The organism is Flavobacterium rhizosphaerae, assembly GCF_046000445.1.
Classification (GTDB): Bacteria; Bacteroidota; Bacteroidia; order Flavobacteriales; family Flavobacteriaceae; genus Flavobacterium; species Flavobacterium rhizosphaerae.
This window is the reverse complement of record NZ_JBELPZ010000011.1, coordinates 1-57671: the sequence shown is the minus strand read 5'-3', so window position 1 is coordinate 57671 and position 57671 is coordinate 1. Positions and strand designations below refer to the sequence as shown.

At 40.2% G+C, this 57671-nt stretch carries 50 protein-coding genes; 23 read left to right on the top strand and 27 right to left on the bottom strand.

Annotation, left to right across the window (positions count from 1 at the left end; genetic code table 11):
• Positions 1-189 precede the first annotated feature (189 nt).
• The 3 genes from ABS766_RS11435 to ABS766_RS11425 are packed head-to-tail and all read left to right on the top strand — an operon-like array spanning position 190 to position 3881.
• Positions 190-1080, top strand: a complete 891-nt coding sequence (locus ABS766_RS11435; RefSeq protein ID WP_408085298.1) for a succinate dehydrogenase cytochrome b subunit — start codon at positions 190-192, stop codon at positions 1078-1080.
• Between the two features lie 15 nt (positions 1081-1095).
• Entirely contained in the window at positions 1096-3105 is a 2010-nt protein-coding gene (locus tag ABS766_RS11430; RefSeq protein ID WP_408085297.1) for a fumarate reductase/succinate dehydrogenase flavoprotein subunit, read from the top strand.
• A gap of 14 nt (positions 3106-3119) precedes the next feature.
• Positions 3120-3881, top strand: a complete 762-nt coding sequence (locus ABS766_RS11425; RefSeq protein ID WP_408085295.1) for a succinate dehydrogenase/fumarate reductase iron-sulfur subunit — start codon at positions 3120-3122, stop codon at positions 3879-3881.
• A gap of 61 nt (positions 3882-3942) precedes the next feature.
• Here the strand turns inward: ABS766_RS11425 and ABS766_RS11420 are convergent, their stop codons facing one another.
• Complete coding sequence (locus ABS766_RS11420; protein WP_408085294.1) at positions 3943-6834, bottom strand: helix-turn-helix and ligand-binding sensor domain-containing protein; 2892 nt, start codon at positions 6832-6834, stop codon at positions 3943-3945.
• Between the two features lie 270 nt (positions 6835-7104).
• Between ABS766_RS11420 and ABS766_RS11415 the strand changes: the two genes are divergently transcribed.
• Both ABS766_RS11415 and ABS766_RS11410 read left to right on the top strand, forming a co-directional pair.
• Entirely contained in the window at positions 7105-8514 is a 1410-nt protein-coding gene (locus ABS766_RS11415; RefSeq protein ID WP_408085293.1) for a glycoside hydrolase family 30 protein, read from the top strand.
• Between the two features lie 3 nt (positions 8515-8517).
• Positions 8518-10830, top strand: a complete 2313-nt coding sequence (locus tag ABS766_RS11410; RefSeq protein ID WP_408085292.1) for a glycoside hydrolase family 3 N-terminal domain-containing protein — start codon at positions 8518-8520, stop codon at positions 10828-10830.
• Between the two features lie 120 nt (positions 10831-10950).
• Here the strand turns inward: ABS766_RS11410 and ABS766_RS11405 are convergent, their stop codons facing one another.
• On the bottom strand, positions 10951-14370 hold the full coding sequence (locus ABS766_RS11405) for a hypothetical protein (RefSeq protein ID WP_408085291.1): 3420 nt from the start codon (positions 14368-14370) through the stop codon (positions 10951-10953).
• A gap of 134 nt (positions 14371-14504) precedes the next feature.
• Between ABS766_RS11405 and ABS766_RS11400 the strand changes: the two genes are divergently transcribed.
• Positions 14505-15071, top strand: coding sequence for a hypothetical protein (locus tag ABS766_RS11400; protein WP_408085290.1), 567 nt, complete (start codon positions 14505-14507; stop codon positions 15069-15071).
• Positions 15072-15154: 83 nt separating this feature from the next.
• Here the strand turns inward: ABS766_RS11400 and ABS766_RS11395 are convergent, their stop codons facing one another.
• From ABS766_RS11395 to ABS766_RS11360, 8 genes are all read right to left on the bottom strand, one after another.
• Positions 15155-16414, bottom strand: coding sequence for an aspartate kinase (locus ABS766_RS11395; RefSeq protein ID WP_408085289.1), 1260 nt, complete (start codon positions 16412-16414; stop codon positions 15155-15157).
• 17 nt (positions 16415-16431) lie between these two features.
• Positions 16432-16905 carry a GNAT family N-acetyltransferase gene (locus ABS766_RS11390; RefSeq protein WP_408085288.1) on the bottom strand — a complete coding sequence of 158 codons (474 nt, stop codon included), beginning with the start codon at positions 16903-16905 and terminating at the stop codon, positions 16432-16434.
• A gap of 207 nt (positions 16906-17112) precedes the next feature.
• The gene (locus tag ABS766_RS11385; RefSeq protein WP_408085286.1) at positions 17113-18801 is read right to left on the bottom strand and encodes an Ig-like domain-containing protein; all 1689 of its coding nucleotides are present in this window, start codon (positions 18799-18801) and stop codon (positions 17113-17115) included.
• A 2-nt stretch (positions 18802-18803) separates the two neighbouring features.
• Entirely contained in the window at positions 18804-19328 is a 525-nt protein-coding gene (locus tag ABS766_RS11380; RefSeq protein WP_408085285.1) for an ankyrin repeat domain-containing protein, read from the bottom strand.
• A 6-nt stretch (positions 19329-19334) separates the two neighbouring features.
• Positions 19335-19880, bottom strand: a complete 546-nt coding sequence (locus ABS766_RS11375; RefSeq protein WP_408085284.1) for a YceI family protein — start codon at positions 19878-19880, stop codon at positions 19335-19337.
• Between the two features lie 12 nt (positions 19881-19892).
• A complete protein-coding gene (locus ABS766_RS11370; protein WP_408085283.1) occupies positions 19893-20246 on the bottom strand; it encodes a cytochrome c in 354 nt (117 codons plus the stop codon).
• Positions 20247-20257: 11 nt separating this feature from the next.
• Positions 20258-21100, bottom strand: a complete 843-nt coding sequence (locus ABS766_RS11365) for a DUF5777 family beta-barrel protein (RefSeq protein WP_408085282.1) — start codon at positions 21098-21100, stop codon at positions 20258-20260.
• Positions 21101-21103: 3 nt separating this feature from the next.
• Positions 21104-21490: an OB-fold protein gene (locus ABS766_RS11360; protein ID WP_408085281.1), complete on the bottom strand. Its 387-nt coding sequence runs from the start codon at positions 21488-21490 to the stop codon at positions 21104-21106.
• A 926-nt stretch (positions 21491-22416) separates the two neighbouring features.
• On the opposite strand from ABS766_RS11360, the gene ABS766_RS11355 reads away from it, so the two are divergent.
• From ABS766_RS11355 to ABS766_RS11330, 6 genes are all read left to right on the top strand, one after another.
• Positions 22417-22830, top strand: a complete 414-nt coding sequence (locus ABS766_RS11355; RefSeq protein WP_408085280.1) for a response regulator — start codon at positions 22417-22419, stop codon at positions 22828-22830.
• A gap of 11 nt (positions 22831-22841) precedes the next feature.
• Positions 22842-23375 carry a heme NO-binding domain-containing protein gene (locus ABS766_RS11350; RefSeq protein WP_408085279.1) on the top strand — a complete coding sequence of 178 codons (534 nt, stop codon included), beginning with the start codon at positions 22842-22844 and terminating at the stop codon, positions 23373-23375.
• Positions 23376-23377: 2 nt separating this feature from the next.
• Positions 23378-25309 (top strand): PAS domain-containing protein, encoded by a 1932-nt coding sequence (locus ABS766_RS11345; RefSeq protein ID WP_408085278.1) that lies wholly within the window; start codon positions 23378-23380, stop codon positions 25307-25309.
• Between the two features lie 184 nt (positions 25310-25493).
• Positions 25494-26543 carry an ATP-binding protein gene (locus ABS766_RS11340; RefSeq protein WP_408085276.1) on the top strand — a complete coding sequence of 350 codons (1050 nt, stop codon included), beginning with the start codon at positions 25494-25496 and terminating at the stop codon, positions 26541-26543.
• Positions 26516-26833: an Hpt domain-containing protein gene (locus ABS766_RS11335; RefSeq protein ID WP_408085275.1), complete on the top strand. Its 318-nt coding sequence runs from the start codon at positions 26516-26518 to the stop codon at positions 26831-26833. The genes ABS766_RS11340 and ABS766_RS11335 overlap by 28 nt, the downstream gene beginning before the upstream one ends.
• A gap of 11 nt (positions 26834-26844) precedes the next feature.
• Positions 26845-27582, top strand: coding sequence for a LytR/AlgR family response regulator transcription factor (locus ABS766_RS11330; protein WP_408085274.1), 738 nt, complete (start codon positions 26845-26847; stop codon positions 27580-27582).
• Positions 27583-27637: 55 nt separating this feature from the next.
• Here ABS766_RS11330 and ABS766_RS11325 read toward each other — a convergent pair whose 3' ends face one another.
• A complete protein-coding gene (locus ABS766_RS11325) occupies positions 27638-28048 on the bottom strand; it encodes a hypothetical protein (RefSeq protein WP_408085273.1) in 411 nt (136 codons plus the stop codon).
• 126 nt (positions 28049-28174) lie between these two features.
• Between ABS766_RS11325 and ABS766_RS11320 the strand changes: the two genes are divergently transcribed.
• From ABS766_RS11320 to ABS766_RS11310, 3 genes are all read left to right on the top strand, one after another.
• Positions 28175-29233 carry a formylglycine-generating enzyme family protein gene (locus ABS766_RS11320; protein ID WP_408085272.1) on the top strand — a complete coding sequence of 353 codons (1059 nt, stop codon included), beginning with the start codon at positions 28175-28177 and terminating at the stop codon, positions 29231-29233.
• Positions 29234-29397: 164 nt separating this feature from the next.
• Entirely contained in the window at positions 29398-30909 is a 1512-nt protein-coding gene (gene atpD, locus ABS766_RS11315) for a F0F1 ATP synthase subunit beta (protein ID WP_408085271.1), read from the top strand.
• A gap of 80 nt (positions 30910-30989) precedes the next feature.
• Positions 30990-31274 (top strand): F0F1 ATP synthase subunit epsilon, encoded by a 285-nt coding sequence (locus ABS766_RS11310; protein WP_408085270.1) that lies wholly within the window; start codon positions 30990-30992, stop codon positions 31272-31274.
• 54 nt (positions 31275-31328) lie between these two features.
• Here ABS766_RS11310 and ABS766_RS11305 read toward each other — a convergent pair whose 3' ends face one another.
• Positions 31329-31739: a DUF3592 domain-containing protein gene (locus tag ABS766_RS11305; protein WP_408085269.1), complete on the bottom strand. Its 411-nt coding sequence runs from the start codon at positions 31737-31739 to the stop codon at positions 31329-31331.
• A 19-nt stretch (positions 31740-31758) separates the two neighbouring features.
• The gene (locus tag ABS766_RS11300) at positions 31759-32268 is read right to left on the bottom strand and encodes a TPM domain-containing protein (RefSeq protein ID WP_408085268.1); all 510 of its coding nucleotides are present in this window, start codon (positions 32266-32268) and stop codon (positions 31759-31761) included.
• Positions 32269-32477: 209 nt separating this feature from the next.
• Between ABS766_RS11300 and ABS766_RS11295 the strand changes: the two genes are divergently transcribed.
• A complete protein-coding gene (locus tag ABS766_RS11295) occupies positions 32478-33617 on the top strand; it encodes an acyltransferase family protein (protein ID WP_408085267.1) in 1140 nt (379 codons plus the stop codon).
• A 13-nt stretch (positions 33618-33630) separates the two neighbouring features.
• Here ABS766_RS11295 and ABS766_RS11290 read toward each other — a convergent pair whose 3' ends face one another.
• Positions 33631-34023 (bottom strand): hypothetical protein, encoded by a 393-nt coding sequence (locus ABS766_RS11290; RefSeq protein WP_408085266.1) that lies wholly within the window; start codon positions 34021-34023, stop codon positions 33631-33633.
• A gap of 164 nt (positions 34024-34187) precedes the next feature.
• Between ABS766_RS11290 and mtgA the strand changes: the two genes are divergently transcribed.
• Entirely contained in the window at positions 34188-34868 is a 681-nt protein-coding gene (gene mtgA / locus ABS766_RS11285; protein WP_408085265.1) for a monofunctional biosynthetic peptidoglycan transglycosylase, read from the top strand.
• A complete protein-coding gene (locus ABS766_RS11280) occupies positions 34868-35815 on the top strand; it encodes a lipid A deacylase LpxR family protein (protein ID WP_408085264.1) in 948 nt (315 codons plus the stop codon). The genes mtgA and ABS766_RS11280 overlap by 1 nt, the downstream gene beginning before the upstream one ends.
• Here the strand turns inward: ABS766_RS11280 and ABS766_RS11275 are convergent.
• From ABS766_RS11275 to ABS766_RS11230, 10 genes are all read right to left on the bottom strand, one after another.
• Positions 35812-36108 (bottom strand): hypothetical protein, encoded by a 297-nt coding sequence (locus ABS766_RS11275; protein ID WP_408085263.1) that lies wholly within the window; start codon positions 36106-36108, stop codon positions 35812-35814. The genes ABS766_RS11280 and ABS766_RS11275 overlap by 4 nt on opposite strands.
• A 73-nt stretch (positions 36109-36181) precedes the next feature.
• Positions 36182-36559 carry a DoxX family membrane protein gene (locus ABS766_RS11270; protein WP_408085262.1) on the bottom strand — a complete coding sequence of 126 codons (378 nt, stop codon included), beginning with the start codon at positions 36557-36559 and terminating at the stop codon, positions 36182-36184.
• 150 nt (positions 36560-36709) lie between these two features.
• On the bottom strand, positions 36710-37273 hold the full coding sequence (locus tag ABS766_RS11265; RefSeq protein ID WP_408085261.1) for a type 1 periplasmic-binding domain-containing protein: 564 nt from the start codon (positions 37271-37273) through the stop codon (positions 36710-36712).
• Between the two features lie 18 nt (positions 37274-37291).
• Positions 37292-39670 carry a TonB-dependent receptor gene (locus ABS766_RS11260; RefSeq protein ID WP_408085260.1) on the bottom strand — a complete coding sequence of 793 codons (2379 nt, stop codon included), beginning with the start codon at positions 39668-39670 and terminating at the stop codon, positions 37292-37294.
• Positions 39671-39827: 157 nt separating this feature from the next.
• Positions 39828-40163, bottom strand: a complete 336-nt coding sequence (locus ABS766_RS11255) for a hypothetical protein (protein WP_408085259.1) — start codon at positions 40161-40163, stop codon at positions 39828-39830.
• A 25-nt stretch (positions 40164-40188) separates the two neighbouring features.
• Positions 40189-40722 carry an STM3941 family protein gene (locus ABS766_RS11250; protein WP_408085258.1) on the bottom strand — a complete coding sequence of 178 codons (534 nt, stop codon included), beginning with the start codon at positions 40720-40722 and terminating at the stop codon, positions 40189-40191.
• A 77-nt stretch (positions 40723-40799) separates the two neighbouring features.
• The gene (locus ABS766_RS11245; protein WP_408085257.1) at positions 40800-41789 is read right to left on the bottom strand and encodes an aspartate-semialdehyde dehydrogenase; all 990 of its coding nucleotides are present in this window, start codon (positions 41787-41789) and stop codon (positions 40800-40802) included.
• A 178-nt stretch (positions 41790-41967) separates the two neighbouring features.
• Positions 41968-42411: a large-conductance mechanosensitive channel protein MscL gene (mscL, locus tag ABS766_RS11240; RefSeq protein WP_408085256.1), complete on the bottom strand. Its 444-nt coding sequence runs from the start codon at positions 42409-42411 to the stop codon at positions 41968-41970.
• A 60-nt stretch (positions 42412-42471) separates the two neighbouring features.
• On the bottom strand, positions 42472-44910 hold the full coding sequence (locus ABS766_RS11235) for a bifunctional UDP-N-acetylmuramoyl-tripeptide:D-alanyl-D-alanine ligase/alanine racemase (RefSeq protein ID WP_408085255.1): 2439 nt from the start codon (positions 44908-44910) through the stop codon (positions 42472-42474).
• Between the two features lie 38 nt (positions 44911-44948).
• The gene (locus tag ABS766_RS11230; RefSeq protein ID WP_408085254.1) at positions 44949-45566 is read right to left on the bottom strand and encodes a thymidine kinase; all 618 of its coding nucleotides are present in this window, start codon (positions 45564-45566) and stop codon (positions 44949-44951) included.
• A 102-nt stretch (positions 45567-45668) separates the two neighbouring features.
• On the opposite strand from ABS766_RS11230, the gene ABS766_RS11225 reads away from it, so the two are divergent.
• From ABS766_RS11225 to ABS766_RS11215, 3 genes are read left to right on the top strand one after another with little or no spacing between them, the layout of a single operon-like run.
• A complete protein-coding gene (locus ABS766_RS11225; RefSeq protein ID WP_408085253.1) occupies positions 45669-46853 on the top strand; it encodes a hypothetical protein in 1185 nt (394 codons plus the stop codon).
• On the top strand, positions 46853-47530 hold the full coding sequence (rsmI, locus tag ABS766_RS11220; protein ID WP_408085252.1) for a 16S rRNA (cytidine(1402)-2'-O)-methyltransferase: 678 nt from the start codon (positions 46853-46855) through the stop codon (positions 47528-47530). Before ABS766_RS11225 ends, rsmI begins: the two co-directional genes overlap by 1 nt.
• 21 nt (positions 47531-47551) lie before the next feature.
• The gene (locus ABS766_RS11215; protein WP_408085251.1) at positions 47552-48208 is read left to right on the top strand and encodes a hypothetical protein; all 657 of its coding nucleotides are present in this window, start codon (positions 47552-47554) and stop codon (positions 48206-48208) included.
• Positions 48209-48466: 258 nt separating this feature from the next.
• Here the strand turns inward: ABS766_RS11215 and ABS766_RS11210 are convergent, their stop codons facing one another.
• Positions 48467-49147, bottom strand: a complete 681-nt coding sequence (locus ABS766_RS11210; protein ID WP_408085250.1) for an OmpW/AlkL family protein — start codon at positions 49145-49147, stop codon at positions 48467-48469.
• A gap of 109 nt (positions 49148-49256) precedes the next feature.
• On the bottom strand, positions 49257-50231 hold the full coding sequence (locus ABS766_RS11205) for a bile acid:sodium symporter family protein (protein ID WP_408085249.1): 975 nt from the start codon (positions 50229-50231) through the stop codon (positions 49257-49259).
• A gap of 119 nt (positions 50232-50350) precedes the next feature.
• Between ABS766_RS11205 and recJ the strand changes: the two genes are divergently transcribed.
• Positions 50351-52054 (top strand): single-stranded-DNA-specific exonuclease RecJ, encoded by a 1704-nt coding sequence (gene recJ, locus ABS766_RS11200; protein WP_408085248.1) that lies wholly within the window; start codon positions 50351-50353, stop codon positions 52052-52054.
• 68 nt (positions 52055-52122) lie between these two features.
• Here the strand turns inward: recJ and ABS766_RS11195 are convergent, their stop codons facing one another.
• Entirely contained in the window at positions 52123-52872 is a 750-nt protein-coding gene (locus ABS766_RS11195) for a UDP-2,3-diacylglucosamine diphosphatase (RefSeq protein WP_408085247.1), read from the bottom strand.
• Between the two features lie 225 nt (positions 52873-53097).
• Between ABS766_RS11195 and ABS766_RS11190 the strand changes: the two genes are divergently transcribed.
• Positions 53098-57671: choice-of-anchor L domain-containing protein (locus ABS766_RS11190; protein WP_408085246.1), on the top strand; the 4574-nt coding region annotated here is incomplete at its 3' end.

Sequence of the window (57671 nt, the reverse complement as noted above, 5' to 3'; positions counted from 1 at the left end):
TTATTATTTTTGCATATTTTAAGATATTTTCAGATTAAAAAAACACATGATGTAATTTTTAACAGATAATACCTTAAAAAATATTCACTTTATACTCATTATAAATTAAGGGTTAAAGGTTGTGGCTAATATGTTTTCGCCTTATTTTTGTTTGATTTTAAAAAAACAAAATACAATTAATCAAATACTATGGCAAAATCTGCACTTTTAAAGTCATCCATCGCTAAAAAATACTGGATGGCTTTAACAGGTTTATTTCTCTGCCTGTTCCTTGTCGGGCACTTACTGGGTAACTTACAATTAATTTTTGCCGATGCTTTACAGTTTAATGTATACGCATTGTTTATGACCTCAAACCCGGCCGTAAAAATTCTTTCGTATGTTACTTATTTTTCCATCCTTTTCCATGCTATAGACGGTATTATACTGACTATACAGAACAGAAAGGCCAGGCCGGTAAATTATGTTATGAATAACCCCGGGCAAAACACCATTTGGGCATCTCGTAACATGGGCATACTGGGCACTATAATTTTAGTGTTTATTGTAACACACATGGTTAACTTTTGGGCGGTAATGCACTTTAAAAAAGATATGCCGCTACAAACCATGAGCATGCAGGGCCAGATGGGCAAACAGGAATTTTATATTACTACAGGAGAAGGCCAGTCAAGGTTTTTACCTGTAAATGCCGTAGACGGCGAAAGCCTTATAAAAGAAGGTAATAAATTTTATCTTGTGATTGACCGCGATCCTTCTATAAGCAGTGATGCTGAAGGTGCTGAAGACAACAAAGAAAAGGTGTTTTTTGCCGAAGGGTATAAAGACCTTCATAAAATTACGGTTGATTTCTTTCAACAGCCCACTTATGGCCTGTGGTGGACGATAGGCTATGTGTTGTGTATGATAGCTTTAGGTTTTCACCTATATCACGGTTTTGGCAGCGCATTCCAGTCGCTCGGAGCCAATAACCCAAAATACAATCCTCTTATTAAAAATTTCGGGAAGGCTTTCGCCATTATAGTGCCATTGCTTTTTGCTTATATCCCGATATACATTCACTTCTTTTTATCAAAATAATCAATATCTGCTGATATGAAGTTAGATTCTAAAATACCGGAAGGCCCAATATCCCAAAAATGGACCGACTATAAAGACCACTTAAAACTTGTTGCACCAAACAACAGGCCTAAAATAGATATTATTGTGGTAGGTACCGGCTTGGCCGGTGCATCGGCTGCCGCATCGCTTGGTGAAATGGGCTACAATGTTAAAGCCTTTTGCTTTCAGGATTCCCCCCGCCGTGCGCACTCTATTGCGGCACAGGGTGGTATAAATGCTGCCAAGAATTACCAAAATGACGGTGACAGTACATACAGACTTTTTTACGACACCATTAAAGGTGGTGATTACCGCGCCCGTGAGGCAAACGTATACCGCCTTGCTGAGGTTTCAGGAAACATAATTGACCAGTGTGTGGCACAAGGTGTGCCTTTTGCCCGTGAATATGGTGGGTACTTGGATAACCGCTCTTTTGGTGGTGTACAGGTGCAACGTACTTTTTATGCTGCGGGGCAAACCGGGCAACAGCTGTTATTAGGTGCTTACTCGGCGCTTTCAAGGCAAATAGGCTTGGGCCGTGTAAAAATGTATAACCGCCATGAAATGCTGGACCTTGTAAAGGTTGACGGTAAAGCCCGTGGAATTATTGCCCGTAACCTTGTTACAGGTGAGCTTGAAAGACACTCTGCCCACGCAGTAATTATTGCCTCGGGTGGTTATGGTAATGTATATTTTCTTTCCACAAATGCTATGGGCAGTAATGTAACTGCTTCATGGAAAATACATAAAAAAGGGGCTTATTTTGCAAACCCCTGCTATGTTCAAATTCACCCTACCTGTATCCCGGTACACGGTAGTAACCAAAGTAAATTAACCCTGATGTCTGAGTCACTACGTAACTCAGGGCGTATTTGGGTTCCTAAAAAGAAAGAAGATGCGCAGGCCATCCGCGAAGGAAGGCTAAAGCCAACAGATATTAGAGAAGAAGACAGGGATTACTACCTTGAAAGAAGGTACCCTGCGTTTGGTAACCTTGTGCCCCGGGATGTGGCATCGCGTGCTGCCAAAGAGCGTTGTGATGCCGGTTACGGTATAGAGAACAACGATACACAGGAGGGCGTTTACCTTGATTTCTCTTCAGAAATTATTAATAAAGGACGCCAGGAAGCCTATGCAAAAGGTAACCATAACCCAACCGATGATGAGGTAATTAAACTGGGGAAGGCCTGGATTGAAGAAAAATATGGTAACCTCTTCCAGATGTATCAGCAGATTACGGCAGAAAACCCGTATGAAACACCAATGAAAATTTACCCTGCGGTACACTATACTATGGGTGGTGTGTGGGTTGATTATAACCTGCAAAGTACCATACCTGGCTGTTTTGTGGCTGGCGAGGCAAACTTTTCAGACCATGGCGCTAACCGCTTAGGTGCTTCGGCGTTGATGCAGGGGCTTTCTGATGGTTATTTTGTACTGCCATATACGGTTTCAGATTATCTTGCCGGAGAAATACGTACCGGTAAAATATCTACAGACTCTGCGGAGTTTGCTGAGGCTGAAGCTAATGTAAGAGGACAGATAGATAAATTTCTAAACAATAACGGAACCAAGTCGGTTGACCATTTCCATAAAAGGCTGGGCCACATTATGTGGAACAAAGTAGGTATGGCCCGTAATGAGCAGGGACTTAACGAAGCCATTAGGGAAATTGCCGAACTTAAAGATGAGTTTTACCGTGATGTATTTGTACCGGGTAGCGGCGATGAGATGAATGCAGAGCTTGAAAAGGCAATGCGTGTAGCTGATTTTATTGACCTTGGGCAGCTTATGGCCCGTGATGCATTACAGCGTAATGAATCGGCCGGGGGACACTTCAGGGATGAGTACCAGGATGCAGAAGGTGAAACGCTTCGTGATGACGAGAACTTCTCTTTTGTAGGTGCTTGGGAATATCAGGGAGATGATATTAATAAAGAAGTACTTCATAAAGAGCATTTGGAATATGAGTACATTAAAATAGCAGCCAGAAATTACAAATAATAAATTTTACAGCCATGGCTTCAAATAAAAATATAAACATAACCCTAAAAATATGGCGCCAGAAAAGTGCCAAAACTAAAGGGCAGATTGAAACATATAAACTTGATAATGTTTCTACCGACAGCTCTTTCCTGGAAATGCTCGATCAGCTTAATGAGCAGCTTGTAGCAAGCCAGAACGAGCCGGTAGCTTTTGACCATGATTGCCGCGAGGGTATTTGCGGTATGTGTTCTCTATACATTAATGGGCGCGCTCATGGGCCTGACAGTAAAGTAACTACCTGCCAGCTGCACATGCGCTCTTTTAAAAATGGTGATACTATTTATGTAGAACCGTGGAGGAGCAAGGCATTTCCGGTAATTAAAGACCTTGTGGTAGACCGCTCAGCTTTTGACAGGATTCAGCAGGCCGGAGGTTTTGTATCGGTAAATACTTCAGGTAACACTATTGATGCCAACTCTATCCCGATACCTAAACATGATGCAGACAGGGCATTTGAAGCCGCTGCCTGTATTGGTTGCGGTGCGTGTGTGGCCAGTTGTAAAAACGGGTCGGCTATGTTGTTTGTAGGTGCAAGGGTATCTCAGTTTGCTTTACTTCCGCAAGGTAAGGTAGAGGCTACCCAGCGTGTGCTTAACATGGTACGCCAGATGGATGAAGAAGGTTTTGGTAACTGTACCAATACCGGTGCCTGCGAGGTAGAATGCCCTAAAGGTATTTCCCTTGAAAATATTGCCCGCATGAACAGGGAATATATGGCAGCAAGCGTAAAATAGTTTACTCTTATTCTATAATTTATATCAAAACGTGCAGTTTTTTAAGCTGCACGTTTTTGTTTTAAGTTGTTTCTGTTTCTTTATCTACATGTTCTAAAAAGGCGGCAAAATTTTCGTCGGTGCTAACGTTAAGCTTTTTCCGTATACGATAGCGCGCATTTTCAACACCGCGTAGTGAAATACCCAACAAAGGGGCAATCTCTTTATTACTGAGGTTCATTTTTACAAAGGCGCACAGGCGCAATTCCCTTTTGGTAAGGGTGGGGTTAAGCGCTTTAAGGCCTTCAAAAAAATTATGGTGTACTTTTTCAAAATTCACATCAAATACCTCCATATACTCTTCCCCTATTTTGTGTTGGTTCAGTTTCCTGAAAATATCAAGTAGTTTTTTTCGGGAATTCTCATTCCGTACATAATCTTTAAGCTCTTTCAGGTCAGATGTTATTTCTGAAAAGAATTCCTTTTTCTGCAACAGCATCATGGTATAATTGGCCAACTCCTTACTCTTATTAATTACATCTTCTTCCAGTACCGCCTTATCGCGGTACATTGCTTCCTTATCCCGTTGCAGTTTAAGCTGCTCCAGTTCCAGTTCCAGTAGTTTCTTGGCCTGTTCGGCCTCGCGGCGGCTTTTGTTCCTTTCGTGCCGTATACGCATTTTAATAAGCAGCCTTATGGCGGCTATCAATGCCAGGCCAGCAATACAATAGATTATATATGCCAATGTAGTCTGGTACCACTTTGGGCGTATTATAAAGCTATACTCAAAGGGTTTACCCTGTATACCGGCAGTATTCCTGCTTTTTACTTTAAAAGTATATTCACCCGGCGGCAGGTGTGTATATTCTTTATAGGGCACCGGTTGCCATGCAGACCATTTATCATCTGTATTTTGTAGTATGTAGCTGTATTGCACCTGTGTGCCGTGGGGCATTTTTGGAGCCGTAAAATCAAAACGTACTATGCTGGTTTGGTTGGGTAGTACATGAGGCTGCCCGTCACTGCCGGTAACCGGCATGAGGGATGTTTCTTTACTATTGGCGTATGAAACCTCTGTTAGTAGCGTATTTATGGCTTGTGCCTGTTTTGGTACGTGTATATTATATAAAAACAACCCGTTTGATGTGCCAAAAAGCATTTTATCTGGACCAAAGCCTGTAAGGCATTCCATCCCACGGTTAAAGGTGCCTTTAAGGTTGAGAAAAGGGTCTTTAACTAATTCCGGATCTTTTTCAGCGGTATAAAAATATCCGGCTTCATCATCATGTACAAACCAGGTTTTATTGCCGTATTCAAATATTTTCCGGGTGTTTTTTTCCGGGTCTAATATAGTGTTAAGCTTATTGTGCGGGTAGAAATGGTTATCTTTTTTATTATAGGTATAAATGCCGCTGTTGGTTGTAAAAATTATTTGTCCTACCCATTGCGAAACATTGATGTTGTAAGCATTTTCTAACCCATTTTTGTCAGTAAAATGGTCTACCGAGATTACACGATTATAATCAGTATTTATATGAAGCCTGAATACACCCTGATAACCGTGGCAAACCCAGTAATATCCCGGTTCATTATCAGGCATTATATCGCGCGCCGATTCATCAAAACCTACAATTTTATTACGCAGCAGCCACTCATTATCCTTTTTTTGAAGCAGGTATAGGCCACCGTAATGAGAAGCAAGATAATCACCTTGTTTATTTTTATCGGGAGTAACTTTCCAGAAACCACTCACATTGCCTATAGCTACGGGTGTGGTACCTGTAAGTCGGTACAGGCCACTATCATGAGATACTATAATATCGCCGTCTAATAACTGTACCGACCATGATTGACCCTGCAGCCCCTCAATCTTTTTAAAATCGCCGTTTAGGGGTACTTTATTTGTGGTAAAAGGAGCATAGTATACCCCTTGTGCTGTAGCCAGGTAAATAGTTTGCTTGTGTATGAGCACATCATATACCGAAGCCCGGTTGAAGAGTGCCACATAAGGCGATTGATAGTCAATATAAGCTAAGCCATTGTTTTGTAAAACCCATAAATTTTTATCACTCGCCTGGTACAGGTTATGTATTACATTTTGTTCAAGTTCAGAGAAAATTTCAGGCGAAACTTCAACAACGCCGTTTGGATGTAGTATAATTATTTTTGAGGCAACAGTACCTAACAGTATTTTACCGTCTGGCCGCCTTATGGCAGAAGAAATTTCATCCGTAGGCTGGCCGTCGAAGATATTTGTAACTGCAACCGTTTTACCGGTATTAAAATTACAGGTATATACCATACCGTTAGTAGTTATTACAGTAACTATATCCTTGCTGTTTCCCGGTAGTAGGGCTACTATTTCGCCGTTGTTAAATTCTTTTGCCGGTAAAACCAGCCCGAATTCTCCATTTTGGTTCAATTTTAATACACCATTTCCGGATTCCTGCACATAATAATCGGCTCCTATTTTTTCTGAGAAAATAAAAGAAGTTGTAGTAGGTATATGCGTAGCGGCATTGCCCGAAGCTACTATAATTTCGCTGTACGCACGGTATAATGTCCGGTTGGCTATAAGTTCTATATCCCAGATGTTTTCAATATTTTTTCCACTAAGCTTAAGGTTTTTAATGTTTGAAGTGTAGATATATTCTCCATTTTTATCCTGTTGTATAGTGCCTGCTTCGTTATAGCCTCCAACATACATTATCCCGTTTTTGCCTTTGGCCAAGCTCCTTACCGATGAGCTGTTTGGTAATGTAATTTTTTTCCAGTGCTCACCGTCATATATCAGTACTCCATCATTATTGCCAAAAAACAATATCCCATCGGTATTTTCACTGGCAGTCCAAAATTGAGCATCAGCATTAAAATCCTTTTTTTTATATACTTCAATCTTTACAGTATTGACTTGTGAAAAAACTGTAAAGGTAATGTTGTATAAAAGTATAATGAAGTACACTATTCTATTCATATCCTAAAAATATGTAATTATGCGAAAACGATATAACTTATGATGCTTCCGTAAAATTTTTTGCTTCAAAAATATAAAAAAGTGTAATATTATTTTAGTTTTAAGAATTTAAAAATCAAAAATATATAAAAATAATGTAAGTATTTGAGTAGGTTATTTGAGTATTGATGTAAATAAAGTGTACCCGCATTTTTTAAACATAGGTTTACTAGTGTTAATTTTACCCTTGAATAAGAGAAGCCGTTTTAAAGCTTCGCAATAACTTTAATAATGTTTGTACATAAAACAAAACTTGTAAAATCATCTGTTGCTTTAGCGTTTTTTGCTATGGTTACCAGCTGTGGCCCTGCCATACATAATAGCCCTGCTAAAATGTGGGTAACCATGCCCGATAAATCAGAACTTTTAAAGGAGAGGCCTGTTAAGGGTACACCTTCAGAAGACCATTTGCAGCTGGTAATAAACCCTGAAAATAAATACCAGTCTATAGATGGTTTTGGCTACACGTTAACCGGGGGCAGTGCAATGCACATTGCTAATATGAGTGCACCTGCACGCGAAAAGCTTTTAAAAGAATTATTTGGCACAGTAGAGGGCAGTATTGGTGTAAGTTATTTAAGAATTAGTGTAGGCGCAAGCGACCTTGATGAACTTGTGTTTTCTTATGACGATGTGCCGGACGGCCAGACAGATATAAACTTAGATAAGTTTGACCTGGGGTATGATAAAAAATACCTTATCCCTGTTTTAAAGCAAATCCTCTCAATATATCCTGAAATAAAGATATTAGGGTCACCATGGTCTGCACCGGTGTGGATGAAAACCAATGGTGATACCCGCGGTGGAAGCCTTAAACTGCAATATTATGGGGCTTATGCAAAATATCTTGCAAAATATGTTCAGGAAATGAAAATACAGGGTATAACTATACATGCACTTACCGTTCAGAATGAGCCTTTACATCCGGGTAATAACCCCAGTATGTTTATGCCAGCCGCTGACCAAAAGAATTTTGTAAGAGATTACCTGGGTCCTGAGTTTGAAAAAGAAGGTATTAAAACCAAGATTATTATATATGACCATAATGCTGACAGGCCAGAGTATCCCATATCTATTTTAGATGACCCACAGGCGGCAAAATATATAGATGGGTCTGCATTTCACCTGTATGGAGGTACGGTAGATGCTATTTCTAAAGTGCACGAAGCACACCCAGATAAAAATTTATATTTTACAGAGCAGTGGGTAGGGGCACCCGGAAAATTCACAAAAGAATTTAACTGGCATATTGAAAACCTGATTATAGGCGCCCCACGCAACTGGTGCAAAACTGTACTGGAGTGGAATTTGGCAGCTGATGAAAATCAGGATCCGCATACTGACAGGGGCGGTTGCGACCGTTGCCTTGGTGCAGTTACAATTACCGGAGATAATTATACCCGCGAACCCGCATATTATATTATTGCCCAGGCATCAAAATTTGTAAGGCCAGGCGCTGTACGTATAGAGAGTAATATACCGCAGGATTTGCCAAATGTGGCTTATACAACCCCAGAGGGCAAAACTGTAGCCATTATTCAAAACAAAGCAGACGGGCAGCGTAATATAGATATAACAGCAGGAACAAAAAAAGTATCAATAACATTAAAGGCGGGTGAAGTAACCACCCTTATATTTTAAATTATGAAGTATAGTTTTAAGATGATAGCATGCGCATTGGCTCTGGCTTCTGGCTTTATGGCGAGCGCACAGCAAACAGAAGCTGAAATAAATAAAAAAGTTGAATCGCTTCTGGCAAAAATGACCCTTGAGGAAAAAGTAGGGCAAATGACCCAGATTACCCTTGATGTTATTGGTAAAGGCAATAACCGCTACACGAGCGATTATCCTTTATATCTGGATGACGGTGCCATGAAAACCGCTTTTGAAAAATATCAGGTAGGCTCTGTGCTTAACACTGCCAGCGGGCATGCCCTTACGCCACAAAAATGGTATGAGGTAATAAGCGAAGTACAAAAAAACACCCTTAAATACAGCAGGCTAAAAATACCCACTATTTATGGTGTAGATGAAATACACGGCGCAACCTATACGGACGGGGCTACTATGTTCCCGCAGGAAATTGCCCAGGGCGCTGCACGCAACCCTGAGCTAACCAAACAGGCTGCCGCCATTACAGCTTACGAAACCCGAGCTTGTAATATACCCTGGACATTTAGTCCGGTGCTGGATTTGGGGCTAAGTCCCCTTTTCCCGCGCCAATGGGAAACTTTTGGAGAAGATCCTTACCTGTGCTCTGTATTAGGCGTAGCTATGATTGATGGTTATGAAGGCGTAAATAATGATATTGGCAACCCTTTGCATGTGGCAAGCTGTATGAAACATTTTTTAGGGTATCATACTGCTACATCAGGTAAAGACAGGACGCCATCTTATATTAGTGATGAAGCGCTTCGCGAATACCACCTGCCGGCATTTAAGGCAGCTATAGAGGCGGGTTCTCATACTATTATGATTAATTCAGGTATTATCAACGGGGTTCCGGTGCATGCCAACTATGATATCCTTACTAAGCTTTTAAAAGAAGAACTGGGCTTCAAAGGCCTGGTAGTAACCGATTGGGCAGATATAGAAAACCTGCACAAACGTGACAGAATTGCCGCTTCTGATAAAGAAGCCATTATGCTGGGCATAAATGCCGGTATTGATATGAGCATGGTGCCGTATAACTATGAGGTTTTTTGTGATAATTTAATTGGACTGGTTAAAGAGGGCAAGGTAAAGCAGCAAAGGATAGACGATGCCGTTCGCAGGGTACTTAGGGTTAAGTATGCACTGAACCTTTTTGATAAACCGAATACCAACCCTAAAGATTATCCGGAGTTTGGCAGCAAAGCGCATGAAGAGGCGTCTTACCGTATGGCTGCTGAGGCTATTACGTTACTAAAAAATGAAGGTAATATACTGCCGCTTAAAAAGAATATAAAAGTTTTGGTAACCGGGCCCAATGCTAACAGTATGCGTACCCTTAACGGAGGCTGGAGTTACAGCTGGCAGGGTGACCGCACCCCAATGCATACCGAAAAATATAACACCATACTTGAGGCAGTACAGCATAAAATAGGCAAAAATAATGTTACTTATGTGCCGGGCGTAAGCTATAAAGAGGGAGGGCATTATTATGATGAATTTGCTGACAAACTGGATGAAGCTGTTGCTGCAGCTAAAGATGCCGATGTAATATTTCTTTGCCTGGGTGAAAACTCGTATACTGAAAAACCTGGCGATATGAACGATTTATATATGAGCGACCTGCAAACCGAACTGGCCCAGAAAGTGGCAGCAGTGGGCAAACCGGTAATACTTATATTAAATGAAGGCAGGCCAAGGGTTATAAGTAAATTTGAAAGGCAATTGAAAGGCATAGTACAAACGTACCTGCCGGGCAATTTTGGAGCCGATGCGCTTGCCGATATATTATTTGGCGATGTAAACCCAAGTGGTAAATTGCCGTATAACTATCCGCGTTATCCTAATGCACTAATAAGCTACATACACAAGCCAAGTGAGGAACAACGCGCGGGTGAAGGTGTGTACAATTATGAAGCCGATTATAACCCGCAGTTTGGTTTTGGTTTTGGGTTAAGCTATACCACATTTGATTATAAAGATCTGAAGCTGGATAAAACCAGTATTAAAAAAGGAGAAAATGTAAAAGTAAGTGTTACTGTAACCAATACTGGAAAAGTAACAGGTAAAGAAGTAGTGCATTTGTTTACAAGCGATTTATATGCAAGCAGCGTAACACCCGATATGAAACGCCTGCGCCGTTTTGATAAAATAGAACTAAAACCGGGGGAAAGCAAAACAGTAACTTTTGAACTTACCCCGAAAGACCTTACCTATGCAGGCCGCCACGGCGAGTATATACTTGAGGCAGGCGAATTTGAGGTGATGGTAGATAAGCTTAAGCAGAAATTTACAGTATCGGAATAATATAATGATTGTTCATAAAAGTTAGAGTTTAGGTTAGTTCGAAAGGCCGGTAGCAGTAGTTGCCGGCTTTTCAATTTACTAAAGCCTGATACTTAGCAGCCGCCGGATAAACACTCATCTTTAAAAATACGCCCGCAATTGCACACTACCGGTATGAATTGCTTTGCTGGTTTCACTTTTGCGCCCCTGATAATTTATGTTTACATCAAGGTAACGGGTAAGGCTTTTTTGCAATAACAGCCTCCAGGTAAGGTTTTGCCCGGGTTGCAGCCCCTGCAGCATTTGGTATGCCGCAGCGGTATTCTGGTTTCCTGTAAAGCTGTTTTTATAAAGTGAAAATTCACCGTTGGTAGTAAAGCCTTTTTCTGAAGCATAGCTAAATGAGGTACCCAAACGCTGTTGATCCAGGGTTTCCATATCGCCCGTTTGGTTTTCTTTTCCCTGATATTCATAAAACACATCCCAGCTGGCGTTACTGGAAAAAATATACGATAGTTTAGGCCCTATCAGGTAGCTATCTACTCTATAATTTTTACTGGCGTAATTGTCAGATTCTGATTCAGTATTACTAGTTTGTGCGGAAAAATTAAACAACCATGTTTTTTGTAACAGGTGGGCATACTGCAATTGGTGCGATAGTGTTTTATTATCCTGAGACCCTACAGACAGCAGGCTTTTAGTGCGGTTGCTGAGGTAGTTATACGTTACTGAATGTTTTTGTTTGCCCCGGTTGTAAAAAAAACTGTTCCTGAAAGCATTGGTAATGCCCAGCAGGTTTTCTTCATCATCAGAAAAAGGGTTGAGTTCAAAATTATTGCCGTTACGGCGTATTTTTCGGTCTATAATATAAGAGGACTGGTTGTAAAAATAAGAAAGCAGTTTTTTTAACCCGGTATTGTTTTGCCATTGGCCGGGATTAAGGGTAAGTGATTGCGAAAATTTATTTTGGTGTGTACCAATATATACCTGGTTGGGCAGGTACACCCTTACATAAATGGCCTGATCGGGAAAAGGGGCTACTTCAAATTCCTGTAGTTCCTGTATGCCATTACCGTTATAATCATTCCACATATACACGCCCTGCCCGGGGTCTACTTCAAGGTAAGTGAATTCCTGTTGAGCAATGGTACCCGATGAGGTTTCATAAGCCGTAGTAACCTGTATAAGCTGATTCCAGTAACGGTCATTATACAACACCCGCGAGTTGAGCGATGGCTGGTCTTCTGTTTCCGGGTCTTCAAAATTCAGGATGCGGTAATTGGCAAAAAAAGTAAGGTCGCTTTTTTCGGTTTTAAGCAGCCGCGATTTAAAATAATACGAGCGTGAAGTATTCACTTTTTGTAGGAGGCCGTTATAAAGGCTGTCGTTTACACGTTGAAGATAACCGGCCTCTACATATACCTTCGTGCTGTCTCCGCGGCCCACAAAGGCACCATATTCAGTAAAACGCTGGCTAAGCGATGAAAGCTGCCCTGTTACTTTCAGGGTTTCGCGGTTATCTTCCAGCCGCAGGGTAGTACCTGCCCAGTTTTTTCCAAAATGATATTTAGCCAGTGTAGTATTGCGTATAAATTCAGATTCAGAGTAATTGCCGTTGCTGTTAAGCCAGCTTCCGTTACTTTCAACAGTAAGTTTTTTTATAGTTACCTGTGCATCTACTACATGCCTTGTGCCGCTAAAGGCATCAGAAAAATCAAGTTTTTCTACGCGGTAATTTACCTGGCCATTGCCTGCGAGTTTTATATTGGTTCCAGCAATAAGGTAACTTTGGTTGTTATCGGCAGTTACTATATTGGTAAGATTCCAGTCGCGGTTAAATTCAATATTAAAAAGGCGCTCTATGGTGCGGAAATCTTTTTGCACAAACTGGTAATTGGCAAAGGCATCAAGTTGTATATTTTCAGAGGTAAAAATCCTTTGCCGGGTATCAATTTTTCCGGCAACTCCGTTGTTATTACCATCATCAATGGGCGAGTACAGGTTAAGGTCGTTATTACTGATGCCGGCCTCAAAATCTACCAGTGTTTTTTCTGATGGGTTGTATCTTCCTAATACGGTAGCGATCTGAATTTTTTCGGGTGGGGTAAGCCGCACTACAGGCTCATAGTTACCCTGCGGCACCCCGTTTACAGGTTCCACATATTCATATATCCTGCCAATGGCGGCGGCGTTTGATAATATGTAATTGCCTTGGTTGTTACCTACTAAGGTAAAGCGTACATTGTATAAAACATCATCCGGGTTATTAGAATACTCAAAAACCTCAATGCCATTAAGTATAATTTTATGATACAGTATTTTATTTTCTGAATAACTATCTTCATAAGCCGAAGGCGCCGTCATAAGGCTGGGGTCATCTCCGGCCTGTTGCAATATGGCCACCTGCTCTTCAGAAAGATTTTGCTGAAGCGGCTGGTTTTTCATATCATTTTCAGAATATACATAGCCGCCAAGGCTCCATTTTTCCTCTTCGTGGGTAACACCTCCATAAGTAACAAAACGCGTATAATTTTGTTGGGTATACTGGTATTCTACATTTATACGCATTTCAGAAGTAATAGGAAATAGGGGTGTGAAAATAATTTCGCCGGCATTATAATCAATAATATAATCGTTGTTTTCGCCCCGTTCCAGCAATATGCCGTTAACGTATACCCGCTCTGAGCCTGATATGACCAGCACATATAATTCGCCACTATTCCCAGTGAGTTTATAGGGTCCTTGATTGCCCTCACGCCCGGTAAATGTGCTCCGGGCATACTGGCCACGCACCAGGGCAGCTGCTAAAAATACATTAGTGCGGCTATCGGGATTGCCAAAGCCAACATTGGCCGAAAGCCCCTGTACTTTTTTATTGAAATTTAAAAACTGCGATTGCCGGTTTTCAAGAAACAGATCTCCTGCGCGTACACTCCAGTTATCGCTGAACATTTCTATAAAAATCTGGTCAAATTCATCTAACCGTTGGGAGTAGCCTCCATCCTGAAGCGGAATATTGCTGTCTTGTATGGAAGCGCGAAGGCTTACTTTATCAGAAAGCCTTCCTGTAATCTGCAGATCCAGGTTAGAGTTTACTACGGCATTTTGGTTATTGCCCACTGTTACCCCACGTGTAATGCTTCCGGACGTATTAAGTCCGTCAAAAGGCTTAAAGTCTGTAGTGCCCGGTTTATCCATAGCATACCGGGTGCCGGTGGCGGCATTGTTGGCTACTACGCGGCCGGGATCATAAATGCTGTATGTTTTGGTTAAAAAGCCGGGGTAGGCCAGGTAATTTACTGTAAGGCTGTCTGTAGTACTGAAACCATTTTTAAAAACCAGGTAACCCTCTGCATAATCTACCTTATAAAAACTGGTATCTATAACAGTGCCCTTTGCGTTGGCTAAAGTAAAATAGGCAGGGTTGATACTAACGCTGTCTATGTGTATAGTATCATTTACGGCAAGAGCTTTTTTATTTTTATAGGGGTTTGGGGTTTCCTGCGCATAAATAGCGGAAACACAACATAAAAGCACCCATAAAACCCCGTTTTTCAGCATCGTAACACTATAACTCCAAAATGGCAAAAGTAGTGTATTCTTATTTAATTAGTTGGTCTATGGTATATGGGTATTGGCCGTAATATATTTTTAGAATCTTAATTTTGTATGTTTGTTTTTAAAAACCAAACCTTATGAAAAAAGCCGAACTTATATTGGCTTCTGTAGCCTTAGTTGCCATGATACTAAGTCTTTTTGATATACCTGTAAATATAGTTGTTGTTACTTTTTTAGCACTGCTTTCCCTTGTTTATTTCTTTACGGGTTTTTTGTTATTCAGGCCAAAAGGTACCTGGCAGGTAGTAGGCAGTATTGTTGCCGGTATTACTTTTTCTATACTTGTTATAGGCATACTGTTTAAATTTATGTTTTGGCCTGGTGGTTCTGCCATGCTTTTTCCGGGGATTGTGCTTGCTTTGCTGGTAGCAATAATTTGTGTGGTTAAATACTTTGCTACTAAGCAGGCCTTTTATAAAAATATAGTTTTGCGGTGTGGCATATATGTTATAATAACTATGTTTTTCCTGTTTATGCAGGATTCATGGATTTTACAGTTTAAATACCGTGAATACCCGGAATATATTGAAGCGCTTAAAAAAGCAGAGGCAAACCCCGATGATGAACAGGGATGGAGGGATGCCCAGGCGATAAAAGACAGTTTGTTTTATGAAGAATATAAGCGCGAACAGAGTGCACTTTAATATTGTGTAGTAATTGGTATACACCTATCTTCAAATCTCTTGTTGCTACAGAAGATTTATTTTTGAATTAAGGCGGTTATTTATTACTCCAAATCTGTAGTCACTATCTGCAATGTTTCGCGGCTTATCTGCTTTACCAGTACTTCTTTATTTTTAGCTACAGCATCTACAGAAGTATCTGTAAAATGGCGGATGGTATACAGCGATACATCTTCATTATACGTTACCTTAAACTTTTTAGAAAGGATGCTTTTAAGTTCATCAAAATTACCAAACTTATCGTCTACACATACCGAAAAGCTGATGGCTGTGTTTTGTATAAGGCTAACCTTCATTTTGTATTTATGCAGCAGGCCAAATATCTCACTGATATTTTCTTCCATAATGAAAGAGAAATCTAATGACGAAAGCGATACCAAAAGCTGGTTCTTTTTAACAATATAGCAACTTGACTGTGGCTCTAAATCTGCACCTTTGCTTACGCTGGTTCCCGGTAGTAATGGGTTTATAAACGATTTTACATAAAGCGGAATTTCTTTGCGCTGTAATGGTTGTAATGTTTTTGGATGTATTACCGTAGCACCGTAAAAGGCAAGTTCAATAGCCTCGCGGTACGAAATCTGGTTGAGCAATATGGCATTTTCAAAATAGCGGGGGTCGGCATTCAGCACGCCCGGTACATCTTTCCATATAGTTACGCTTTCGGCATTGAGGCAATAGGCAAAAATAGCGGCAGTATAGTCGCTGCCTTCACGGCCTAATGTAGTAGTAAAGTTGTTTTCGTCACTCCCTAAAAAGCCTTGCGTAATGTTGAGGTTTTTCTTTTTAATACCCTTAGAAATCCTTTTTTGAGTCTGCTCCCAGTCCACTAAGGCATCGCGGTATGTGTTATCTGTTTTAATAAATTCGCGCACATCTATCCATGAGTTTTTTAACCCCTGGTAATTAAAATATTCGCTTACAATAGTGGTAGAAATTATTTCGCCCTGGCTTACCACCTGATCATAAACATAGTTATAGTTAGGCGATTTATTATTTTTAAGGAAGCTTTCAAGGTCATTAAAAATTTTATTTACCGCGCTAAAAACAGCATGGCCTTCGTCATCAAAAAGGTCGAGCAGTATCTGGTTGTGGTATTTTTTTACCTCCTGTATAGAAGCCTGTAACCCTGGAGATTTATTAATGTAGTTTTTTATTACTGCCTCAAGCGCATTGGTGGTTTTTCCCATGGCAGAAATAACCAGCAGCACATCATCATGGCCTACCTGTTGCAATACATTAAATACATTTTTAATGCTCTCGGCATCTTTAACTGATGCACCTCCAAATTTAAATACTTTCATGGTTTTGCTTACTAAGGTTATAGGGTTGCTGCAAAATTAGCAATGCCGGTTTCATCCATCTGTACTGTGCGCCAGTCATCAAACACCCTGGCTCCACTACGTTTATAAAAATCTACTGCGTGTGTATTCCAGTCTAAAACTGCCCATTCTACCCGGCGCAACCCCTGTTTTTTTGCATGGGCAATTACGGCTTTATATAAACCACTTCCTGCCCCGATGCCCCGATGGGCCTGGTTTACTATTAAATCTTCCAGGTGAATGGTTTTGCCTTTCCAGGTAGAGTACCGGTAATAAAACAGGGCAACACCAATTATGGCATTATTTTTTTCAGCTACAAAGGTTTCAAAAAGGGGCTGGGTTCCAAAGCCGTCGCGTACCAGGTCATTAGCGGTTATTACTACAGCATCGGGTTCGTTTTCAAAAACCGCAAGCTCTTTTATAAGTTGCAGTACTGCCGGCATGTCTTCGGGTTTTCCTTTACGTATGTGCATAGCTAAAATTTGCGCAAAAATAAATGTAATTATGCTGCTAAGTAATTAAAATTATTTTATTTCACAAAAAGGCGTGTTTTTGTAAAAGCGTTGTGTAAAAGATTATTTCTTTACTGATTTATTACAAAGTAGTATGATGCCACCCCATAAAAAAGCACCCCCCAAATTTTCGGGGGGCGCCAACCAATATATACCAACCTTGCGCTCTTAGAATTTAATAATTTTTACAGTTGCTGTGCTGCCATCAACAGCAGTGGCTTTTACTATATAATTACCTGCCGGTAATTTTACTACAGAAATTTCTGCGGTAGTATTGTTTATTTGCCGTGCCATAATTTCCTGCCCTAAAAGGTTGTAAATGTTTACACCTGAAATTGACTCTGCGGCCGAAATGGTAATTACATCCTTAACAGGGTTAGGGTATAAGGCAAATCCTTTTATACTAAATGCCTGGTTTGCCAAAACTTCATCGGCAGTTATTGCTAAATACTCACTTTCGCAGCCATCAATAGTCTGGGTAGCATAATAGGTTACACCATCCTGAAGCATATCGCTCTCATTTGCGAGTATAAAATTAATATCCTGCATTACATACCAGGTTATTACAGCACCCTCTACGGTAGTTATTTCAAGGTCTGCTATAGTATCTCCTGTTTCAAATTGCTGGGTGGTATTGCCGGTTGGGGTATCTGGTAATGGCTTTACCGTAATTACCACCGCGTCCCTCACACCTTCGCACACACCATCACTCTGAGAAACATAATACGTACCTGTTTCTAACACATAATCTAAATCTAAAGGCTCCCCACCGGTTGGGGTATCGTAAAATACAGGGAAAAAGAATCCTTCCCCAGAAATAGTAACATCAATTGCCCATACACCGTTTCCTGCACAAACCTCCTGGTCTTCTGCTGTAGGCGTACCCATTACAGTAATCTGTACAGAAACGCTAGTTCTGGTACTGGTGCATGTGCCAACAGTTTGCTCTACATAATACGTACCTGTTGAAAGGCTTGTACCCGAAGAAAGGGCAGTGCCCCCGGCAGCTACATTATACCAGTTAATAGTAGCGCCAGATGCTCCTGTTGCCTGAAGGTTGGCCACTGTGGCAGCATTACAAAATGTTTGAGCCGATGCTGTTGGGGCATTTACAGTATTTACGGTTACAGTTACGGCCACTCTGTTACTCTCGCAGTCACTAATGGTTTGTGATACATAATATGTACCTGTGGTTAGTACCGTATTTAAAGAAAGCTCTGTGCCGCCTGTAGCGGTAAGGTACCAGTTAAATTCAGCCCCGGTACCGCCACTGGCAGCAAGGTTGTTAACTGTGGCGCCCTGGCAAAATGTTTGTGCATTAGCCGTTGGGTTAGCAGGCGGCTCGCAGTTAAACACCTTATTTAGCGCATAACCCCTGTTGCCTCCATGGTTGCTAAAAACAAATGATGCGTTAGCACACCTTGCATAAGCAAAATCTATAGTGGTATCGCTATAAGAAAAAGTAAAATCATTAGTGCCGCCTGCAAAAGCGCGGGTAGCTACAATAGTGCGTGTAGTACCTGAAACGGTATTACTTGTAACGGTCCAGTTATTAGTATCTGTTTGGGGAGTATTGCCTACGCCCACCATGTGGCCGTCTATTAGTGTTGTACCATTATAATACACCATATCCTGGCCGTTTGCCATTCCCTGCCCGGTACCAAAAGAACCAAACTGCAATGCAAACCATCGGTCAGAAGAGCCTGTAAGGGTAAGGGTTGCCGTTGTATTTGCGTTATTTAAATCGAGCTTTGCGGTCATGCCTGCGCCCAGAGTTACAACCCCGGTAGATTTAGATTGTGCCCAAAGGCAGAAACTAGAAAACACAGCAAAAAGGATAAGTAGAGTTTTTTTCATAGCTATTTTTTATATAAATTAATAATCGCTTCATTTTTAGTAAATACGGCGTGGTCATAAGGGGTTTTGCCATCATTATCCGCTCTGTATTTATCGGCTTTATAGGATAGCAGTAGCGCTACAAGTTCTTTATTCTGAAATTGCGTAGCGTATACCAACGGAGTTATTCCACCGGCATCGGCTATATTAGGGTCGGCTTTATATTCCAGAAGGATTTTGGCCATTTCGGTATCACCCTTTACAGCTGCCGCTGCCAGCGCTGTTCCGCTTGAGCTGTTATAATTAACGTCCTTTATGTTTTTTGCCAGGTATTTTGCTACTTCGGTGTTACCACGGTAACAAGCCAGTATAAGAGGTGTAAACCCCATAGCATTCACTGCGTTTATAGTATCTTTATTTTGCTTAACAAGCACTTTTATATCTTCTACTGTGCCATAACGGGCAACATCAAAAACATCTTTAACAGTGTTTTGCTGTGCATTGCAAATAGAGGAAACCAGTAACAGTATAAACAATATCTTTTTCATAGGTTTTTATTTAGAAAGTGTCAAATCATAAGTAACTTCTATATTGTCAGCTATTTTTTTACTTACTACGCTGGGTATTTCAATATCAAAATCCTGTGGTTTTACATCAAAAGCACCTTTTACTACTATAGCGCCCCCAGATTTACTAATGGTGGCATTATGTATAATTTTTTTTGTTTTTCCATGCAGGGTTAATTCTCCTGTTATGGTAACAGTCATTGGTTTATCAGTAACCTTAGCCAGGTTAAAATCTGCAATATTGCCTTTAAAAGTAGCTTTTGGGTATTTGGCCGATTCTACATAGTTCTCATTAAAATGCTCTTCCATAAGGGCAACTTTAAAGCGGAACCCTTTTATAAGTGCCAATACAGCAAAATCACCTTTAGAGGCATCTAACACGGCTGAAGCGGTATTGGTTTTTGCCGCCACTTCTTCAAAAGAAGGTACTGAGGCCTCAAAAGCTATGTTGCCAGTACGTGTGCTGTATTTTTGTCCGAAACTTATATTACTTACAATAAGCAAGACAATTACTATTATATTTTTCTTTACCATAGCTTTTGTATTTTAATTTTTGGGCATGCCCCCGTTTACCCATTCTAATACTACATTTATTGTGGTTTGCGGCATTCTTCCGGTTTGCGGCATAAGACCCGGTTCTCCGTTTGCAAGTTGTATACGCTGCAGCAGGCCGGCATTTTGTATTGCTCCGGTAACCTCGGCATAGGTGGTAAGCGGCCTGAAAGAAGCTGTTCCCCCAGCTGAGTGGCAGCTTATGCAATTGCCATCAATTATAGGCTTTACATCTGCTACATAGGTAATTATTTCACCGGTTTCAATGGGTTCGCTAATATCATCGTAGGTGTGCGAATCGCAACTGTATAGTGTTGCCAAAATTATAAGTACTATATATTTTTTCATTTTCTCTGTCTTTAAAATACCCTGTATAAATTAAACCCGAAGAAAAAATTGCCATCACCCCAATCGCCCGCAGCGTTGGTTACATAACCGCTCTCTGTCATGGATTGAGAACTGGTAAACAAGAGCTGAAACACGTGCCCGCCAGTTTCTATATCCAACCCTACAGAAAGAGGGTTTGTATAATAATCAGGCTTATCAAAATTGTACATATATTCCAGGTTTATTGAAAGGCGGCGTGTAATTTTTACCCTTCCGCCTGCGCCTAAAGAGAACTGGTTATCATTTTCTATAGCGGGGTTGTATAGGTTTTTGTGTATAAATGATGGTACCAGCTCTAATGAAACGGTTTCATTAAATTTTCGTGAAATAAGCAATTGGTTAGTATAACTAAGCCGGTCTGAAAATTCGAGTTTGGGGTAATCATCACTATCTAAAAAGGTGTTTGCGCCAATTGTACTGTAACCGGCAACTGTAACCGGCATAGCATCACTTTGCCTTGCCAGCCTGTATTTTAAAGACCCCTCGTATACTTTTAGCAATGTGTGGCGCGAAGCACTTACCGAAAGCCAGTTGGTAATGCCATATACCCCGCCAATTTTTGTGGTAGCCATATCCAGCCCGAAAAATTCGGAAAGTCCCCCTTTTACCGAGCCAAACCTGTGAGACACCACAAAATAAAACTCGTTTGCGGCAGGCATTTTAGTAGTTTGCAGCGTTACTACCTGCAGGCCTTTAAAAGCTGCCGAAGCATGCGTGTCCTGCACCTGTGTAGAGTCGAGTTCAGAAAGCAGGTCGTTCTGTGCATAGGTACCTATGCACACTAAAAGGCTAACTGAAATTAAAAACTTCTTCATATATTATTTATTAACTATACATTGGTCCAGCTTAACCTCGTTAAAAAGTTCGTCATACCCTATACATCTTCCTTTAATGGCAACCTTATCATTTTCTTTTATGCCGGGCAGTATATCAAAACTGCAAAACACCACAGAGTCTATAATAACAACAGAGTCTGCTATGCTGGTAACGACTCCTGTTATTTCAATTGTTTTATTGAGATATTTTTTATCAGATGTTGCTATGCCTTCCTTATAATTTGAGACAAGTTGTGCAGCAGGTAAAGAAAAGGATGCCTCTTCGGTACTTATATTACGTGCGTCTTTGTATAAATAGCCGTAGTAAAAATACAGGGAGCCTATTATTATAAAGGCCAGTATTACTATAGCTCCTGTTTTTCTCTTCATTTGTTAAAAAAACCTTTTTTGTATAATTGTTTTAACTTTTTTAACAAAACTATTAACTATAATGCAGTAGGGACTTTAAAAGGTGTTATTTGCAACCTTTTATTTAGAATTTGTACTGTTTGACTTAGAATTTGATTTTAGCACAAAAGAAAGCCCGCCTACGTGGCGGGCTTATTGTTTAGCATTAGTGAGCCCTTCAGGAATATAACTTTAACGGGGAGCTAAAGCCATACTTTTTTGAGGTGAGGAAGCCTGAAAAGCGATATAAAATTTAAAATAATTATTGTTCTTAATTCTGATACAAAGATATACTACCCATAACATGATTTATCTTACATTTCGATAGCAATATATATTGAGCCGATAGATGGTAAAAAACTTTCGACGAACGGAATTTACTTACAAAATTTTAAAGGATGAAATAAAAAAACGCCCGGCATGAGTTGCCCGGGCGTTTACCAACTAACCAATAAAAAAAAACCACTCATGAAAAAATTTCAAAAAAGCGCTAATGCCACTTTTTAATAATTTCTGTATTAAGAAATCATAAACAATTTCATAGTTCAAAGATACTATTACAAGCAAAAAAAAATGTTTTTTTTTCGATAAGAAGAACATATGTGTCGGTGAATGAAGTTTTTTGTATGATAAAATGTTTTCTTAATGCTGTTTTTTGATTAATTCAAAAAACTTTTATGCCACTTTTTTATGCAGGCATAATTTTATGATTTGCTAATTGATTAATTTAAAAATTGTTATTAGATAGCCTATAATAATTTAAAGTAATCAATATGTAAATTTCCATTCACCGAACTAAAAGTGCCGTTAAACGAACTTAAATATCTGCCTGCCGAAAACTCCCAAAAGAAATTAATAGTATAATTAACTTTGATATTTAAAACCACACACTTTAAAAGCTAAAATTAATGCCCCGATTGCTAAACATATTATTAATAGAAGATGATGCCATTGAAGTAATGAAATTTAAACGTGTTGTAAGTACTATGAAACTACAACACAAAATAATTGAAGCTAACAATGGCGAAGACGCCCTTACTATATTAAAGGAAAAAGAAATTATTCCTGATATAATTATACTGGACCTTAATATGCCAAAAATAAATGGTATAGAGTTTTTAGGCATATTAAAAGCAGATGATGTGCTAAAATACTTGCCATCTATAATACTTACCACATCTGGCAATTATAAGGATGTTATGGAGTGCTACCGCCTTGGTATAGCCGGTTATGTACTTAAGCCTTTAAAATATGAAGATTATGTAGACCGGGTAACCAGGATATTGGAGTACTGGAGCATAAATGAGGTTATATCTCAATAAAAGCTAAACGTATGTACGGTATTATATACAAAACTATTGAACAGTATGTAACAGAGCGGTTTAGTACAGACCAGTGGGAAACTATCAGGAAAAACATTGATATAGACACTTCTTTGACTGACCTGCCCTATAATGATGCCCTTACTTATAGTTTTGCTATTACAATAGCCCACGAAACAGGCATGCCTGTAGAGGAGGTTCTGGATGCTATTGGTGAGCGTATTATAGAAACTACAACGAGCAATATTAAAGGTTTTATGGATTCCCGCGGAAACAATTTCAGGGAATATTTAATAAATTTACCTAATTTCCATAACAGGATGATGTTAATATATCCTGAACTTACCCCTCCGGAATTCAGGATTAGTAATATTAATGATAAAAGCCTGTATGTTCATTATGTTTCTAAAACAAAAGGATTACGTAGCTTTGTAAAGGGGTATCTTAAAGGTGTGGCAAAATTTTTTAATGATCCGGCAATAATAGAAACTATACCATACCAAAGTGAAAGCAGCCCCCAGGAGGTTTTCAAAATAAGTTGGTAATTATGCAAAATTTCACATTCAGTTTTAATGAGGAAAATTTCAACAATATCTTTCCTTTCCATATTTTATTAAATGAAGAGTTTTTAATAAAATCAATGGGCAGAAGTTTGCGTAAAATTTGCCCATTGCTGAAAGAAAATGAAAGAATAGATAGCTTTTTTTACTTTAAAAGGCCTTTTATTGACGAAGTATCTCCTGCAGATTTGAACAATAACCTTAACCAGCTTACTTTACTGGAGTGCAAAACCGGCGATAAACTTGTTTTGCGAGGACAGTTTCAAAAAATCGGCTCCTTTTTTATTTTTATGGGGTCTCCCTGGTTTGTTTCTCTGGATGATGTAAAACAAAGAAAGCTGAGTATTGGCGATTTCTCAAACTTTGACCCACTTCTAGACCTTTTGCAAATATTGCGTTCCCAGCAAATAACTACACAAGAGCTTAAAGAGCAATTAAAAATAAATGAGGAGCAAAAGGAAGCCCTTAAACAAGACCGAGAGCAACTTAATCTCCTTTCTCTGGTTGCAAGCGCTAATGAAACTGCTATTGTATTTACCACCCCTGATGCTAAAATATTTTGGTGCAATAACGCCTACCTACAGGTTACAGGCTATACGCTTGATGAAATAATAGGCAAATCGCCCATAGAAGTAGGCCGCGCATACAATAGCGATAAAAATGCATTAATACAAATGGCCGACCTTTTCTACCGGGGCGAAAGCTTTGATGTTGAGGTTACACATGGCCGTAAAGATGGCAGTTATTTCTGGACCCGTACCAAAGGGCAACCTATATATGACTCTGATGGCAAACTGGTTCAGTATTTCGCGATGATAGAAGATAAAACTATCGAAAAAGAGCAGGAAGAGCAACTTAGGCTGCTCTCACTAATTGCGCAAAAAAATATGAATGCAGTGATTATATGCGATAAAGAGGGATATATAGAATGGTGCAACCCAGCTTTTAGTAATATAACAGGGTATGATTTTAAAGAGATTATAGGTAAAAAGCCCGGGCCTTTATTGCAGGGGCCAGATAGTAACCCCGAAACGATAAAATATCTTAACAGACAAATAAAAAAAGGAGAACCTTTTAGCTGTGAAATTATAAACTATAAAAAAAATGGCGAAAGTTACTGGATAAAAATACAGGGACAGGCTTTATATAACAACTGGGGCCAGATAACGCGTTATTTTGCTATAGAAGAAGATATTACAGAGCATAAACAACTTGAGAAACAGCGTGAACAGCTTTTGATAAGCCTTGAAAAAAGTAATACTGAACTTGAAGATTATGCCCAAATAGTATCGCACGACCTTAAGTCGCCCTTACGAAGTATCAATTCTCTTATTGCCTGGATAAAAGAAGACAACGAGGGGGTATTTAATGAGCAAACTACCCAGTATTTTTCTATGATTGAAGGCAAGCTGGAAAAAATGGACCACTTAATACAAGGCGTGCTTACCTATTCAAAAATCAACAAAACAGACCTTGTAAAAGAAAATGTTAACCTGCAGGAGGTTATAGAAAATATTATAAATATTATTCACATCCCGCAAAATATCAGTGTTTTTATAAAAGGAACCATGCCTATTTTAAAGGCAGACAGGTTTAGGATGCACCAGCTTTTTCAAAACCTTATAAGTAATGCTGTAGCTTATGTAGACAAACCAAGTGGAATTGTAGAGATAGGTGCTGAAAGCAGTACTGCGAGGCATATATTTTATGTGCGTGATAATGGACCCGGCATAGAAAAAAAGAATTTTGAAAAAGTGTTTAAAATTTTTCAGTCACTGGAAAAAAATGAAAAATCAACCGGGTTGGGCCTTTCAATAGTCAAAAAAATTGTAGACAACTATAACGGCCGGGTATGGATAGAAAGTGAACTGGGGCAGGGGACAACATTTTATATAGAATTTCCGGTAAGTAATATATAAAAGCAGTGCAGGCATATAAAAACTACCAATAGATGCTTATAGAAAAAGAGAAATTGGGTTTGTAAATGAGGTTATCAGTGCCGAAACGCATGTAACAGGCTTTTTACAGAGAAATGGCACCCCTATAAAAGGGTAGAAGTACAAATTACATAACAAACGATGACCATAACCCTTTGCGTGAATAATGGATAAATTACTAGACAGGCAAATAGCTAAATTCTTAAAAGAAGGGCAAACCAATGGTATGGAAGAGTTTCTTGCCAGTGTAAAAAGTTCTTATGCCAATTATGAAGACCAGATTGCACTACTGCAAAGAGCTATGAAATTAAGCAGTGACGAACTGTTTGCTGCCAACGAAAAGCTGCGGGAAGAATCTGAGTCATTAAAGGAGATAAACAAAAACCTTCAAAAGATCATAGACTCTATAAACCCGGAGTTAAGTTCGGTTTCAGCTACAGGTTTTAATCCTGCAGAATATATAAAACAGCAGGCTGAAGAAATTGTGAAAATGAACCAGCAGCGCCAAAAGCTACTCAGTAACCTCGAAACTCAAAACCAGGAACTTAATGATTATGCGCATATGGTCTCACATGACCTTAAATCGCCATTGCGTACCATTAACACCCTTGTTAGCTGGGTTATATCTGATAACCGTGAAAAACTGGATGCTGAAAGCATAAATTCTCTTAATCTGATACTACTGAATATTGAGAAAATGGAAATGCTTATAAGTGGGATCTTAAAATATTCATCTATAGACAAGCTGGAGTCAGAAAACCGTATGGTAGATTTTAATAATATTGTTGAAGACGTGCTTCAGTCTATTATTACGCCCACAAATATTGAAGTTAAAATAAATAACCGCCTTCCAAAAATTTATGGGAACCATTTTAGATTCAGGCAATTATTTCAAAACCTTATTGAAAACGCCGTTAAATATAACGATAAGGAAAAAGGCATTATAGAAATTGGCAGTACCGACCGGGAGTCGGAAGTGTTATTTTATATTAAAGATAACGGCAAGGGCATACCAAAGGCATATTTTGATAAAATATTTAATATATTTACAAAACTTGACAGCCAAAACCACTCTTCGGGGGTGGGGCTTTCTATAGTAAAAAAAATAATTTCTTTTTACGGCGGAAAAATATGGCTCGAAAGTACCGAAAACCAACAAACAACCTTTTTCTTTACTTTACCACACACATGGAATTACCAAACCTGGACTATATAGAACAGCTTTCGGCCGGTGATACAGCCTTCAGGCAAAAACTGGTTGACACTATAAAATCAGAATTGCCACAGGAAATAAAAGAATATTATAACAACCTGCAAAACAAAGATTATAAGGCCGCCGCAGGTAATGTACATAAGCTTAAACATAAAATAAGCGTTTTTGGTATGGGAAAAAGTTATTATATTGCTGAAGAATATGAAAAAAACCTGCTCGAAAATTCAGAAAAATTAAAAAATGAATTTGAAGATGTGCTTGTTGCCATGAATGATTTTACCACAGGTTTATAACACGTATAAAAATGAATTGCATTATCATAGATGACGAAGCAATGGCGAGGGCCATTATTGGGCAATTTGCAGCTAAAGAGCCGGGCTTAACCGTTACGGAAGAGTTTTCTAATGCTATAGATGCCATAAAATACCTTAACCAGTATTCGGACGATATTGATCTTATTTTTCTGGACATACACATGCCGGGGTTTACCGGATTTGATTTTATACAAACCATTAAAAACCCACCCTGTATTGTGCTTATCACATCAGATAAAAATTTTGCTATAGAAGCATTTGAATATGATTGTATAGTAGATTATCTTGTAAAACCGCTTACAGAAGAGCGTTTTTCTAAAGCTGTAAGCAAGGCCAAATCTAAAGGTAAAACTATCGCTGAAATGCCTACCGCCGCAAGAAAAAACCAAACTCCGGATGGGCAGCCCGCCGATACTCAAAACGAATTTTATGTAAATATAGACAGGCGCCTTATAAAAATAGATATACCTACCATTAATATTATTGAGGCCAAGGGCGATTATATATTAATAAAAACCGAAACCAAAAACTACACAGTACACAGCACACTTAAAAAAATAGAGGAGAAACTTCCAACTGCGCTGTTTCTAAAAGTGCACCGTACCTATATAATCAACACAAAAAAGATTATTGATATTGAAGATAACAGTGTGCTTATTGGTAAAGATGTAGTGCCTGTTAGCCGGTCTAACCGGCCAGAACTAATGAAACGCCTTAATATGCTGTAAATATCTATAAGGTATAGGCTTTCAGGATTATAGGCAGCTTTCTTTAAAGGTTAGTTTATTTAGTATCGGTAAATCCTATTACGGTGTTATTATCATCAACAAAATAATCTGTAATGATAGAGTCGCGCGCGGTTACCCTAAGAGCATGTACAATATAGTATGTCTTCCCCTGTACTTCGTCCCTGGTTTTTTGTAGAGAATCTAACTGTTTTTCTAAAAAAGCAACAGGTTCCGCAACCTGAGCCTGCCTGAATTTATCAATACGTATTTTCTTTTCTTCTACCAGCTTATTTACTACCTCCTGTGCAGGTATTTTTTCAATCTCAAAACTGTACTCTTCCTCTTTACCTGCTTCACCCGACATAAAAAGCCTTTGTTTAACCGCATCAATTTGTGCCGTATCATCTGCCTGATTACAAGAAATAAATGCACATAAGACTAAAACAAAAAACAGTATTTTTTTCATAAACAAGTAATAAGGTTATAAGTTATAAAAGGGTTGTAAAACCGATATTTAAATGAATGTTTTATATTTGGCAATCCAAACAAAAATACTATTCTTTACTACATTTCATACTGTTTTGTTAACAAAATGAAGAACATCATATATATTATTGTGTCAGTATTGCTTTTATCAGGCTGTAAAGAAAAACAGGCTGACCTGGTTACTGCCCGGCCTGAAAATATTAAAACCCCGCCGGGGATGGTGTGGGTACCCGGCAAAAAGTTTACACAGGGCGCAAAAGAAAATGATAATTTGGCGCAACCATATGAAAAACCAGCACATAGCGTGCAGGTAGATGGCTTTTTTATGGATATGACCGAGGTAACCAATGCACAGTTTAAAAAATTTGTAGCGGCAACCGGTTATATTACTACAGCTGAAAGGCCTGTAGATTGGGAAGAGATGAAAAAAACTGTACCGCCCGGAACGCTAAAACCAGCTGATTCTTTATTAGTGCCCGGCTCTATGATATTTAACCGCGATGTAGAAGGGGTAACAGATTATAGCAATTACCTGCAATGGTGGAAATGGCAACCCGGCGCAAACTGGCAACATCCGTACGGAAAGGGTTCTGATATTAACGGGAAGGATAATTATCCGGTAGTACATATAAGTTATGAAGATGCCCTTGCCTATTGCAAATGGGCTAACCGCCGCCTGCCCACAGAAGCAGAATGGGAAAAGGCCGCCATGGGCAGCCTGGATAGCTCTGTATACACCTGGGGTAATGATAAAAGTAAGCTTAATAAAAGAGCAAACACCTGGCAAGGTTCATTTCCAACGTTAAACATTCCGGATGACGGGTATAGTTATCTTGCCCCGGTTAAATCGTTCCCGGCCAATAGCCTTGGATTATATGAAATGGCAGGAAATGTTTGGGAGTTTACGCAGGACTGGTATAATACAGATTATTATGGGCAACTTGCGGCTACGGGTACGGCTACGGAAAATCCTAAAGGAGCCGCCACAGCCTTTAACCCACAAAACCCTTACCAGCCAGAAAAAATTATAAAAGGAGGTTCTTTTTTGTGTAATGAATCCTATTGTTCCAGTTTTCGTATTTCTGCCCGTATGGCCATGACAATGGATTCAAGTTCAGATCACGTAGGCTTCAGGACGGTTGCAGACCCTGAGATGCTTAAATAAAATTACAACACACCACATTTTATAACCAAACCTGCGATACTTTAAGGGTTTAAAAAAATCCAAAATTTAAATTGCATATTTCTCAGATAAAAAGTTATCTTTGCGCTCGAAAAAACACCGTTTTTTAATATAACGTAAACAGCTGTTAAATAAATACATAAGCAATGTCTAAAGTTACAGGTAAAGTTGCACAGATTATCGGGCCGGTGGTAGATGTGGTCTTTAATGCCCAGGATGCCGAGCTCCCTAAAATTTATGATTCACTTGAAATCACTAAAAAAGATGGTTCAAAATTAGTGCTTGAGGTACAATCACACATTGGTGAAGATACTGTGCGTACTATTTCTATGGACTCTACAGACGGCCTTAGCCGTGGGCATGAAGTTACCGCTACAGGAGCGCCTATACAAATGCCTATAGGTAAAGATATTTACGGACGCTTGTTTAATGTGGTTGGCGATGCTATTGACGGCCTTGGTAACCTGCCAAAAGCAGGAGAGAATGGTTTACCTATTCACCGCCAGGCACCAAAATTTGAAGATCTTTCTACATCTTCTGAAGTGCTTTACACCGGTATTAAAGTAATAGACCTTATTGAGCCTTATGCAAAAGGCGGTAAAATTGGTTTGTTTGGTGGTGCAGGTGTTGGTAAAACAGTATTGATACAGGAACTTATTAATAATATTGCAAAAGGTCACGGTGGTCTTTCGGTATTTGCCGGTGTTGGAGAGCGTACACGTGAAGGTAACGACCTTATGCGTGAAATGCTTGAATCTGGCATTATTAAATATGGTGAAGACTTTATGCACTCTATGGAGGCAGGAGGCTGGGACCTTAGCAAAGTAGATAAACCGGGCATGAGGGAAAGTAAAGCTACCTTTGTGTTTGGGCAGATGAATGAACCACCGGGAGCACGTGCCCGAGTAGCGCTTTCGGGACTTACCATTGCAGAATATTTTCGTGATGGTGCCGGAGAAGCACAGGGTAAAGATGTACTTTTCTTCGTAGATAACATCTTCCGTTTTACACAGGCAGGTTCTGAGGTATCGGCACTATTGGGCCGTATGCCATCAGCGGTAGGTTACCAACCTACACTTGCTACAGAAATGGGTGCTATGCAGGAGCGTATTACCTCTACCAAAAAAGGATCTATTACATCGGTACAGGCGGTTTATGTACCTGCGGATGACTTAACTGACCCTGCCCCTGCTACAACTTTTGCCCACCTTGATGCTACAACAGTATTGAGCCGTAAAATTGCAGAGCTTGGTATTTACCCTGCGGTAGACCCTCTTGACTCTACTTCAAGGATACTTACACCGCAAATTTTGGGTGATGAGCATTATGATTGTGCACAACGTGTAAAAGAAATTCTGCAAAAATATAAACAACTACAAGACATTATTGCAATTCTTGGTATGGAAGAGCTTAGCGAAGAAGATAAACTATCTGTATCACGCGCACGTCGTGTTCAGCGTTTCCTTTCGCAGCCGTTCCACGTAGCAGAGCAGTTTACAGGTATACCTGGTGTACTTGTAGATATTAAAGATACTATTAAAGGCTTTAACATGATTATTGACGGTGAGCTGGATCATCTTCCTGAAGCTGCCTTTAACCTTAAAGGTACTATTGATGATGTAATTGAAGCAGGCCAGAAAATGTTAGCTGAAGCGTAAAACCGGTTGATGGTTGTTAGTTGATGGTTATCAGTAATGAGGCCAGTAACAAGCAACCGGCAACTAACAACTATATAAAAATGTTATCATTAGAAATAGTATCACCGGAAGGGCATTTATACAAAGGCAACGCTACATCTGTAACGGTGCCAGGAATAAATGGTGAGTTCCAGATGCTTGACCACCATGCCAATATTGTTTCTATACTGGCTAAAGGCAACATCAAAATAGCGGTTCCTGATTTTAAGACTGTGCAGTTTACTGAGCGTTTTATAAAATCAGACAAAGACCAGAAGTTCTTTTTGCCGATTGAAAGCGGCACACTGGAACTTAAAGACAACAGAATCATTATATTGGTTGATTAAATTCATTTATACTTACTAAATTAACCCTTTTCGGTAACGGAAAGGGTTTTTTGTTTAGTGTATTATGTCAGTAATGTCTAATAATTCAAGCACGGTTATAAGTATGCCTGATGTTCCCAATACTATAAATAGCCAGGGTAAGGCTATGGTATTAAAAGTATTATTTTCAATTACATTATTTGGGTTTAGCGGATCATACAATACTTCAATATGTTTTCCAAGTGTTCTTGGAGGATTTGTTCCACAATCCAGCTCCTGTGTTATCTGCTCATTTTTATCGGTTAAAAAACGTACCACAGGATAATATGTTTCATCACTATCAGAGCCATATTTCCTGTTGTTTTTATAAATTATGGCAGTAGCTTTTTTACCCGATATTTTAAGGTAATTTCTTTTTAACAGCAAATTATTTCCCACCATAATAAACGGCACAGAAATAATAAAAACTATAATTTCATTTATCACGCAGTAATTTTTATCAGCTTTATTTATTGCCTTCTTTTATAACCCGCACAATTTCGTTAATACCATTAACGGTGACCTGGTAATATTGGTTTTCGCCAAATTGAGGCACAAAAACAGCATTTATAATCTCATTGGTTTTTTTATCGCTGAGGTAAGGAATTACATTGGCACCATTAATAATGCGTATGCGGTGGTATCCGGCAGATATGCCTATTATTATACTTTTCTTATCGGCCCCAAGCACATCGCCAGCATGTATAATAATCTCTTCAAAATGTTCTTTTTGGGTTTTTAAGGGGTTTATGGTTACCAAAATTATTTTAATTCCTGTTTCTAAATGATGGCGGTTCATCAGGTCTGTAAGTTGTTCTTCCTGGTAGGGGGTATATAAGTGTTCATAATCGGTTACAATACTTGTAGGCTCGGGTAGTGGTTCTGTATCAGGCGCACTTGTGGCAGCCTGCGGATTGGTTTGGGCAATGCCACTTATGCCAAAAAACAGTAATAACAGTATATAAATATCCTTCATAAAAATAAGTTCTGTACAACAAACGCCTGCAATACCGGCTTATTGTGCTGTAGCGTACAGCAATAAATGCTTTATAGTGTTTTTATACAATACAAAGCTATAAATAATTCGCACTGCATATTGCCCCGGTGTTTTATAAAATTTTAAATAAGCAGATTTAAGGTGCCCTGTTGCTAACTTTTTTTATTTTTGGATTTAAATTAAAACCAATGAACCAAGCTGTAAAAGGCACTGCACTGCCTACAAAGCCACATTATGCCATATTGGATGGCCTGCGGGGCATAGCTGCCCTTATGGTAGTAGCTTTTCATATATTTGAAGCTCATGCCACATCGCACCAAGACCAGATTATAAACCACGGATACCTTGCGGTTGATTTTTTCTTTATGCTGTCGGGGTTTGTGATAGGCTATGCTTATGATGACCGTTGGGGTAAAATGAATATTGCCGGATTTTTTCGCCGCAGGCTTGTACGCTTGCAGCCTATGGTGGTTTTTGGTATGGTTGTGGGTGCCGTACTGTTTTATTTGCAGGCCAGCCCGTGGATGCCAAAGGTAGCCGAAACGCCTGTGTGGAAACTTATAATAGTTACCCTTATAGGCTGCACATTATGGCCGCTGACCCCCTCGCAGGAAATTAGGGGGTGGGGAGAAATGCACCCGCTCAACGGCCCGGGATGGTCTCTTTTTTATGAGTATATAGCTAATATATTTTATGCTCTTTTTGGCCGCAGGCTTAGCAAGGCAGCACTTGCTGTATTGGTGTGTCTTTCGGCTGTTGCGCTGGTATATGTTGCTGTTTTTGGTAAAAACGGAGATGTGGTAGGCGGTTGGGAGCTTTCTGCAAGTGGCCTGCAAATTGGGTTCAGCCGTATGATGTTTCCCTTTTTTGGGGGGCTGTTGCTGTTTAGGGTGGTAAAGATAAAGTCGGTACATCGCGCTTTTCTATGGTGCAGCCTGCTATTGGTAATCATACTTGCCCTGCCCAGGCTGGGGACCGAAAAAACATTATATATTAATGGACTTTATGAAAGTGCGTGTATAATTTTATTATTTCCGCTAATTGTGTATATGGGGGCCGGGGGTGGCATGCCCGGAGGGCTACAGGGCAGGCTATGCAGGTTTTTGGGTGATATCTCGTACCCGCTATACATAACACATTACCCGCTTATATACATTTACTGGGCGTATGTTGAACGAAATACGGTTGATGGAAACCGCCCATCCTTAAATGATGCCTGGCCTTATATGGTACTTGTTTTTGCTGGTTCGCTTGTACTGGCTTACGCCGCACTTAAACTCTATGATGAGCCGGTGCGCCGTTTCCTTAAAAGAAAAAAGAGGCAGTAAAAGTTTGTTCTGTTTAAGGGCGCATATCATTTCCACATCGTTTTAAATGGCGTGAGATACCACCGCCATAAGTAAGCTGCCCGTTAATTAAATGGATTGATAAATTGTACGTGCCGTATGAGGTAAATTTAATCCCGGAACCTATGCCTAACGATTCCTTATGGGTTTTTCTGGGAACGCCACCCACCATTGCAGAGAAATTAATATAAGGGGTGTTGCCTAAAACATGTATAGATCCCACCTCAATAAGTTTAGATTCGCCAATGTTAAGCGAGTCATAATTATGGTCTTTAATTATAATATTTTCCAGGTTATGGCCTGTTGAATTGTACAGGTTAATTTTTACCTGCGCCTGGGCGAATAGATTGCAAAATATAATAGTAAATAAAGTAAACAGGTGTTTCATAGGGTAATTGGTTTGTAAAAACCTTCTCAAAAATGCTGCCAGATTTAAAAGTATTTTGTTTATACCTCCGTAACTTCCATTATCAAGTACCTGTGTAAGGCAAGAAATAATTATTATAATAGGGCTGTTTTTTGTACTTTCGCTTACTTTAATTGGTAAACCAGATGCTGCGAAAACTATTCCGTTTTGTCCTGAAATTATTCCTGTGGTTCTTTGTGTTATCGGTAGTATCAGTACTGCTTTTCCGTTTTGTACCTGTACCGTTTACACCGCTAATGATAAGCCGGGCTTTTGAACAAAAGGCTGACGGAAAGGAAATGCACAGCAGCCACGACTGGGTGCCAATTAGTGAGATATCGCCAAACCTGCAAAAAGCGGTTATTGCGAGTGAAGACGACGGTTTTCTTACCCACCATGGTTTTGATTTTGATGCCATGTACAAAGCCTATAAAAACAATAAAAAGGGTAAAAAACTAAAGGGGGGCAGCACTATAAGCCAGCAAACGGCTAAAAATGTTTTTTTATGGCAGGGGAGGAGTTACCTGCGTAAAGGCCTTGAGGCTTATTTTACAGTACTTATTGAGTTGTTGTGGAGCAAAGAACGTATTATGGAGGTGTATTTGAACAGTATTGAAATGGGCGACGGGGTTTATGGCGCGCAGGCAGCGGCACAGCACTGGTACCATAAAGATGCTGCCAGCCTTACCAAATACGAAGCCGCAGGCATTGCCGCCATATTACCCAATCCGTTCCGTTTTAGGGCAACCCGTTCATCAGGCTATATTGAAAGGCGTAAAGGCAGGATAATAAAGCTGATGCGCTATGTAGAACTGAAATACGAATAATGATACGTTTTTGCGTTATTATTGCCTTTTTTGCTTACTGCCCTGTCTTTGCACAGCATGTTTCTGAAATAGGCCTTGTATCTGATAACGACTCCTATACTTCTTTTTATAACGATCAATATTACACCAACGGGATAGAAATATTTTACCGTACACTTGGCACACCCCGAGCCGAAGATGTAGCTAAGGTGGTAAATGAATTTAAAATAGGACAATATATTTACAACCCTCAATCGGTACGTGCGCGCGAAATAGAGGTACATGACAGGCCTTTTGCCGGTTACCTGTTTGCAGAGGCAGGCATCAATACATTTTTTAAAAATGAAAGTGTTTTAAAAGTGGCGTTTCAGGCCGGGGTTGTGGGGCCGGAATCCTATGCGAGGCAATTTCAGGAAGGCCTGCATAAGGTGTTGGGTTTACATACCGTGCACGGCTGGAATTACCAGATAACCACCACCCCTGCATTGCAGTCGCGTATTTTTTATAGCCATAAAATACTGCCCAAACGCTATCATGAAAAAACAGATTTTTACCTGCAGGGAGAAGTTAATGCCGGCACAATATGGCTAAGTGCATCAGTAGGGGCCATGGTGCGTCTTAGCCTTAAAGATAATTTGCTGCCCATATACGAAAGTGCTTTGCATAATGCTACACTTACGGCTAATAAAGATGTTTATGCTCATAGGGAAGAACTGTTTATATATTTTAACCCTAACCTGCAGTACATGGGGTTTGATGCTACCATACAGGGCAGCCCGTTTAATAATGACAGCCCGGTTACTTTTCCGCTTATACCATTACGGTTTAATGCCGAGGCAGGCATTAAATACGCGCGTAAACGTTGGAATTATGGTTTTTCTTTCAACTACCGTGGTAAAGAATTAAGCAATAATGTTATTACCGGGTTTTATTATGGCTCTGTAAAGCTGGGCTATATTTTGTTTTAGCATGATACACCTGCCATTGCCCAAAGTAATAATATTACAGGCATTGCAGGTATTGTAACCAATAAAAGGCTATATAGCCAGAAAAACTTTGGGCGTACCAGTAGCACAGCAATTAGTAGTGCTAAATTTATAAATGCTGACCCAAAAAGTATAACAGGATAAAAAATATCCAGATTATAGTCTGTTTTAAAAAGAATGAGTACTACAGGTAGTAGTATAAGAATTGTAACTTCTGCGCCAAGTATTAACCTTGTAAATTTTACCAGTTGGGTTTTATCGGTTAGTATAGTCATAAAGTGTATAATAAAAAGCAACACCAGGCTTTTTTTTAAGTGTTGCTTTATGTATGCAAATGTATTATATAAATCAGTCAATAAAAAGAGGTTTATATTTTTGCCGGTATTTATAGAGTAAAATTCCGTTTAGGCCTACCACCAAAATGGCTGTGCCAATAGCGGGCACATCAAGAAAAAGGTGAAATAATAAAATATTTAGTGATAAAGGCACTAACAAAAATAGTGCAAATGGTACCCAAAGCTTTAATATAAGCAATAGCCCAATTATAATTTCGAAAATTGCGACGACCGTAAGAATATAACCCGTATCAGCAAGTGAATTTAAAAAGTCAGCAGCTTGTTCTGGCGGGTGGGGAAGCGGGATGAAGTTATAGATTTTATTGGCACCAAAAACAATCAGGATTGTGCCTAAAGCGATCCTTACTATTTGAGTAAATTTTGAATACATAGGCAAAAGTGTTAAGGTTGATAATTGCTTAATTTTTACCTAAGTTAAAAAATAAATATGTAATATTTTAAGATTTCTTTAAGAAATTAACCTACAATACCCTGTGGAACATATTTGGTTAACAACACACAGGATATTGTAGGTAAAAGATTACTCCACTGTAACAGGAAAAATAACTTCTGCATCGGTACCACCACCGGCGTTGGTAATGTCTCCGCCAGGAACTCCCTGACCTGATTTGTTTGGCAGGTGGCGTAGTGTTATGATTAAGTTACTGCTCACAGGGTTTTGGGCAGCGGTATAGGTAAAATGCAGTCCCACCGGGTGGCCATTAGCATCAGTATCATCATATACAAAGTTACCCAGCCCGTTTTGCTGGAAAAATATCTGGTGGTCTACCGCTTCTTCATGAATCTCGGTAGTAATATCCTCAGCAGGGCTTTCCATTTCGTTTAAAAAAGTTACTGTGCCATCATAGACTGAGCCGACAGAAAAATTACCAGAAACCGTAACCACCGGGGCATCAGGCCCGTCACCATCAAGGTCGCGTGAGGTTAATATTACAGCATTGCCTCCGGCTTCGGGGGTAAACGTAGCTGTTACGGTAGTAATTACTTCCTCCTCATTAACAGGTCCGGAATCGTCATCGTTACTGCATGAAGCAAGTGTGATAAGGCTTAGTGCAGCCATAGCTGCGAATTTTACATTTCTCATAGGTATAAAATTTATGGATTAATAATTTAATTTTAATTGTAGCTGAATGTTACGCCCCGGCTCATCGGTATAGAGCCGCTGGCGGTTGAGGTAGTCGCGGTAGGTGGTATTAAAAAGGTTATACACAGATACTTTTACCGCAAGCCCTGTTTTGTTTCCCAGTTTAAAATTGCATCCGCTGCTTAAATGTAAAAGATGGTACCCCGCGGGGGGTGTACTGATGTTTACATAGGTAGGCACTAATGCCCCATCCTGTGGTACATCGGCATAAAAATTATAATTGGGATATCGCTTTTGAGTAAAAATTGCCTCGCTTTGCAATTCAGCAAAGGCCTCGTGCCAACCGATCCAGGTATAACGTATTATGTTGCTAATGTTTGGTGGGGGCATATCTATAAGGGCAGTATTACTGCTGCTGTTTTGTCCATATACATAAGCACCGTTAAAGGTATATTGCAGGTGATTGTTTAAGGCATACCCTACATGCACATCAGCCCCGGTTAAAAGCGCATTAGTTTGCCTGTAATGGTATACAGGAAATGTGCCGCGGTTGGAATACTCAACCTTGGTGGGCTGCAGGTATATAAAATTGCGGATGGAATTAATATAAGGCGTAACCTCAAAAGTAAAATCGCCTTCGGTTTTTAGCAGGGTAGCCGAAGCTTTAACCGACTGCTCTTTTTTTATGCGTAAGTCGCCCAGCTCTATTGTGGCGTTGCCATGATGCAGGCCATCGCTAAAAAGCTCGCTGGGGTTGGGGTTGCGCATAGCAAGGCTGAGGTTCCCTAACAGGTTTATGCTGTGGTTAAATTGCTTGCGCAATCCCAGGCTTGCCGAAACATTGTGATAGGTAAATTTAGGATTGGTAAGATATTGGGAGCCGTAATCTTTTACAATGATATTATCAAAAGAGCCATTGTCATAGCCTAAATCATCCCAACGGGAAATTTGGTAGTATTTATCAGCATCTACATGGCTAAAATCATAGCGCAAACCGGCCTCGCCTGTAATACTGTTGGCAAAATGATGCGTGTAAATGCCATAAGCCCCGGCATCGTACTTGGTGTAATTGGGTATAAGTGGGCGTACACCTGTATCTGGGCTGGCATTGTTATGCTGGTAAGCAGCACTAATGCCTGCTTTGTACGTTTCGTCACCCTGTTCTTTTTTCCAGTCGGCATTGGCAGAGTGGGTAACCAGTGTTAAATCTAACGCAGGCACATCAGCTAAAGCCCCCCGGCGTATATCATACTCTTTTCTTTTGTTAAGCTGAAAGGCATATTGCAGCGAAAGGGTTTGGTTATCTGTAATATTACGTTTGTAATTTAACTTTGCCAGGTGGTGTTGCAATTGCTGTTTCGGCACGCCAATAGCATGCGTAAAGGGGCGCACTACACTGGGTTCCTGGCTGTTTATGGCTCGTACTAAATCGGCCACATTACCAATATGGGTGGCTGCCGCAATACCTATTTCGGCATTATAAAAGCTGTAAGAAGCCCCTAACAAATAATTGTCCCCCAGATATTTTACATTTCCGGCAAAGTTGCCCTCGCGGTTGCCGCTGTTAGATATTACATAATCCGGCGCCTGCCTGTCACCCATATACTTTAGCGTCCCATTTACATTATATGCCCAGCCGCTTTCTGCACCTTTATGCAGGCTGCTGCTTATGGCACCCCCACGCCCGTTGCTATTTGCTGTAAGCAATGTTTTGCCAAACAGCGTATCTTTAAGCACTGATAACGGCTCTACCAATACCAACCCGCCTACGGCATCGCCACTGTATTGCAGCCCGGCTGCACCTTTAATTACTGTAACCTTTCCGGCAGCATTAATATCAATATTCGGGGCGTGCTCAGCACCCCATTGCTGGTCTTCCAGCCGCACCCCATTACTAAAAACCGGCACGCGGCTGCTGTGCAGCCCGTTAATAACGGGTTTTACTATGGCACTACCGGTTTTAAGCGTACTTACACCGGGTATCTCCCTTAGGGCATCACCCAATGTGGCACTGCTGTATTTTTCTATCTGGTCCTGTTCCAGGCGATTTTCATGGGTAGTATTCTGGGTAGTATAATTTTCTGTCAGTACAACCTCTTCCAGTTGAGTGGTTTCAGGTTTCAGCTGCACATTGAGCGTAATATCTTTATAAATATCAACAAGTGTATCAAGGCTTTTGTAGCCTATATATGAGGCCACAATGCGGTGTTTACCTGTTGGTACACTGCCTAATGTATAGCTGCCATCGGGCATTGTGACTGTATGGTTGTTGTCTAAGTGAATATGGGCGCCGGTTAAGGGCTGATTCAGGCTTGTAGTAACAATGCCCGACAGCGTATGCTGGGCGAATGTATACCCGCTTACTGCCAGCAAGAGCAGCATAAAATATATCTTCATGAAAAATAGGGATTTAGTATAATACCTCTAAGCCGTTGTACAACAGCAGTATTGTAAAAGAATAGCCTATAGCAAGCTAATTGATGTAATATACCAGGAAATTTACCGGCATATTACAGTAGCCAGATTGCAAGGTTAAAAAGCTTATTCTTTAAGGTTATACTAAAGCAGGTGGGGCACGAAGGGCAAACAGGCTACCCTTAAAGGCTGGTGAGCCTTCTATACTGTTAAAGCTATAGGGGATAGCTTTAAAAGGGAAATCTAACCGTAAGCAGAATTGCTCTGGCGCTATAAAAAAATCAAAATGGAAATGGCAGATGGAACAATCATCATCATTATCAGCGTGGTGCTGTACACCAAACTTTTTTATTTCCTTATTTTGAACATGGCTGTGCGTGTGCTTATGGCTAAAGGCATGAAAAGACTGAAAGGCTGTTGTAAACAAAACAACAGCCATAAGCGTAAGGTTAAATAACGCAAACTTTCTCTTCATGAGGGCAAAGGTAATAAAGAATACTTTATAAATGCAACTGTGTTGCGTTTAATTCTGCAAACTTTTCGCGTACTTGCCTTTCCAAATCTTTAAAACTGCATTGGAGTGTGTTTGATGTTATAGCAATAGGCGTGTCATACATTTTCATATTTGCCTGTTGCAGCTTTTTTTTAAGCCCTTTATTTCTATTAATATACTCCTGGGGATTAGTTACAAAAATCAATAAAAATGCTGTAGATTTTATTTGTTCTGTTTTTATTTGAGTTATATCTGTCCATTTTATTAGGCCAACGCTACCTGCATTAGAGTTGTCTAAAATGCCGTCTTCATCAATAGCTACCCCTATTTTTTTATCGAATAGCTTTATCATACCGTAAATACCCACTATTCCAAAAAATAATATTGCCAGCCACCCCACTATTGTAACTACTATAGGGTTAAATTTAGTTTGCTCCTCTGCCAAATTTAAAAGATATATCCCTGTAGTGACAAACAGTATCGCGCCTCCAATTCCAAAAAGTAACTTTGATTTATTTAAAGGTATTTCAATTTTTTCCATACAGCATTTTAGATTCTGATTATAAAAAAACCTGCAATGCTTATGGCGCTGCAGGTTATAAATATAGGCTAAAAGTATTATACTAACCTGTTATCTACAAGGTATTGTGCGATTTGTACTGCATTTGTGGCAGCGCCTTTGCGTAAATTGTCGGCTACTATCCACATGTTAAGCGTATTAGGCTGGGTTTCGTCGCGGCGCAGGCGGCCCACAAAAACATCGTCTTTACCCTCGGCATACAACGGCATAGGGTATTCAAAAGCAGCTATATTATCTTGTATTGTAATACCTGAAGTTTCAGCGAGTAGCTGACGCACTTCCGCAAGATCAAAATCCTTTTCAAACTCCACATTTACACTTTCGCTATGCCCGCCCACAGTAGGTATACGCACGGTAGTAGCAGTAACTTTTATAGCATCATCACCCATGATTTTTTTGGTTTCACGGGTCATTTTCATTTCTTCTTTAGTATAGCCGTTTTCTTCAAATACATCTATTTGCGGAATAGCATTGCGGTGTATAGGGTATTTATAAGCCATTTCGCCCTCAATACCGGCATATTCATTTTCTAACTGGCGTACGGCTTTTACCCCGGTACCTGTAACGCTCTGGTAGGTAGATACCACTACGCGTTTAATAGTATATTTTTTATGAAGCGGCGCCAAGGCCAAAACCATTTGTATGGTAGAGCAGTTGGGGTTGGCTATAATTTTATCTTGTTTAGTAAGGGTATCGGCATTAATTTCGGGCACTACCAGTTTTTTTGTGGCATCCATACGCCACGCACTGGAGTTGTCTATAACGGTAGTCCCTGCTTCTGCAAATTTTGGCGCCCATTCTTTAGAAGTATCGCCCCCGGCAGAAAATAATGCTATTTCCGGTTTCATAGCAACAGCGGTTTCAAGGCTTACCACTTTATAAGCAGTGCCTTTAAAAGTAACTTCTTTGCCCACTGAGCGCTCTGAGGCTACGGGAATTAATTCAGTAACCGGGAAGTTTCTTTCTTCCAGAACTTTAAGCATCACTTCGCCTACCATTCCGGTAGCGCCTACCACTGCAACTTTCATAGTATAATTGTTATTAATGATTTATGTAGTGGCAAAATTAGTTATAAAAGTATTCTGATGGCTAAAAATATAACAAAGAAAAACCGCCCTGTAGGGGCGGGTTTGTTAGGAATTTTTTTAAAATATATAGTGTAGCGGAAACTTCATAACTTTTTGTTATATTTAAAACAAAATAAGCTTACTGCTTTTGGCTCTTTATGGCATCACGAATTTCCATAAGTAATTGCTCTTCTGCCGAGGGTGCAGGTGGTGCTGCCGGTGCCGGTGCTTCTGCTTCTTTTTTCTTGGTTTTTTGGTAGGCCCTTAATAGCATAAAAATACAGAAACCGATTATAATAAAGTTGATAATCAGCTGAATAAAATTACCGTAATTGATAGATACCGCATCCACTGCAGGAATGGTTTCCCCGTTGATAACCTGCTCCGGTACGCCTTCTTTTAATACATATTTAAGTTCGGTAAAGTCAACATTGCCCAATAAAAGCCCTATAGGGGGCATTATAATGTCATCTGTAAACGATTTTACAATACTACTGAATGCTGCACCAATTACAACCGCTGTAGAAAGGTTTACAATATCGCCCTTCATTAAAAAGGCTTTAAAATCTTTAATAAATGCCATACGCTAAAGTTTTTGTTAGTTTTTGGTTTTTTGATGAAAGGCTAAGTTACAAATTCAATATTATTCTTTGTAAAATATTCTCTTAACACGCTGTGAAATACTTGTTAAAACCTCGTATGGGATGGTTTCTAATGCCTGGGCAATTTCTACTACAGTAGGTGCAGCGCCAAATATTATAGCAATATCTCCCTCTTTACAGTCGATACCGGTAACATTTACCATCATCATGTCCATACTTATGGTTCCGGTAATTTCAGCTTTTTGATTGTTTATCACTACATAACCGCCTTTACGACCCCACGCCCTGGGAATGCCATCGGCATAACCAATGGGTAGTGTGGCTATTTTTGTTTTTTGCTGTGTAATGTAACGGCGGCTATAGCCTACACCTTCACCAGGATCAATATCTTTTATTTGCAGTATGGTTGTTTTAAGAGTACCTACGGTTTGTAGCTGCTGCCTTTCGAAGGCATCATTGCCTACACCATAAATGCCAATACCCAGCCGTACCATATCAAACTGTGCCTCGGGGTAGTTATACACCCCGCTGGTGTTAAGTATGTGGCGTATGGGTTTGATATTCAGTTTCTCAATAATAGATGATGAAATCTTATCAAACAGTGCTATCTGTTTCAGGGTAAAATCGCGATATTCCGGCACATCGCTTGATGAAAGGTGTGAGAAGATGCTTTTAACTGCCACTAAGTTGTTGTTTTGCAGCAGTTGTATAAGCTCATCAACCTCATGCTCCATAAAGCCAAGGCGGTGCATGCCGGTATCCAGCTTAATGTGTATGGGGTAGTTGTTAAGGTTACGCTGCCGTGCCATAGCTATAAAGTCCTGTAACTCTTTTGCAGAATAAATTTCAGGCTCCAGATTGTAGGCTGCCATAGCCGCAAAAGCGCTATTTTCGGGGTTCATTACAATAATGGGCAGGGTAATCCCGGCATGGCGCAGGGCAATGCCTTCATCTGCAAAGGCCACGCCAAGGTAATCTATTTTATGGTGGGCCAGTATCTTGGCAATTTCATAACTACCGCTGCCATAGCCAAATGCCTTAACCATAGCCATAACCCTGGTTTCGGGCTTTAGTTTAGACTTATAATAATTCAGGTTGTGTACTATAGCGTTGAGGTTGATTTCCAGTACGGTTTCGTGGGTTTTTTCTTCAAGCAAAACCACAATTTCCTCAAAACGAAAATTCCGTGCACCTTTTATGAGTATAGTTTCGTCTTCAAAAGTATTTTCATTTAACCGCGATAAAAACTGCTTTGTAGTTTTATACGGGTAAAAATCATGGAATTCAGCCAGCTTCTTGCTGATGGTGCGCCCAATACCTATTACGCGGCTAATGTTGTGTGCCGAAAGTAGCCTGGCCACTTTGCGGTACAGTTCATCAGTCTCAAAACCGCTCTGGAAGATATCAGATAATATTACGGTAGTTTTTTTATGGGTTTTGTGCTGCTCTAAAAAGTCGAGCGCTATTTTAAGTGATTGGTAGTCTGAATTATAACTATCGTCAATAATAGTGCAGTTGTTATTGCCATTTTTAACCTGAAGTCGCAGCTCAACCGGATAAAGTGCTGAAAGCCTGGTTCCTATTACTTCAGGTGTGTAGCCCATATACAGCAATACCATAAGGCAGGTAATGGCATTTTCTATAGAAGCCTCATCCGTAAAAGGGATAGTTATTTCAAAACCAGACAAATAACTTGCCTTAATAACGGTGCTTCCCGATTGTTTTTTAAGGCCTATTTTTACATCGGCCCCTTCTTCAAAACTCCAGGTAAAAGTCTTGCTGCCGGGGTTGAGTAAGGCCTGCACATCATCACTCTTTTGTAAGATAATTACTTCGGTATTTTTGAAAATCTTTAACTTTTCGGCTATTTTTTGAGCACGTCCTGTGAAACCTTCGTCATGGGCCTGGCCAATATTTGTAAGCACACCAATAGCAGGCCTGATGATGGGTTCCAGCTTTTCCATTTCGCCAACTGTAGAAATACCCGCTTCAAAAATACCAAAGTTATGTTTTTGGTTAATGCCGATAACCGATAAGGGCACCCCAACCTGGCTGTTGTAACTTTTAGGGCTGCGGATGATGTTATAATCGGGGCTCAGTAAAAAATTAAGCCATTCTTTAACAATGGTTTTTCCGCTGCTGCCTGTAATGGCAATAACCGGAAAACTGAACAGCCCACGGTAGTACACTGCAAAATCCTGTAAGGCCTTCAGTACATCGGGCACCACAAAAAAGTTAGCTGCACCCTGTGCCTGTTCCGGGATATGGCTTACTACAAAATTCCGTACACCCTTTTCTGTCAGGGCAGGTATAAAGTTGTGGCCGTCACGGTTTTGGCCTTTCAGCGCAAAAAACAAGGTGCCGCTGTTGTTTTGTAAAGACCGGCTGTCTATAGACACATTGTCTATTTCCATATCCGGTATAACTCCTTCAAAACGGGCATGTATGGCCGGGGTAATATGTTTTATGTGGATGCTCAAGGTAGTAAAGAGAAATTATATATGTATTTTAAAAGATATTATCGCAAATCTTTTTTTGACGCGTCCTTACTTTCCCCCTGTTTTTTTATAGCTTCATAATAAGCAGCGCGGCTCAGGGGCTCATATTCTTCGGTTTCGCCCAGTAAAACCAGCTTGTCATTATTCGCTTTTCGGAAACTGTAATTGGCCAGGTTGCCCGTGCGTGTGCATACGGCATGTACTTTGGTCACATATTCGGCAGTAGCCATAAGTGCCGGCATAGGGCCAAAAGGGTTACCTTTAAAATCCATATCAAGCCCGGCTACAATAACACGTATGCCGCTGTTGGCAAGGTCATTACACACCGTTATTATTTCTTCGTCAAAAAACTGGCCTTCATCAATACCCACCACATCACAGCCCTGCGCCAGCAACCGTATTACCGAGGCCGATTCTACCGGGGTGCTGCGTATTTCGTTGGCATCATGAGATATTACCATTTCATCATGGTAACGGGTATCTATAGCGGGCTTAAAAATTTCAACTTTTTGTTTTGCAAATTTTGCCCGTTTCAGGCGGCGTATCAGTTCTTCCGTTTTACCGGAAAACATAGACCCGCAGATTACCTCTATCCACCCAAACTGTTCTTTATGATTTACTGTATTTTCGAGAAACATTTTGTATCTTAAGGCTGTAAAAACAGAAATGTTTTGTGTTACTTTGTATTGAAACAAATTTATTAAAAAACTATTGCGCCACCCCTTATTATCCTAAAAGTTATGAAGAAAAAGTTAGAAGGTGAACTGATAAGCATTGCACACCGGGTACTTAAATTAAAAAATAAATCGCAGCTTGACCAGCTTATGCAGGAAACCCAAAAGTTATACCAGGCACTTGCGGTACTTAAATTTGTTGAAGATAATTTTGGAGAAATAAAACCCGGTACCGAACAGGCATCTGCATTAGGAAAGCTTGAAGAGATATATGGCGTAGCCGAAATTCCTGCAGAAGCAAAACCGGAGGGTAATGCTATAGAAAAGGATAATGCCGCGGAAGAAGCGGAAGAAAAAGAAAATACCGAAACCGAAAATAATGAGGTAGTAGGGGAGCCTGAAATACAGAAGGAAGCTGAAGCAGCACCGGAGCCTGAAGCGGTAGAAGAAGCCAGTAGAGCTATAGAGGAAGAGAAGGAAGAAAAAGAAGAAAAAACTCCCCAAGTAAAAGTTCAGGTAGAAAAACCCGAAGAAGATATTAAGAAGGAGGAAAGTTCTGCCCAGGCAGTATTTACCAATGCGCATGAGAGTAAGGCCGAAGAGGTTGAACAGGCAGCTGATGCTGAGATAAAAACCATTGAGCCGGATGCAAAAGCAAAAACAGATGAGGAAATTTACAATTTTGAGTTTGCTTTTGAGCGTAAAGGTGCCCCGGATGAAAAGGAGGACGTAAAACCGTCCAACGGGCAGATAGGCCTTGAAGATTTTCACAATTATAAAGAACCTGAATTTATAAGAAAGTGTGAGGAGGAGAAAACATCTGCGCAGGCTGAGGAGCAGACAGAGGGCGAAAATGACGACTGGCGTAACTGGGAACCTTCTAAATCGCCCTACGGTAATAAGACAGAAACACCCAAACCAGAAACAACGGTACAGGAAACCCCAAAAACTGAAACCCCAAAGCAGCCTGAACCGCTTAGGGAAGAGCCAAAAGCTTCACGCTCATTAAACGATAGCCTTGGCAAAGTAATATCTTTAGGGCTTAATGACCGTATTGCTTTTGAAAAGCACCTGTTTGCCGGTAGTAGCGAAGACCTTAACCGCGTAATATCGCAACTGAATACAATAGATAATTTTAAAGAAGCCCAGCGTTTTGTACAGGAACTCATTAAGCCTGATTACAATAACTGGGCAGGCAAAGAAGAATATGAAGAGCGGTTTATGTCGCTTATCGAGAAAAAATACGATTAATGGGTAAACTCTATATTGTACCCACGCCCATAGGCAACCTGGAAGACATGACCTTTCGCGCTATTACAGTGCTAAAGGAAGCAGACTTGATATTAGCAGAAGATACCCGTACCAGCGGCAAGCTTATGAAGCATTTTGATATTGGCACGCACATGCAGAGCCACCACATGCACAACGAACATAAAACGGTAGAAACTATTGTGCAGCGGCTAAAGGGCGGCGAAACCATAGCCCTGATTAGTGATGCGGGTACACCCGCTATTAGCGATCCCGGTTTTTTGCTTACCCGTGCCTGTGTAGAAAATGGCATTGATGTGGAGTGCTTACCCGGCGCTACTGCTTTTGTGCCCGCACTGGTAAACAGTGGCCTGCCTAACGATAAGTTTGTTTTTGAAGGCTTTTTGCCCGATAAAAAAGGGCGCCAAACCCGCTTTTTAGCCCTTGCTGAAGAAATACGGACCATAATATTTTATGTATCACCGCACAAGTTGGTAAAAACCCTTGGCGAGTTTGTGCAGTATTTTGGCGAAGACAGGCCGGTATCGGTATCGCGGGAGCTTAGCAAACTGCATGAGCAAACTGTACGCGGTACAGCAAAAGAAGTACTGGCCCATTTTGAAGCCCACCCGCCAAAAGGGGAAATTGTGGCTGTTGTGGGAGGTAAAGCTACAAGGTAACATCATCTCAATACCGCCGATATGAAGGCTATTCTAATAAAACTACTATTATTCCCGGCTTTAGCTATAATAGTTAGCTGCAATAGCAAACCTTCATATGCCGAACTTGAAAATGAAGTATTTCAGGATATATTTCCCGCGCTTGTAGATTCAGTTTGTATAGACAGGAGAATTTCCTGGGCAATTTTTGATTATTATCCGGGTATGGAGTCAGACAGTGCTAAGCTTGCCCAAAGCCATAAATCACTTGATATAAAAATCAGGAGGATTAAGCAAGACACGGCTAATCTTGTAATTGCAATTGCAGATACACTAGAAGCTTTTGATGACTACGATGCAGTAAAAAAGGAATTTGAGAAAAGGAACTTAATGCCGGATACTATTTCGCCAGAGAAAATAAAATTTGATGTTGCACCTTATCAGGGAAAAACCCAATATAAATTCAGGTATCTTTCAACTTTTCCTGATCGTTATTCCATATGGGGTACTAATTATGATTTTAATTTTGCCGGTGTTTTTAGTTTCTCGCACATAATGTTCGATACAACAAAAACTTTTGCCGTAATGGAAGCAGGATATATGGAGGGAGATTTGGTTGGGGCTGGCGGCGTTGTTTTTCTTGAAAAGAGAAAAGGTAAATGGTATATTGTTGAGGTTATAAATACGTGGGTATCATGATTAAATATCTGATTGGAATTACATTTGTTTTCAGCAATAGGCAAAGCTTTCTATAAATTATTAATTTCAATATCAGGTAAGTTTTGTAATTAAGCAATCTCTGGCAGGAAACTATTATGGAAACCTGGGAAATTAAAAACATTAAGTAACCCGACTATCTAGCCCCCCGCTTACCCAAACCGTGCCGTAATAATGCCATTAAAAAACCCCGAAACTAAAGCCCCGGGGTTACTGATTAGATTATATATAAATGGTTTCTTAAAATTTCATACCTACGCCAAAACCTAATAGCAGCGGGTTAATATCTACTTTAGCAGGAATGGAAAGTCCGGGCGCCAAATTGGAAGCATCTACAGAAACATCAGTCTTTAAAAATATTTTCTTACAGTCTACATTTATAAAAAACGTGTCGTTCAGCATCAGGTCAAAACCACCCTGAAAAGCATACCCAAACGCATTATCATAACTTACATCTTTAACGGTACTGCCTTCGTCAACACTATAAAAAATAGTATAGTTAACTCCGGCACCTACATAGGGCCTGAATACTTTTCCGGGATAAAAGTGGTATTGTACAGTAAGGGTAGGGGGTAACAACCATACACTACCAAGGTCAACATTGGTACTGCTTGGCCCACCAATAGCCGAAATATCCGAGGCTGTGGTATGTACATCATGTTTTGTAGTACCCAGTATCAATTCAGCCGCAATGTGTTTGGTAAAGTAGTACGTAAAATCCAGTTCGGGGATAAACGAGTTAGAAATGGCTACATTGCCGCCAATAGTGCTTATATCTGCACTTTCATCAGGTATAACCCCAACGCCACGCAGGCGGACCTGCCATTTTTTAAAATCGGTTGTATTTTCATCATCCTGAGCCTGCGCCTGATTTAGGCCGAACAACGATAGCGCTATTGCGGCAAAAAGTATTTTTTTCATGTGTATTAGTTTTAATTACACACCAAAATTAGGCACCAAAAAGAGCTTAGAAACTGATATAAATCATGGTTTGTTATGTATTTTCTGAAGGTTAACCAAGCATATTAATTCAGGCAACAGCCCCGGCAGATTTAATGTTCCGTTTACCCAAACGCTCGGCAATAATGGCAATAATAATTATCTGTGAGATATGGTACAGCATCACCGGCAAAATGTAAATACCACCATTGGGGGAGTCGCCAAAAATAACCTTAACCATTACCGAACCGTGTACAAGCGACTTTTTAGAACCGCAAAACAAGGCCGTAATACGGTCTTCGGTAGTAAAGCCTAATGCTTTTGAAAAGCTGTTCATTAAAAACATCACCACTAAAAACAAAATCATAATAGCGGCAAAAAGGTAAGCAAACTGTATCCACTCCAGCCCGGCAAACAAGTTGCTGGTAAACGATTCGCTAAAGCTGGAGTACACTATAAGTACAATAATACACTTATCAAAAGTGCTTATTTTTTTACTGTGCTTTTTGGCAATATGGCCCAGTTTGCCATTTAGCAAAATACCCAGTGTAATGGGTATAATAATCTGCATTAGCAGCTTAGGTAAAATATCCATGAAAGATATCCCCTGAACCTCATTCACAATAAGGCCAATCCATAGCGGGGTTACCGCCAGCCCAATAAGCCCGGAAATGCTCGCATTAAAAATAGCAGCAGGCACATTGCCCTTAGCCAGCGATACCATTACTACTGATGATGATACGGTTGAAGGCAGCGCCGCCATAAAAAACAGCCCTACCCAAAACAATTCGCCAAGCAAATTCACCAAAAGCGGTTTTGCGAGTAGTATCACCACAGGGAAGAGTATAAAAGTACTCAGCTGTATAAGCAAATGCAGTTTGTAATTAGATAATCCTTTTTTTATCTCGCTAAAAGAGAGTTTTAAACCGTAAAAGAAAAAGATAAGTCCAATACCTATATCCGTAACCGTATGCAGGTGTAATATTTCGGGGCCTGTGGGTAACAGATAGGCAACAAAAATGGCAGCAATCAATGCGAAAACAAAGCCGTTGAATTTAATCTTCATAAAGGGGTATTAGCAAGCCGCAAATTTAATGCTATTCCAAATGCGTTTTACGCACTGCCAAAAATTATTTTTGCGTTGTTAGTACTTTTGTGTCTACTTTTGAGAGATAGTTAATTATTATGCGCTGGACCTTTAAACCAAAACCCGATTCTGATAAAGTTAACCACCTTGCCTCGGTTTTAAATGTTGATGCCGTAATTGCATCACTTTTGGTACAACGCGGTATAGAAACATTTGATGAGGCCAAAACATTTTTTCGCCCTTCGTTAGATGATTTACACAACCCATACCTGATGAAGGATATGGATAAAGCTGTAGCACGCATTGAAGCGGCGGTATCAAAAGGTGAAAATATACTGGTTTTTGGCGATTATGATGTAGATGGTACTACGGCAGTAGCATTAATGTCATCATACCTTAAAACTTTTTACCCCAACGTAGCTACTTATATACCCGATAGATATACCGAAGGGTATGGTGTTTCTTTTGCCGGGATTGATTATGCTGATGATAATGCATGCACACTTATTATTGCACTGGATTGCGGTATAAAATCAATAGATAAAGTAGCCTATGCCAAAGCTAAAGGAATAGATTTTATTATATGTGACCACCACCGCCCGGGAGATGAGCTGCCGGATGCTGTAGCCATATTAGACCCTAAACGTGATGATTGCAGCTATCCATATAACGAACTTTGTGGTTGCGGGGTGGGCTTTAAACTGGTGCAGGCCTTAGCAGCCAACCGTAACCGGGGTATAGAGAGCCTTATGCCATATCTTGATTTGGTAGCCACCGCCATTGCAGCAGATATAGTACCTATAACCGGCGAAAACCGTACGCTGGCAAAATTTGGGCTGGAAGTAATAAACAATAGTCCCCGCCCCGGGTTAAAGGCTTTGTTGCAGGGAGTGCATAAGCAAAAACTTACTATTAGTGATGTGGTGTTTATTATTGCACCGCGTATTAACGCTGCGGGGCGTATTAAGCATGGCGGGCACGCAGTACAACTCCTTACAGAATATGATGTGCCGCGTGCCGAATTTTATGCTGCAGAAATAGAAACGTTTAATGCTGACCGTAAAGGCCTTGATAAGCTGATAACCGAAGAAGCGCTTTTGCAAATAGAACAAAACAGCGATCATAATAGGTTTACAACCGTAGTATATGATGAAAACTGGCACAAAGGGGTAATAGGTATTGTGGCATCCCGGTTAACCGAAACCTATTACCGTCCCACACTGGTATTTACCAAAAGTGGCGACAAACTGGCTGCATCGGCACGCTCTGTAAAAGGGTTTGATGTGTATAATGCCTTAGAGGCCTGTGCCGATTGCCTGGAACAGTTTGGGGGGCACATGTATGCCGCCGGGCTAACACTGGATGAATCTCAATATCCTGTTTTCAGGGAAAAATTTGAAAGTGTAGTAGCAGAAAGCATAGATCCTGAATTGTTAATACAGGAAGTAAGTATTGATGCCGAAATTAATTTTGATGATATAACCCCTAAATTTTTCAGGATACTAAAACAGTTTGAGCCGTTTGGCCCCGGTAATATGACCCCTGTTTTTATAACCCGTAATGTTATTGATACCGGTTTTGGTAAAACAATAGGTACTGAAAATACACACCTTCGCCTTTTTGTACGGCAGGAGCATTCAGCCCAGCAAGGGTATGCAGCTATTGGCTTTGGTTTGGCAAAAAAGGCGCAAATGGCCTGCAACGGAGATTTTTTTGATGCAGTATATTCGATAGATGAAAACGAATGGAATGGAGCAGTAAGCCTGCAATTACGCTTGCGTGACATACGTTGTGAGGAATAATACAATGATGTTTTAATATATCAATGCATCAGCTCTTTTAATTAAGAGGCTTCATATACTGTTAATCATTACAGTGTGGTAAACTCTTTTAGTTCAAAATGTTCACCATCAAAAACACCATAGGTAAAATAGCTTATCCAGTCGCCCAGGTTTATATACATTGAATTTTCCCCAACTTTTAATGTCATAGGCAGGTGGCGGTGGCCAAAAACAAAATAATCACGGTGTTTTTGTTGTAGTTTTTTCTTGGCATATAGCACCAGCCATTCATTTTCTTCACCTAAAAATGTAACGTCGCTGTCTCCGGATATTAATTTATTTTTTACCGAAAGATATTGTGCCAGGCGCACTCCTATGTCAGGGTGTAGCCAGCGAAACAACCATTTGGCCAGCGGATTGGTAAAAACCTTTTTCATTCTTTTATATCCCTTATCACCTGGCCCCAGCCCATCGCCATGGCCAATAAAAAATGTTTTGCCGTTAAAGGTAAATTCTTTGGGTTTGTGATATACAGGGATATTTAATTCTTTTTCAAAATAATCATGCATCCAAAGGTCATGGTTGCCGGTAAAAAAGTAAATTTCAATACCACAATCCCGCAGTTCTGCAAGTTTTCCAAGAACCCTTATAAAGCCTTTCGGTACAACCGTTTTGTATTCAAACCAAAAATCAAACAAATCACCAACTAAAAAAAGTGTGCCGGCATCTTCTTTAATTATATCAAGCCATGCAACAAAACGTTTTTCACGGGGAAAACTTTTTTCAGGTGTTGGAGCGCCAAAATGCTGGTCCGATGCAAAATATATTTTTCTATCCATTCCGGAATTTAAATAATGCTGCAAAGATACAAATACAATATTTTATTAATAATGTTAAAATAGTTACTATTTAACTGTTTTGAACAATGTTTTAAATCTATAACATTATAGGCGAATTTTGTTTTTTTTAGTTAAAAATTACATTATGTTTAACAAAGAGGCTTTATAGTATGTTTTTTTTGTTTATTTTCGGATGTTTAAACACAAACGGTTAAATTAAATTCTATGAAAAAAATTACTCTTTTGCTATTTTTCATGGCCTTTACGTTCCAGATGTCGGCACAGCTTGCCGAGGAGGGATTTGAAGGTACATGGACTCCATACCCTGCGCTTGCGGGGTTCGGTGAGGGCAACTACGGCCCGCCGGGATGGTATATCAGGAATGTGGCCCCCAACGGTCCGTCAAAATTCTGGACACAACAGGCCAGTACCTCAGATTACCCTGCATACGGAGGCTCAGGCCATGCAGCCTTCCTTGACCGTGATAATGCACCGGGTACAGGTACCAACCTGACCGAAGACTGGTTGATAACCAAACAGTTTACACTGCCTGAAAATGCTGAACTGCACTTTTTTTCAAGGCTTACCCTTAACAACAACCAGGGGTCTGTTTATGATGTACGTATGGGTACCGACCCAACCGACCCTTCAACATTTATATCACTGATTGACAGCGATGGATGGACAGAACTGGAAATAAACCCGGTACAGCTGGATTATGTTGAAAAAGTAATTGATATAGCCGGTACTGCCGGCGACCAGGTTTATATTGCCTTTATCATGAAAGGCGACCAGATGGACCGTTGGCTAATAGACAACGTAAAAGTGGTTTCAGAATGCCTTGCCCCTACCGAGAGCAGCCTTACGGCCAGTAACTTTGGGGCTACCACAGCTGACCTTAGCTGGGATAACCCCAGTGGGGCTACCAGCTGGGAAGTAGAGGTTGTAGCCGATGACGATGTGCCTGTTGGGCAAGGGGTTGTATACACCGGCACCCTGCCTATAACTGTTGAAAACCTTACCGCCAGTACCTGCTACAAATTTTATGTACGTGCGGTATGTGGCGACGGGGGTACCAGTGACTGGATAGGCCCTGAAAATTTTTGTACAAGTGTTTGTGAAACCAGTGAGCAATGTACCTATGAGTTTATTGTTTTGGACTCTTATGGCGACGGCTGGAACGGCAACACCATGACGGTATCTCAAAACGGCATTACTATGGCTACCATAACTCTTGAAGAGGGAACAGGGCCAGAAACTATAGCTGTTCCATTATGTAATGGGCAGCCTTTTGAATTGTATTGGAACTCAGGAGGCAGCTTTGCTTCAGAAGTAGGCGTGTCTATAGTTAACCCTTTCGCCCAGGTTCTTTATAGCAAAGATCCTGGTGAAGGCTCTCAGGATAGTTTATTATATTCAGGATCTGTAGATTGTGATACTCCTGCATGCTTACCTGTATCGGGCCTTGCAGCAACAAATATTACTACCACTACAGTTGATTTAGGCTGGGGAGGTTTAAGTGAAGGTGATTGGGAATATTACGTAGTTCCTGCGGGCAGCCCTGCTCCTTCGGATACTGATTCTGGTGTATATACCGCCACCAACCCTGTAGTGGGTGTTGATGAAACTACAGCAGGCGAAGCTCTGGAGCCAGATGAAACGTATGAATTTTATGTACGTGTAGTTTGTGATAGTGATACCGGTGATTATAGCACATGGGCTGGCCCTTTTGAATTTACTATGGAGCCTACCTGTCCTAAACCAATAGATGTTAGCATAACAGATATTGGCCTTGATACAGCAACAATAAACTGGACCGAAACAGGTTCGGCTACCCAGTGGGAAGTATATGTAGTTGAGCAAGGCTCTCCTGCACCGGATGATACTACCAGTGGCGTTATGGTAAATGCTGCCCCTCCTTTTGTATATGATATTGACCTTGAATCGGGCACTATATATGATGTATATGTAAAAGCTATATGTACCGAAGATACGGACGAAAGTAAGTGGTCAGACGTGGTAACATTTAATACCCTGATATGTGAGCCCGAAGAGCAGTGTAATTATACTATAAGTATGACTGACAGCTTTGGAGATGGCTGGAATGGTAATACCATGAGCATAATACAGAATGGTATAGTAGTAGCTACCGTAGGGAGTACATTTACAACCGGAAACGGCCCTGTAACAGCTCAGATACCTCTTTGCCCGGATGTAGAGTTTGAAGTATATTGGAATGAAGGAGGATTGTTCGCCAGTGAGGTAGGTTTTGTGCTTTATGATGCTTACCTTGAAGATGTATATACAAAACCTTCAGGTACAGGCTCACCGGGTACTACTTTATATACAGGTATTAGCACCTGTACGCCACCGGCCTGTCCTAAACCACAGAATATAGTAATATCAGGCGTAGGCTTGGATGAGGCCACCTTTGGATGGACAGAGATGGGCAGTGCCACTACCTGGGAGTATTTTCTGCTTCCTTACGGTTCAACTGCACCGGGTCCTGATGATGTAGGTACTACTACTACAGATAATCCATTGACTGTTCCTTCTCTTGATTCTGGTACAACATATCAGTTTTATGTAAGGGCAATTTGTGGAGGAGAAGACGGTAACAGCACATGGAGCGGACCTTTTACATTTACAACCCTTATTCAAAATGATGATTGTGATAGCCCTACAAATGTTCCGGTTAACGAAGGTGTTGATTGTATAGAATATGCAATGGGTACTATTACAGGGGCTACCTCTTCTGATATGTACCAGGATTGTATGTGGACTACACCTGAATATGATGTGTGGTACTCTTTTGAAGCAACAAGTTCAGCACATGTTGTTAGCGTTAATAATGCAGTCGGATCGTATTTTTACTTTGCAGTTTATGAAGGCGATGATTGTGGAGACATGACACAAATTTATTGCGGTTATGATAATCCGGGCTCCATAAATAACCTGACGGTGGGAGAAACCTATTATATTATGGTATTTACCACTTATTTCCCAGACCCTACAGAACCTACCAGCTTTGAGGTTTGTATAAGCACCCCCGAACCACCTATCTATGTTTCAGAAACTGATTATACAGTGCCAGAACTGATACAGGATGTATTTATTGGTTCAGAATGTGCTTATGTTGATAATGTTGAATGGAAAACCGGAGAAGATATAGGTAGTAATGGTATAGGATATTTCCAGAAAAATGAGGCAGACTTCCCGTTTGATAGCGGTATAGTATTGGTGAGTGGAGATGCTGAAACCAATGTTCCAGGCCCGAATGACTTCAATTCATTTGGCGGAGGCTGGGAGAATCAAGAAATAGAAACCCAGCTTGAAGACATATTGGCAAACTATCCTGATTTTACAGGTGGTCCTGGCTCTACACACGGCTCAACTTCTATTAAATTTGATTTCTCTCCGGTAGAAAATATACCACAAGGAGTTCCGTTATTTGATTTCCTTTTTGCGTCAAACGAATATGGTACACCAAGTTTTGAATGTATATATTCGGATGTGTTTGCATTTATATTAACCGATTTGGAAACGAATGAATCTACAAATCTTGCAGTACTTCCAAACGGACAATTAATATTAGTTACCAATATACACCCTGATAACGGCTATTGTGAGGCTGTAAATGAAGAGTATTTTGGCCAGTATATACCTGCCGACGGCGTTACAGGGGCTATAAACCTAAATGGTATGACTGTGCCAATGCAGGCCTTTACGCCTTATGTGCTTGAGGCTAATCACGAGTATAGCATGCAAATGATAATTGCTAATGAAGGTGATGACGGAGTTTCATCGGCTATATTCTTATTAGCAGGAAGTATGAATTTAGGTAACGTGCCATTGGGTGATGACCTTTTAGTTGAAAACAGTACAGCCTTATGTTCTGGCGAAACGTATACATTATCTTCAAACCTTGATCCTGATATATACAGTTTTGAATGGTACCTGGAAGGCGAATTAATTGATGGAGAAACAGGGCCGGATTTAGTTGTTTCTGAATCTGGGGAGTATACACTTGAAGCTACTGCACCTGATACAGAATGTGTTCGTGAAGGTAATGTTACTGTGGAGTTTTATCCTAATATTAATGAAGTTACTTCTCCTCCGGATGACCTTGCAGCTTGTGATGATGATGGATATGATGTTTTTGACCTTGGGCAGAATAACAACATTATACTGGATGGTGTAGAAAATATTGAAGATTATGTAATAAGCTATCACCTTTCTTATGAAGAAGCAGAGAATAATGAGAATCCGCTGCCACTTACTTATGAAAATGTAGTGCAGTATCAGCAAACTGTTTATGTGAGAATTTCTATTTCTGATTGTGTGATTATAAGAGATTTCGATCTTATCATACAGAGTCTTTATCCGGAATTTACTATAACCGAGGATTTTGGTATATGTGAAGGAAGTACTGGAGTTATTGAAGTTACCCCTGGTAATTTTGATCCTGAAGTTGCTACTTACACATGGACACTTGATGATGAAGTTTTAGATCAAACTACTCCTAGTATCACTATAACTGAAGGTGGTGTTTATGAAGTTATTGTAAACAATTTAGGTTGTTTAACACCTGCTTCTGTAACAGTAACAGCAGTTCCCGTGCCTGTGCCTGATGTAATATCAGATGTTACCGAGTGTGATAGCTACCAGTTGCCGGTGCTTACCGTTGGTAATTATTATACAGGCAGCCAGGCTACCGGCGACGCCCTTAGCGCTGGTGATATCATCACTTCGACCCAGATGATTTACATATATGCCCAATCGGCAGAAAACGCTGATTG

What these genes read in the sequence shown, in the direction of transcription:
- mtgA (WP_408085265.1), top strand. Translation starts at nt 34,188, where the DNA reads ATGCTGCGAAAACTATTCCGTTTTGTCCTGAAATTATTCCTGTGGTTC.
- rsmI (WP_408085252.1), top strand. Translation starts at nt 46,853, where the DNA reads ATGGGTAAACTCTATATTGTACCCACGCCCATAGGCAACCTGGAAGAC.
- ABS766_RS11210 (WP_408085250.1), bottom strand. Translation starts at nt 49,147, where the DNA reads ATGAAAAAAATACTTTTTGCCGCAATAGCGCTATCGTTGTTCGGCCTA.
- ABS766_RS11375 (WP_408085284.1), bottom strand. Translation starts at nt 19,880, where the DNA reads ATGGTAAAGAAAAATATAATAGTAATTGTCTTGCTTATTGTAAGTAAT.
- ABS766_RS11205 (WP_408085249.1), bottom strand. Translation starts at nt 50,231, where the DNA reads ATGAAGATTAAATTCAACGGCTTTGTTTTCGCATTGATTGCTGCCATT.
- ABS766_RS11195 (WP_408085247.1), bottom strand. Translation starts at nt 52,872, where the DNA reads ATGGATAGAAAAATATATTTTGCATCGGACCAGCATTTTGGCGCTCCA.
- ABS766_RS11325 (WP_408085273.1), bottom strand. Translation starts at nt 28,048, where the DNA reads ATGAAAAAAATACTGTTTTTTGTTTTAGTCTTATGTGCATTTATTTCT.
- ABS766_RS11370 (WP_408085283.1), bottom strand. Translation starts at nt 20,246, where the DNA reads ATGAAAAAATATATAGTACTTATAATTTTGGCAACACTATACAGTTGC.
- ABS766_RS11245 (WP_408085257.1), bottom strand. Translation starts at nt 41,789, where the DNA reads ATGAAAGTTGCAGTGGTAGGCGCTACCGGAATGGTAGGCGAAGTGATG.
- ABS766_RS11340 (WP_408085276.1), top strand. Translation starts at nt 25,494, where the DNA reads ATGGATAAATTACTAGACAGGCAAATAGCTAAATTCTTAAAAGAAGGG.
- ABS766_RS11380 (WP_408085285.1), bottom strand. Translation starts at nt 19,328, where the DNA reads ATGAAAAAGATATTGTTTATACTGTTACTGGTTTCCTCTATTTGCAAT.
- ABS766_RS11300 (WP_408085268.1), bottom strand. Translation starts at nt 32,268, where the DNA reads ATGAAGGATATTTATATACTGTTATTACTGTTTTTTGGCATAAGTGGC.
- ABS766_RS11425 (WP_408085295.1), top strand. Translation starts at nt 3,120, where the DNA reads ATGGCTTCAAATAAAAATATAAACATAACCCTAAAAATATGGCGCCAG.
- ABS766_RS11330 (WP_408085274.1), top strand. Translation starts at nt 26,845, where the DNA reads ATGAATTGCATTATCATAGATGACGAAGCAATGGCGAGGGCCATTATT.
- ABS766_RS11430 (WP_408085297.1), top strand. Translation starts at nt 1,096, where the DNA reads ATGAAGTTAGATTCTAAAATACCGGAAGGCCCAATATCCCAAAAATGG.
- ABS766_RS11395 (WP_408085289.1), bottom strand. Translation starts at nt 16,414, where the DNA reads ATGAAAGTATTTAAATTTGGAGGTGCATCAGTTAAAGATGCCGAGAGC.
- ABS766_RS11420 (WP_408085294.1), bottom strand. Translation starts at nt 6,834, where the DNA reads ATGAATAGAATAGTGTACTTCATTATACTTTTATACAACATTACCTTT.
- ABS766_RS11405 (WP_408085291.1), bottom strand. Translation starts at nt 14,370, where the DNA reads ATGCTGAAAAACGGGGTTTTATGGGTGCTTTTATGTTGTGTTTCCGCT.
- ABS766_RS11320 (WP_408085272.1), top strand. Translation starts at nt 28,175, where the DNA reads ATGAAGAACATCATATATATTATTGTGTCAGTATTGCTTTTATCAGGC.
- ABS766_RS11350 (WP_408085279.1), top strand. Translation starts at nt 22,842, where the DNA reads ATGTACGGTATTATATACAAAACTATTGAACAGTATGTAACAGAGCGG.
- atpD (WP_408085271.1), top strand. Translation starts at nt 29,398, where the DNA reads ATGTCTAAAGTTACAGGTAAAGTTGCACAGATTATCGGGCCGGTGGTA.
- ABS766_RS11415 (WP_408085293.1), top strand. Translation starts at nt 7,105, where the DNA reads ATGTTTGTACATAAAACAAAACTTGTAAAATCATCTGTTGCTTTAGCG.
- ABS766_RS11310 (WP_408085270.1), top strand. Translation starts at nt 30,990, where the DNA reads ATGTTATCATTAGAAATAGTATCACCGGAAGGGCATTTATACAAAGGC.
- ABS766_RS11365 (WP_408085282.1), bottom strand. Translation starts at nt 21,100, where the DNA reads ATGAAGAAGTTTTTAATTTCAGTTAGCCTTTTAGTGTGCATAGGTACC.
- ABS766_RS11435 (WP_408085298.1), top strand. Translation starts at nt 190, where the DNA reads ATGGCAAAATCTGCACTTTTAAAGTCATCCATCGCTAAAAAATACTGG.
- ABS766_RS11280 (WP_408085264.1), top strand. Translation starts at nt 34,868, where the DNA reads ATGATACGTTTTTGCGTTATTATTGCCTTTTTTGCTTACTGCCCTGTC.
- ABS766_RS11265 (WP_408085261.1), bottom strand. Translation starts at nt 37,273, where the DNA reads ATGAGAAATGTAAAATTCGCAGCTATGGCTGCACTAAGCCTTATCACA.
- ABS766_RS11360 (WP_408085281.1), bottom strand. Translation starts at nt 21,490, where the DNA reads ATGAAGAGAAAAACAGGAGCTATAGTAATACTGGCCTTTATAATAATA.
- ABS766_RS11295 (WP_408085267.1), top strand. Translation starts at nt 32,478, where the DNA reads ATGAACCAAGCTGTAAAAGGCACTGCACTGCCTACAAAGCCACATTAT.
- ABS766_RS11270 (WP_408085262.1), bottom strand. Translation starts at nt 36,559, where the DNA reads ATGTATTCAAAATTTACTCAAATAGTAAGGATCGCTTTAGGCACAATC.
- ABS766_RS11225 (WP_408085253.1), top strand. Translation starts at nt 45,669, where the DNA reads ATGAAGAAAAAGTTAGAAGGTGAACTGATAAGCATTGCACACCGGGTA.
- ABS766_RS11290 (WP_408085266.1), bottom strand. Translation starts at nt 34,023, where the DNA reads ATGAAACACCTGTTTACTTTATTTACTATTATATTTTGCAATCTATTC.
- ABS766_RS11355 (WP_408085280.1), top strand. Translation starts at nt 22,417, where the DNA reads ATGCCCCGATTGCTAAACATATTATTAATAGAAGATGATGCCATTGAA.
- mscL (WP_408085256.1), bottom strand. Translation starts at nt 42,411, where the DNA reads ATGGCATTTATTAAAGATTTTAAAGCCTTTTTAATGAAGGGCGATATT.
- ABS766_RS11410 (WP_408085292.1), top strand. Translation starts at nt 8,518, where the DNA reads ATGAAGTATAGTTTTAAGATGATAGCATGCGCATTGGCTCTGGCTTCT.
- ABS766_RS11385 (WP_408085286.1), bottom strand. Translation starts at nt 18,801, where the DNA reads ATGAAAAAAACTCTACTTATCCTTTTTGCTGTGTTTTCTAGTTTCTGC.
- ABS766_RS11335 (WP_408085275.1), top strand. Translation starts at nt 26,516, where the DNA reads ATGGAATTACCAAACCTGGACTATATAGAACAGCTTTCGGCCGGTGAT.
- ABS766_RS11215 (WP_408085251.1), top strand. Translation starts at nt 47,552, where the DNA reads ATGAAGGCTATTCTAATAAAACTACTATTATTCCCGGCTTTAGCTATA.
- ABS766_RS11230 (WP_408085254.1), bottom strand. Translation starts at nt 45,566, where the DNA reads ATGTTTCTCGAAAATACAGTAAATCATAAAGAACAGTTTGGGTGGATA.
- ABS766_RS11255 (WP_408085259.1), bottom strand. Translation starts at nt 40,163, where the DNA reads ATGAAGAGAAAGTTTGCGTTATTTAACCTTACGCTTATGGCTGTTGTT.
- ABS766_RS11260 (WP_408085260.1), bottom strand. Translation starts at nt 39,670, where the DNA reads ATGAAGATATATTTTATGCTGCTCTTGCTGGCAGTAAGCGGGTATACA.
- recJ (WP_408085248.1), top strand. Translation starts at nt 50,351, where the DNA reads ATGCGCTGGACCTTTAAACCAAAACCCGATTCTGATAAAGTTAACCAC.
- ABS766_RS11390 (WP_408085288.1), bottom strand. Translation starts at nt 16,905, where the DNA reads ATGCACATACGTAAAGGAAAACCCGAAGACATGCCGGCAGTACTGCAA.
- ABS766_RS11250 (WP_408085258.1), bottom strand. Translation starts at nt 40,722, where the DNA reads ATGGAAAAAATTGAAATACCTTTAAATAAATCAAAGTTACTTTTTGGA.
- ABS766_RS11345 (WP_408085278.1), top strand. Translation starts at nt 23,378, where the DNA reads ATGCAAAATTTCACATTCAGTTTTAATGAGGAAAATTTCAACAATATC.
- ABS766_RS11400 (WP_408085290.1), top strand. Translation starts at nt 14,505, where the DNA reads ATGAAAAAAGCCGAACTTATATTGGCTTCTGTAGCCTTAGTTGCCATG.
- ABS766_RS11275 (WP_408085263.1), bottom strand. Translation starts at nt 36,108, where the DNA reads ATGACTATACTAACCGATAAAACCCAACTGGTAAAATTTACAAGGTTA.